This window comes from Roseibium album, assembly GCF_001404515.1.
Taxonomy (GTDB): domain Bacteria; phylum Pseudomonadota; class Alphaproteobacteria; order Rhizobiales; family Stappiaceae; genus Roseibium; species Roseibium album.
Window position 1 is genome coordinate 341,679 of the sequence record NZ_CXWE01000004.1, and the last position, 55,988, is coordinate 397,666.

Genomic DNA, 55,988 nt, shown 5'->3' on the forward strand with positions numbered 1-55,988 from the left:
AAGCACCATGGCAATCGTAGCCGGCCCGCAATAAGCCGGATTATCCTGTGTCGTGAAATGGATGCTTAGAGGGAAGTAGTCGTTACTCGCTTCCGACCCCAGGAGAAGTGTTTGTCCCTCCGGGCTGGTGAGACCGATCAGATTTTCTGACAAGGGCATTGTTTCTGCGTGCGCAACTGAAAAACATGTCACCGCTGCGGCGGCGACATTGAGGACCATCCGGTACATGCAACTCTCCTGTGTCACCAACTAACCTAAGGTAATGTTTCACCGTAGCAGGAGCTGGATCAGCGCGCCAACTGAAAGCCTCGCTCTGCAAATCTTCGACATTTCTGAACACAATGTCACTTGCCAACAAAACCCAAAAATCCTACCTCCTTTGCCATGAAACAGGATGCTTTCCCCCCGCGCGCGCAGGCGCGCCCTCAAACCCATCAGACCCACGGCATCTCCCGGCAGGACGACTATGGTTGGCTGCGTGCGGACAATTGGCAGGAGGTGATGCGCGATCCTTCCGTACTGGATCCCGATATCCGTGCCTATCTGGAGGCGGAAAACGCCTATCAGGACGCCATCATGGAACCGACCAGGGAGCTTCAGGAAAGGCTCTTTGCCGAAATGCGGGGCCGGATCAAGGAAGACGACAGCTCCGTCCCTGCCCCCGACGGCAAATTCGCTTATGGCATGAAGTTCGAAACCGGCGGTCAGCAACCGATTTTCTTTCGCACACCGCGCGATGGCGGTGAAGAAACAATACTTTTGCATGGCGACAAGGAAGCAGACGGAAAGGCGTATTTCAGGATCGGCGGCGCTAGCCAGTCTCCAGACCACAAGTTGCTTGCCTGGGCCTATGACGACAAGGGTTCGGAATACTACTCTCTCCAGATCCGCGACGTGGCATCTGGAAAGGATCTGGACTACAGCATCGCCGACACCGGTGGCGGTGGTGTGTTTTCCACCGACGGCAGATTTGTGTTTTATGTCCGGCTTGACGACAACCACAGACCGTCAAAACTCTTCCGCCACGAAATCGGAACCGATCCTGCAGGCGATGTGCTGGTTCACGAAGAAGAGGATGCAGGTTTCTTCATGGGGGTCGGCAAGACCCAGTCCGGCGACACGATCCTGATTGACATCCATGATCACGAGACCTCCGAGGTCTGGATGATCCCTGCCGACCAGCCCGAGCTCCCTCCGGTTTTGATTGCGCCGCGCGATACCGGTGTTGAATACTCGGTCGAAGATCACGGTGACACGCTCTACATCCTGACCAACCTGGGAGACGCGGAAGACTTCAAGATCGTCACCGCGCCCAAGGCAACACCGGGTCGGGAATTCTGGTCGGATCTCGTCCAGCACAAGCCCGGGTGCCTGATCCTGTCGCACTGCGTCTACAAGACCTTCATGACGCGGCTGGAACGCGAAGACGGTCTGCCGCGCATCGTCATCCGCAGGCTGGCAGACAACATCGAGCATTCGGTGGAGTTTGATGAAGAGGCCTATTCTCTGGGTCTCGGCGGCGGCTATGAATTCGACACAACGGTGATCCGCTTCAGTTATTCGTCCATGACGACACCGTCACAGACCTTCGATTACGACGTGCAAACCCGTGAGCGCCTCCTTCGCAAGGAACAGGAAGTTCCCTCTGGCCACGATGCGTCCGACTATGTCACGCGTAGGCTCATGGCCCCGGCTGCCGACGGCGAAACGGTGCCCGTGTCGATCCTTTACCACAAGGATACGAAGCTCGACGGATCAGCGCCGCTGCTGCTTTACGGCTATGGCTCGTACGGCATCACCATTCCGGCCAGTTTCAACACAAATTCGCTGTCCCTGGTGGATCGCGGTTTCGTCTATGCGATCGCTCATATCCGCGGCGGCAAGGACAAGGGTTTCCGCTGGTACAAGGACGGCAGACGCGAGACCAAGAAAAACACCTTTACCGACTTTATCGCGGCAGCAGATCATCTCGTTGCGGAGAAATTCACCGTACACGACCGCATTGTGGCACAGGGTGGCTCCGCGGGCGGCATGCTGATGGGCGCAGTTTCAAACATGGCACCTGATAAGTTCGGTGGCATCATTGCCGAAGTGCCGTTTGTCGACGTGCTCGAAACCATGTTGGACGACACTCTTCCCCTGACGCCGCCTGAATGGCCGGAATGGGGCAATCCGATCACGGACAAGACCGCATACGAGTACATTGCGTCCTATTCGCCTTATGACAATGTCGGCGCGAAGGACTATCCCGCAATTCTGGCAGTCGCAGGCCTCACCGATCCTCGGGTCACCTACTGGGAACCGGCGAAATGGGTCGCCAAGCTCCGTGCCGTCAAGTCCGGCGACAGCCTTTTGATGCTGAAAACCAACATGGAGGCTGGCCACGGAGGCGCTTCCGGGCGCTTTGACAGGTTGAAGGAAGTCGCGTTGGTTCAGGCCTTTGCACTTATGGTGACCGGCAAGGCCTAGGCTCCCCTCAGGCATCACATTTTTTTGAGACCCGGACCGGACCTGCAATCAGGTCCGGTATTTCTTTTGCGGCGAAATAGCTTAGGTTGTTTTCAATATAACGTTACAACGACACGCAAAGGGGATGTCATGACCAAGTCATTGCGCCGGGGTTCTTCATACGCTGCCAGTATTACACTTGCCGCCGCCCTGCTCTCAACTGTCTCGCTTGCAAGCGCTGCCGAATTGCGCTGGTCCTCTCCAACCGACCCGCAAACCATGGATCCCCATGCGGTCAACTCCGCGCCGGTCCTCGGCTTTCTGAACAATGTCTACGAAGGCCTTGTCCGCCGTGACAAGAACATGCAGATCGAAGGATCTCTCGCGGAAAGCTGGGAGCCGCTTGGAGGTGACGGCTGGCGTTTCCATTTGCGCGAAGGTGTCAAGTTCCATGACGGCTCGGACCTGACTGCGGAAGACGTTCTCTTTTCCTATGAGCGCGCGTCTTCGGAAGCGGCCGACACAAGTTCGTGGTTCGCGCCGGTCAAGGAGGTCAAGATCGTTGACGACTACACGGTCGATTTCCTTACCCATGCACCCAATCCGATTTTCCCCGACTCCATCGCCAACTTCATGATCCTCGACAAGGGTTGGGCGGAAGCAAACAATGCAGTTCGCCCGGCCAAGGACGAGGAGACCTACGCGACGCTGAATACCAACGGTACCGGCCCCTTCATGCTTGCGTCACGCGAACCGGGTGTGCAGACCGTTCTGGAACCGTTTGAAGGCTGGTGGGATGAACCGGAGCATAATCTGACCAAGGCGACCTTCCTGCCGATTGCCAATCCGGCAACAGCAGTCGCCGGTCTGTTGAGCGGCCAGGTCGACCTGATCAATCCGGTGCCGGTCCAGGATGTCGGTCGCATCGAAAACCAGGACGGACTGACCTTGCACCAGGGCATCGAGGCCCGGGTAATCGTGCTCGGTTTCGGTCACAATCACGACGCCCTCAAATATTCTGACGAGACCACGGACAAGAACCCCTTCCAGGACGTGAAGGTTCGCGAAGCCGTGCAGAAGGCGATCAACGCCGAAGCCCTGGTCGACAAGATCATGCGCGGCAACGCCGAAGTTGCGACTCAGCTTGTCAGCCCTCAGATGAAAGGCCACAGCGATGCGGCGACCGACCGCATCGGCTATGATCCCGACGGCGCCAGGGCACTTCTGGCGGAAGCGGGATATCCGGATGGATTTTCCTTCGGGCTGAAGTGTCCGAATGACCGCTATATCAACGATGAGGCACTTTGCAAGGCAATGGCCGCCATGCTGACACAAGCCGGTATGAAGGCGGATCTAAACGCAATGCCGGTACGCAGCTACTGGCCCGAACTGCGTGCGGGGAACTTCGACATGTACCTGCTTGGCTGGTCCCCTGGCACGTTCGATGCCGAACACCCGGTCCGCTTTCTTGTTACCACCAAGAATGACGAGAAAAAGCTCGGCAGCTGGAATTTCGGGCAGTATTCAAACGCCCGCGTCGATGAACTTCTTCCTCAGATACAGAAGGAAATTGACGCTGATAAACGTCAGGCCATGCTGGATGAAGTGGCAAAGATCATCCGCGACGACGTGGTCTACGTTCCGCTCCATATCCAGCCGCTTCTTTGGGGTTCGAAGTCCAATGTCGACCTGACCCAGCGTGCCGACAATTTTCTGATGCTGCGTTGGATCAACGTCAACTGATCTATCAAACCTGTCGAATTCCTGAGGCCGGCGTCCTGGACGCCGGCTTTTTCCTTTTGACTTCAACCGTCAAGAATCCGCTCAAGTATTCCGGTAACCAAAAAAAATCAGCGGAATTTTTTCTAATATTTCAAAACACACCTCACCTTCAATTAATGTGAAAACCGAATTATTTCTGTTTTTTAATGAAAAAAATTTTAGTTGAAGACAGTTTTTCTCCCACCAATTTTCGATTAGCGGGTTTATTTCAAATAAAACCCGCATAACGTCATATATTTTCGGAGAGGAGCCATTATGAATACACATACCAGATTTACGAATACGAACTTCACCAATTTTGACGAACTGCTGGATCAAAAACTCATCGACCTGGCGGCAAACGCCGTGGATGTGACAAAAAGCGGTCCGCCAGGCGCTCCGGTCAATGAACCGGGAACACAGAATGCACCATCGGCGAATTCGAAAAACGGACCATCGGCATACGAACCGCCTTTCCTGGACCTTGACCCCTATGACCTGGAGGGCAAGGACAATCTTCCAAGCGGGGATCTAATCGAGGGGCCACAGGGCTCTATCGGATCCGCGGTTGAATCTGCCGGTGGCACCGGCCATCAGCAGGTGAATTTCGCGCTCGACCTGGAGGGCTATACGTTCCGGTCGGATGCCGGGAGGCTCGATATCATGGCGCTGAGCGAGGAGCGCACGACCGAGATCAAGACCATGACCTTCAACGGACAAGAGGTCGCGGTCGAATACCAGAGTGGCCTCGCCTACCGGTTCGAGGGCAGCTTTTACGACAACCAGTTCAGGGAACTGCATGTCGAATTGAACGCCGAGGTCTTCACTTCGATCCAGACAGAGGCGTTCGACGCGGACGGCAATCCGCTTCTGACGTCCTTCGGATACGAACAGATGCTCGAGGTCGCGGGACAAGCTCACGACTACGGAATCGAAGAATTCTCCATGGCGTTCGAATACATGATCGATATTCAGAGAAATGATTTCGGATTTTACGAAATGACGATTTCGGTCATGTTCGAAGGTGAAATCATCGACATGAACGGAATTGGTCGCGAGTTCCTGTTCGAAGACGAAACGATGTTCCTGTTCTCCGATCTCGATCAGATCAGTTTCGACCAGCTGCCGCAGGGCTTCAACGACGAAATCGCCCGTTTCGCCGCAAACATGGGCGATGCGTGGGATGCGTTCGGTTCCGTAAACGACCAGATTGAGGCCGTTCTCCTGAAACTCCGGGAAGAGGGACAATACCAGGCCTGGGACGACGCGGACCAGGGCCTGAACGACCCGTTCGATTTCAACCTGCCAAATGTCGACCCGTTTTCCTGATGAGGGCCGTCAGCCTCTCGAAAACGATCGATCTCAACGAAACCGGAAAATGCCTCCTCCGTCTGCCCGAACGGAGGAGGTTCCGCTGTTCGTGTCTTGATTTTGCCGCGCTCTTCCGCTCAAGTGATTTGCATTGCAAAACAGTCTCTTGATGCGCCATGCGCCCAAAAGAGAAACATTCGCTGGAGCATTCGATGGATCGCCAATTCCGCACGCGCACGCAAGTTTCCCGCAGGTTCAAGGCAACGTGCCGGAGTTTCCTTGTCGCCGTCGCAGCCATCGGCCTTGCAGCCTGCCAACAGCAGTTTCAGACCCCTTCCGATCTCCTGTTTGCACCGACATTCAACAAGACCCGGCAGAACCTGCCCTATACGCAGAATACCCAGTACGACTGCCGCAACTTTTCCGGGACCGGCTGGAAGGGAATTGCAAGTGGCGTCGTTTACGATTTCAGCAATCGATACCAGATCTCTCAGGCCGGCTGCTTCAAAACACAACAGGAGTGTCAGGCCTGGCTCTCGGTCATGCGGTCCTATATCGATGTTCCACGCTTCATCAGGTGCAACCCCCATACAGCCTAGGGCGTTTTCAGAGCGGAACGCCGCCCTGCAGCACCTTGCGTGCGGCCATGAAAGCTTCGATGTGATCGCAAAGGCATTTTGCGCGCGCACTCAACAATCGTCCGGTCGGCCAGACCAGATAGGCATTGCGCAACTGTCCGGTCCATTTTGGCAGCACGATCCGGAGACGACCGGCATCGATTGCGGAAGACGTTTCGGTGACCGGCAATAGCGCAATCCCGTGACCATCGGCAACGAATTGTCGTGCCAACGTTATGTCGTCAACGGCTATATCCGCGTTGAGGTAAATCGTTTCCTCCGAGGCCGTTCCGGTATTCCTTAGCTGCCAGTGCGGAAGCGATGAGACCCAGATCAGCTTGTGGTGGCGTAAATCGTCCAGCTCCTTCGGCTCTCCATTTTCCGTCAGATACTTCGGCGCGGCCACCATCATGGTGGCAACGCTGCCGATCCGCTTCTGGTAAAGTGCCGGATCCGATTGCGCGCCGAAACGAAGCGCCAGATCGAACCGGTCCTCCCTGAGATCCCGGTTATCGTTGCTCAGGCCGAGAGAAAGCCTGATTTCGGGATGTTGTTTCACGAAATCCGACCACATCGGTGACAATATGCCTATGGAGGCATTCGTCGGTGCGGCGACACGCAAGGGCCCGCGAATTTTGTGCAGATCCGCATTCAGGCCTTCCAGCGTGTTTTCAGCCTGAAACATCAGCTCGGCAAGCGACCGGTAATAGGCTTCGCCTTCCGATGTCAGGGTAAACTTTCGGGCTGATCGGTGCACCAGCCTGACACCAAGCGTTTCTTCAAGCCGCTTCAACCGCCGGGTGACCGTGGCAGCCGGAACGTTCAGCCTGCCTGCTGCAGCCGAAAGGCTCCGGCACTGGGCAATGTGAACAAACAGTGAGATATCGTCCAGCATGATTTCATTTTCGGAATTTAAACTCTCTTTTTTTGATATAGATTGAGGAAATAGAAATCAATAGATCTCCCATGATCCCACAAGCAAGGAGAGATCAATGCCTGGATATTTCATCAGCGCCGGAATCGAACTCAAGGACGGTGCGAATCTCGACAAGGCAGAACAAGGCCTTCGCCTCCTGACGGAACAGACCCGGAGTGAACCCGGATGCATTTTTTTTGAAATTCGCCAGAACCTAAAGGAGCCTGGAAAGTTCACGCTCTGGGAATGCTGGACGGACAAACAGGCGCTTGCCGATCATTTCGAGGCTGATCACACGAAAGCCTATCTCGCGCAGGACCTGACCGAGGTGAACTATATCGAGGAACTCACCGAAATCGGCGAGACCTCAGGTGCGATTTCAAGCTGAGACAGCCATGAAACACAGGCTGATTTCCACTTTTTTCATGTCGTTCGGCCTGTCTTTCGTGATGTCCTGCTGGGTGACTTTTCTCAATCTTGGCTGGAGCGACGCCTTCCTGGGTCAATGGATGGAGGCATTTCGTCTGGCGTGGCCGGCCGCAGCCATTGCCGCCTTCTTTCTCAGCCCGGTCGTTCAGAAAATTACCGGCATCTTCGCAAAGTACCTACCCTGATACCTTGGAGCATCAATGACCATTTCACGCCAAAACTTCGAAGACCTGGGAATGCCCGTCGGTCCCTATACACACGCGGTTCGTCATGAAAACACAATCTTCACGTCTGGTTTCACCGCGTTTGGAACGCAGGCTCAGGCAGCATCGGCAGAGGAGCAGACGCACGCAACTCTTTCGCAGCTGAGTTTTCTCGCAGGGCAGTACGGCAAAACACTCTCGGACCTTGTCAAGGTCACCGTGTTTGTTACCGATCCATCCGACATTCCCGGCATTCGCCATGCCCTAACGGAAGCATATGGCAAAAACGTGCCTGCCAGTTCGCTGGTGATGGTCGCAGGCCTGTTTTCTCCGGATTTGCGTGTCGAAATGGAAGCCATCTTCGGACTGTGAGGTAGCCAACGGCGTCCTGTCGTTGACAGCAGCCGCCAGTCGCAAGCCTTTCAGACCCTAGAGGGCTTTTCGAAAGAACACAGTCTCGCGGATCGGCGTCTTGTAATAGGCGGGTATTTCCTCGAAGCCGGCAGCTTTGTAGAGCTTTATCGCACCGGTCATCGTCGGCAGCGTATCGAGCAGCATCTCGCGATAGCCGGCTTCAACCGCGGTTTCCAGAATTTGGGAAACGAGAGTTGCGCCGACACCCTTGCCGCGACCGGCCGGCAAAACGTAAAGCCGCTTCATCTCGCATCTGCCATCTTCATCGAAGGCTCTTAGACCGACGCATCCCAAGACATTGCCCCCAGAGTCCTTCGCGACAAAGAGCGCGCCCTTCGGCGGTGCATACTTGCCCGGCATCCCCGCAAGCTCTTCTTCGAAACCCTGATAGGACAGGTCGATGTCCAGCCAGTCGACATAGGCCCGGAACAGGACCTTTACAGCCTCAAGGTCTGGACCCGTTTCGACAGATGTGATGGTGACGCTATTATCGAATGTCATCGGACCTCGATAATCCGGGACAATTCAGCTGTCAATTTGCTGTGGGAGCGACGACTGGAATCGCCTTGAGATAAGCCGCAATCGCTTCCCGGTCACTTGCAGGAAGCCGGGCCATGTTTTCCTGAACCTTGACCATCTCCCCGCCAACGGAATCATATTCCGGCGTGAACCCGCTCTCCAGATAGTAAGCAATGTCCGCCGCGCTCCAACTGCCGAACTTGCCTTCAACAGGTGTAATGTCGGGTATCCGGCCTTCACCTGTCGGTGCCGGTGCACCGCCGAGCCAATGCGAGAGAATCAGCCCGCCGGCAATATCACGTGCTGTGTGGCACTCCCCGCAGTGTCCCGGACCTTCCACCAGATATCGCCCCCTGTCCCACAGCACCTGATCAACCTCGTTGCCGGAAACCGGTGCAGCTATCACAGGCTCCGGATTCAGAAAGAGGCGTTTCCAGAGACCAAGACCGCGGCGAATGTTGAACGGGAACCCGAGTTCATGCCCCGGGGCCTTGCCCTCGACCGAGGGCAGCGTCTTGAAAAACGCGTAAAGGTCGCCAAGGTCTTCGACCGACATCCGCGCATATGACGAATAGGGAAACGCCGGGTAATAGTTTGCCCCATCCGGCGATGTTCCGTGTGTCATGGCATTGGCGAAATCCGTCAAGGACCAGGCACCGATGCCATCGGCCTCACTGGGGGAGATGTTCGGTGCAACGAAGACACCGAATGGAGTTTCCAGCCGCAATCCGCCACCAAGATTGAGGAGATCTTCGCCCTTTGCATCCTTTGCCGCATGACACGAAGCGCAACCGCCAGCCCAGAATACGAGTTCCCCCTTCACCGGGTCACCTGTCTTCAGCGCGGCCGCCTGCTGTTCGGTCATCCGCGTAGGTGCGGAGAGGCTCCATCCGGCACCCGCTGCAATGACAGCGAGCAGCACAAGGACTATCAATGCCTTTTTCATGGACCTCTCCGGAACCGCCTAAACCGGCATATCGGTAATGCGCCGGTCAGTTCTTCTTACGGTAAGTCTCGTGGCACGATTTGCAAGTGCCGAACACGGGGCCCATCGCCGCCTTGAACGCGTCAAGATCCGCCGGACCGTCCTTGCCGGATGCTTCCATCGCCTTGCCGGCAGCAGCCGAGAATTTTGCAAGTTCGGCAGCAAAGCCATCGGCGTTTTCCCAGATGGCCGGCAACGCGCCGGTATCACCCTGGTCCGATCCTTCAGGGAAAAAGTCGCCGAAAGACGCAGCAGCGGCGTTCATTGTGGCAATTGCGGCTTTCCCCGCAACCGGCGAAAACGTGACTTCGCCTTTCATCATGCCGCCACCAAGGCCGGCTGCCGCGCCGACAGATGACATGATGGCTTGCCGCGTTGCGATTGGATCATCAGCAGCCTGAACAGACCCTGTAAATCCCAAACCGGCCAACATGAAAATGGCCGCAACATTCCTTACGATGCGCATGATCCTCTCCCTCTCGATCAAAACACCGCCGATACGGTGCGCAGGAGTTGGAGTACAGCCAAGAATTGCTCCGGAATAAAATCACGCTCCCGTGATGTCGCCTGTAAATTGTAACAATGTGTGCCTGAAGTCCCCTGGAAACGAAAAACCCCGGCCCTGACGGGACCGGGGTTTCAACTCATGATGAGAGGACCGGCTTACTTGGTCGCAGCTTCATAAAGCTCCAGGACATAGTCCCAGTTCACCATGTTGTCGACGAACGCTTCCAGGTATTTCGGGCGGGCGTTCCTGTAGTCGATGTAATAGGAATGCTCCCACACATCACAGCCGAGAACCGGTACTGCACCATGAACAAGCGGGTTCTCGCCGTTCGGTGTCTTCATGATTGCCAGTTTGCCATCCTTGACAGCGAGCCATGCCCAGCCTGAACCGAACTGGCCCATTCCGGCCGCGATGAAATCGGCCCGGAACTTGTCGTATCCGCCAAGGTCGCTGTCGATTGCCGAAGCGATTGCACCCGGCAAGGATGTGCCGCCGCCATTCTTTTTCATCCATTTCCAGAAATGGATGTGGTTGTAGTGCTGCCCGGCGTTGTTGAAGAGCGGAGCATTGCTGCCGAAGCTTGCTTTGACAATCTCCTCAAGAGACTTGCCTTCAAGTCCGCTGCCTGCGAGCAGTTCGTTGCCCTTTGTGACATAGGCCTGATGGTGCTTGTCGTGGTGAAACTCCAGGGTTTCAGAAGACATGTAAGGTGCCAGGGCATCATATGCATACGGCAGGTCAGGCAATTCGAAAGACATGACAAACTCCTCAGGTTTAGTCGGGGACCGGCGGACCGGACACGAGGTCCTTCGAGCCGCTTCGTGCCGCAAAATAGGATTCCCCAGCCAGATCGGCAAGTTCGGAATTCGAAAATAAAACAATTTTTTCCTTATTTTTTTGTCACGTCAAGGATTCATGCCTCCAGGCACGGTCGTTTGGACCACAAACTAAACCAATTAGTTGACTGTTAAGCGGCAAGCTGATAATTCACCCATACGGTTGAATGAATGTGTGCGCGTTACTTCACAGGCGACTGGATCGTTCGACCGGTCAGATGGCACTGTCCTGAGCGGGAGGCGAGTATGGAATTTGACAATGTGAATTGGATCGCAGTTGTGGTCGGCACGATAGCGGCGTTTTTGTTCGGCTGGCTCGTATATTCACCCCTGCTGTTTGCCAGGGTGTGGGCCGAAGGCTCCGGTGTTGAACTCAAGTCGGACAGCAGACCGCCAATGGGCGCAATGCTGCTGCAGATACTGGGGCTTTTGCTGCTGGCCATCGTGGTCGGTGTCACTGCGACAATTGACGCCCTCATCACCGCAATCCTGGCCATTCTGGCTGCCGCGCTGCTGACCGTTTCAAACGGTGCGTTTTGCCGGAAGTCGACGCCTGCCTTGGCCATCGATGCCGGCTACATTGTCGGTGCTGGAATTCTGATGATCGTTGCACAGGGCATATTCTGAGTTCCGGCTTGTTTGTTTTTCATTGGAACAACAATACCGGTCACATTGAATTCAAGGTTTGCGCGTTGTCACCGGTCTCGGCCAGGTGCCGTTTTACCGTCTTCGCGCTGCCTTCCCGAGATCTCGATCACAATGAACTGCTTTCAATTCGCTTTTGACAAGAATTGTTTGTGAGCTGCAGGTCCGGACGGTGAGAGGCTCAAAGACAGAAACAATCCAAACCTGTCCAGGCCAAAAGTCTCGTTCCGTCGGAGGCGACACCTTTGATTGGATGAATGTTGCGGAAACTTGATCAGTTGGTCTTAGCGGTGTTTGTCTATCTGCTCCCGTATCTGTAGCATCATTGCATGTCTGCGGCCCGGTCTGCAGGCCCCGTCCGTTTCACCTTTCCACCAATGATTTCCAGTGACCAAATGTCGAGACCAGACCGTTCATTTGTACCCCTCGCTTTTGGTGGCTTGCTTTCGCTGGCTGCAGCAATGGGAATCGGGCGTTTTGTCTACACACCGATCCTTCCTTTTATGCAGGATGGACTGCAACTGCCAGCTGACGATGCCGGCCTGATTGCATCCGCCAATTTTCTCGGCTACCTCACAGGTGCTCTTGCGGGTGCGGCAAGATCATTGCCAGGCAATCCAAGACACTGGTTTCTGGGTGGCCTTCTGGTCAGCGCGTTGACAAGCCTTGCAATGGCCTTGACCACCGCGCTTGCCGCTTTTCTGGTCCTCCGCTTCGTCAGCGGCATTGCAAGTGCCTTTGTTCTCGTGTTTTCAACGACACTCATCCTGGAGCGATTGAACGCGGCGGGACGCGGGGACTTGTCCGCTCTTCACTTTGCCGGAGTTGGCTGCGGCATCGCGTTTTCCGCGATACTTGTTGCAGGTGTAGCCTCCTACTCCGCGGACTGGAGGCTGCTCTGGATTGCCAGCGGAATTGCAACGCTCCTTTTCTTTGCAGCAGCTGCACGTCTCGTCCCTGCCCCCACCGACAGAAGTTCATCCACCCAAATCGATACTCGCAAAGCGGAAACAAGGACAAACTTTCTGACAAGCAGTCTGTTGCGGCTCATCGCCGCCTACGGCTTGTTCGGTTTCGGTTATGTGATCACCGCGACATTCGTTTCCGCTATTGCACGCTCGGAACCGGCCCTTCAGTCGAGCGAACCGTTTGTCTGGCTCACTGTCGGCCTCTTCGCCGCGCCTTCGATCCTGTTCTGGAACAAGGTTTCGGCAAGAACCGGAGGCCGAAAGGCCTTTGCGCTGGCATGTGTCCTGGAATCATGTGGCGTCGCCCTGACCGTTGTCAGCGCTGAACCGTTTCTGTTTCTCCTGGGATCCGCGCTGCTTGGCGGAACATTCATGGGAATAACAGCTCTCGGCCTCATTGAAGGTCGCAGACAGGCAAGCTCCGGTGGCCCGGCCGCCGAACGTCAGATGCTCGCAATATTGACGGCTGCATTCGGCCTTGGTCAGGTCATCGGGCCATGGCTGGCCGGCAAACTTCATGCCGTGACAGGGTCATTCGAGGCCCCCTCGCTCGTCGCCGCGGCAGCGCTGCTGGTAGCCGCGGCCCTCGTTGTTCGCGAGTAGCGCGGACGTTCTCAGGCGTGGGAAAAGTCCCAGTAGAGTTCGCGGGCCTTCGCTGCTACTGGGCCAGGTTGCAGATCACGTTGCTCGATGCGTTTTACCGGAGTTACCTTGCTGTAGTTACCGGTCGAGAATATTTCGTCCGCGTCCAGAAACTCGTCATAATGCATTGTGCGCTCGAACACCTCGTAGCCGGATGAGCGCAGCAGCTGAATGATGCGCTGCCGCGTGATGCCGTCCAGAAACGTACCGTTGGGCGCAGGAGTGTGAACCTTGCCGTCCTTGGCCAGAAAGACATTGGCGGACGTCAGTTCGGCAACGTTCCCCAACATGTCGCGCACGACCGCATTGTCGAAACCGCGCCCCTTGGCCTCCAGCATCGCCCTTGCATTGTTCGGATAAAGGCAACCTGCCTTGGCATTCACCGGCATGCATTCCATTGTCGGGCGGCGGAAGGGCGACAAGGTAATGCTCATGGCCGCATCTTTCGGCGCCATCGGAGCATCGAAAAGGCAGAGGCAGAACCGGGTGCTTTCCGGGTCGCCGGTAATGACCCCGTGGCCATCGGCCTCGACCCAGTACATGGGCTTGACATAAATATGCTGATCGGTGCCGAACCTTGCGCAACCCTCTCGCGTCAGCTCGATCATTTCCCCGACCTTCATGGTGGGTTTCATCCCCAGCGCGACGGCAGAATCGTTCACACGCTGACAATGAAGATCGATGTCCGGCATAACTCCTTCAAAAAAACGTCCGCCGTCAAAAACACTCGAGCCAAGCCAGGACGCATGCGTACGTGGTCCCATGATCGGCGGATTGCCCTCGTGCCAGGTGCCATCGATCCAGGTCCACGTATCACTCAATCCGCTCATTGCTTTTCCCTTTGCGTATTTGGATCGGCATTTCAGCCGAAGACACAACACCGGTGACCAGCCCAGGTCAACAGCTTACCCGATGGAATGAGAAAGTTGCCGCCTTTCTTTCGGTATCTGACGGTGACAGGGATAATTCTGTTCGACTTGTTTCAGAATTTGAAAAAATCTTGTCACCAAAAAAAATGCCTCATCGTGTTTGTTTGAAACGTTCCCGGGCGTCACACTTCAGCCGGCCTGCTCGACGCAAGGCGAAATGGAATTGACAGGAAATCAATTTTGTTCACTATATGTTCCTTTCATGAGTGAGGACCGAACGATGGAACAGCGCATTTCAATGACAACCCTTGCCGTACCCGACGTGGCTCAGGCTCGTCGTTTCTTCGAGGAAGGGCTTGGCTGGAAAGTCAATGCCGCACCGTCGCCCGATGTCGTCTTTTTCCAGGTAATTGGCGGCGTGTTCGCACTCTACAGCCGTGAAGCGCTGGAAAAGGAAATCGGGCGAGATGTCACGAAAGACACGACCGGAGCAATCACGCTCGCCTGGAATGCACGGTCCGAACAGGAAGTGGATGCCATCTTTCAAAAGGCCGTATCTGCGGGCGCAGACCCGGTCAAGCATCCGGAGAAGGCTTTCTGGGGCGGGTACTCGTCCTACGTTGGGGTTCCTGGCGGACACCTGCTTGAAATCGCTCACAATCCCTTCTGGAAAATCGAAGCGGACGGCGCCGTTACCTTGCCTCCGGCACAATAGTCCGAAAGATACGACTTTTGTCGCACCCCTCGGCGCTTGACGTTTCGGTGGCTGCACGGTTTTCTTCCGCAGTCCCGAAACCCCGACGAAGGAATTCCCGTCATGGCGCATGCCGCGTTCGTGTTTGATGCTTACGGCACCCTGTTTGATGTCCATGCTGCGGTTCGCAAGCATGCGGCAAAGCTGGGTCCCGATGCGCAGCGATTTTCTTCAATCTGGCGTGAAAAACAGCTTGAATACTCTTGGGTTCGCGCCCTGATGGGTCAATACAAGGACTTCTGGGAACTAACCCAGCAGGGCCTGGATACGGCATTCGCCCTTGTCCCTTCCGCTGACAAATCCCTGCGCGACGATCTCCTGAACGCCTATTGGGAACTTGATTGCTATCCCGAAGTGCCACAGGTCCTGACGGACCTGAAGGCAACAGGCGCAAAGATCGCAATCCTCTCCAACGGTTCACCCGCAATGCTGGAAGCTGCCGCAAAGGCTGCCGGACTGACGGATTTGTTTGACGAGATCTTTTCAGTAGACGATCTCAGGACCTTCAAGACCGACCCGCAGGTCTATGAAATGGTCACCACTCAATTCCGAATTTATCCGGAAGAAGTTTCATTTCAGTCCTCGAACCGTTGGGACATTGCAGGAGCAACCGCGTTTGGCTTCCGTACCGTCTGGATGAACAGGATGGGTATGCCTGACGAATATGCGGACCTTGCACCGAAAGCCGTGCTTGCCGACCTGACGGGCCTTGCCGCTCTGGGTTGACGGTTTTTTCTTTCGGTCTCGATAATCCTGACGATCCGGGGCTCTGGTGTGGTGTTCCCGACCTTGCCAACGCGCATCCAGACTTCGAGGCACCGTGCCTGGGAAAGGCACTATTCTTTCTGAGCGGTCGGGTGAAGCCGATGTATCGATGACCATTTTTTAACGTCCACCCTGCCCTTCCCGGCATTGCACGTCGCCGGACTTGCGCGCAGCAAGCTGTGCCACGACCTGATCAACCGGATACCAATCCTGGTGTACGGCTAACAGCCGGGTCGCAGTGTCTTGAAAGGAAAAACGGCTGCCTTTCCCTGTCCGGAAGTGCAGCCGAGGCAATGTCGTTCCATTCCAATCCGGAATAGCTAGAATGCCCTTGAAACGCCGATCATGAAGCGTTGGTTGCCCGACGCTCTTTCAACACTTGTGCCGCCGTAGTTCGCCTTGTCGTCGATGATACCCGTCAGCGTGTAATCGGCACGCAGACGCCAGTTGTCCCTGAAGGCAACCTCCAACCCACCCCCGATGACCGGTCCGACCGAGACGGAAGTCCGTTCCTTGCCGTTCGCCTTGAGGCTGTGTTCGGTGGCAGCCAGACCGGCGCTCAGATATGGCATGAAGTTGCCGAGCGGAATACCCGCCCTGGCCTTGGCGCTTGCAGTCCATTTCGCACCGGTTTCAACGGTTCCCAGTGTTGGATGGGTTCCCTTTTCCCGCCCGCCGAGATAGGTGGCACCGCCTTCGACGCCCAGTACGATGCGGGAGACTTGCCAGTTGTAGCCGCCGAACAGGCCAAATGCTGCATCGACCCGCGAAAGATCCTTGGATTTTCCGCCAGCCGTGACGTCGGTAACCGTTTGGGAAGCCCCGGTCTCGAAACCCAGATAGGGGCCTGTCCAGATCGAGCTTGGCGCTGCTGGCGGTTCGAACCCAGGTTCCTGGTAGTCCCCCAGGTCGGCAGCCTGCGCCCCGGAAACCAACACGGCCAAAACAGCGCAGAGTATTGCCGGTTCAAGGAGCCAATGGCACCGCAACCTCCTCAAGACCTTGGCGCGCCCGGATCGGGGAGAAGAGAAAATATCATAATTAGCAAAAGAACTTACCATTGTTGATCTCACTTGAGTTTTTGAACTTTCGCTCGAGTTACAACATTCATTTATTATTGTAAAACGATAATTTTAAAAATGTCTGCATTAATTTTTTTGTCAATAGCAATATCAAAATATTTGCATTTCAGTGACTGGCGCTATAGACACGTCGTGCTGGAATACCAATCGGAGCGATCAATGAGCGACCTTGAATGGGCAGAGCGTGAAAAGCGACTGACGAGAATCCGAAGATTGTCGGCATTCATGAAATGGACCGTAACGGTGATCCTTGCCTTCATGGTGCTGTTCGGCGGGCTCGTTCTCGTCGAAATCATCGTGCCGTTTGATCTTCTGATTTCCCCGGAAGAGACGATCGACGTTGCGGATATTGAGCGGCCGATTGATGAAATTCCGCATATTCAGCGGATCGGTGTCGCAGTGCTGTTCTGCATCGCGCTCTCGCTGCTTGCATTGTCAATCTGGAACATCAGGCAGGTCTTCAAGCGTTTCCAGATGATGGAATTCTTTTCGCCGAAAACGCTGGCCAATGTCATATCGATTGGCGTCTGGCTGATCGTGTTCGCAGCTTTCGATCTGATCAGCGATCCGATTGGTTCGGTAATTGTGACCTATGATTTGCCGCCTGGCGAACGTTCGGTGGAAGTCACTCTGGATGGCGCAGAAATCTTCTGTTTCATTTTTGGAGCGCTCATGCTCCTGTTTGGCTGGATACTGCGTGAAGCGGCGCTTATTGCGGATGAAAACCGCCAATTTGTCTGATGCGATGCAGGAGAACCATCAGATGATCCACCATGTGACATCAACCAGATCCAGGCGCCTTCAGCGCATTCAGCTTGGTGCCCGGCTCATGAAATGGGCCGTTTCAGCCTGTGTTCCGGTATTGATTATCCTCACGGCACTGCTTGTGCTTTCCGTGCTGTTTCCCCAGGTGGCCGCGCTCACCGGCGAACAAACAATATCGATCGGAGACTCGGAACGCGCCTTTGCTGACCTTTCTCTCGTCCAGCGCAGTGCCCTGACGATTTTGGCCCTGTGCATGTTCACCTTGTCGTTCGGTGCACTTTGGACCCTGCGTAGTCTTTGTTTGCAGTTTCAGGCCTTGGAGTTCTTCTCAGCAAGGTCGCTCAAAACTGTGGTTTCGCTTGGAACATGGCTGATATGTTGCGCACTATTCGAATTTGCCAGTGATCCGCTCGCTTCGCTTATTGTCACCCTGGACTATCCGGCAGGCGAAAGGATTATTGACGTAACTGTTGATGGCGGTGAAATATTTAGCATGAGTCTCGGGGCTCTCCTGCTCCTGTTCGGATGGATCATGAGCGAAGCCGCTCTGCTTGCAGAAGAAAACAGACAAATAATATAGCAACGGTGCACCGGGAACCCATCATGCCCATCATTATCGAATTGGATGTCATGCTCGCCCGCCGGAAAATGCGGTCCAAGGAACTCGCGGAACGCATCGGTATCACAGAGCAGAATGTCTCCCTTTTGAAATCCGGCAAGGTCAAGGGTGTCCGGTTCGACACGCTCGAAAAGATTTGCGAAGTGCTGGACTGCCAGCCGGGCGATATCCTGATCTATGAGAAACCGGAAACCTGAAGACAGCCCAAGGACGCATCACTGTTTCAAAATGCGAATTTCATCAGGCCGAATTACTCTGCCGCCTCCGCCGGCCCATATCCCAACTGCGCGTTCAACTTGCCGATCAGACCGACGGCTGCCTCGGCGATGACCGTTCCCGGCGGAAAGATCGCCGAAGCACCTGACCGGTAGAGCTCGTCGTAGTCCTGCGGTGGAACGACGCCGCCGACGACAATCATGATGTCCTCCCGTCCCTCGTCAGCAAGTGCTTTCTTCAGCGCCGGAACAAGGGTCAGGTGCCCTGCGGCCAATGAGGAAACGCCGACCACGTGAACATCGTTTTCGACCGCCTGACGGGCAGCCTCTTCCGGTGTCTGGAACAGTGGGCCGATATCGACGTCGAAGCCGAGATCGGCAAAGGCTGACGCGATCACCTTCTGGCCCCGGTCATGACCGTCCTGACCCATCTTGGCAACAAGAATTCGCGGTCGACGGCCGTCGTTGTCTTCAAACCCCTCGACCAGCTTCTGAACCTTCTCCATTGTGCCGGACATGGCTCCCGCCTCTCGTTTGTAAACCCCGGCAATCGACTTGATTTCTGCCTTGTGCCGGTCGAATACCTTTTCCATGGCAAGCGAGATCTCGCCGACAGTCGCCATGGCGCGCGCCGCCTTGACCGACAGGTCCAGGAGATTCCCGTCTCCAGTCTGGGCGCAATTTGTCAGGGCGTCCAGCGCGGCCTGTGTTTCGCTCTCGTTTCGCTCTTGCCTCAAACGGTTCAGCTTGTCGATCTGCGCGGCACGTACCTGGGCGTTGTCGACCTTCAGGACGTCGATCGCCTCTTCGCTCTCCGGCTTGTATTTGTTGACACCGACAACAGTCTGGTTGCCGCTGTCAATTCGCGCCTGGGTCTTGGCAGCCGCCTCCTCGATCCTGAGTTTGGGAATGCCTTTCTCTATGGCCTTGGCCATACCGCCGAGTTCCTCGACTTCGCGGATATGGGACATGGCCTTTTCAGCCAGGTCCGACGTCAGTTTTTCGACGTAGTATGACCCGCCCCACGGATCGATGACCTGGGTAGTGCCGCTTTCCTGTTGCAGGAACAGCTGGGTATTGCGGGCAATCCGGGCGGAAAAGTCGGTCGGCAGGGCCAGCGCCTCATCGAGTGCGTTGGTATGCAGGGATTGCGTGTGCCCCTGGGTCGCTGCCATCGCCTCGATGCAGGTCCTGATGACATTGTTGAAAACGTCCTGCGCGGTCAACGACCAGCCGGAGGTCTGGGAATGGGTTCGAAGGGACAGGGACTTGGGATTCTTCGGCTGGAAGTTCTCCTGCATGAGCGTAGCCCAGATCAGCCGTGCCGCGCGCAGCTTGGCTACTTCCATGAAGAAATTCATGCCGATTGCCCAGAAGAACGACAGGCGCGGTGCGAACTGGTCGATATCCATACCGGCCGCGACCCCGGCACGGGCATACTCGATGCCGTCGGCGATGGTGTAGGCGAGCTCCAGATCGGCAGTCGCGCCAGCTTCCTGCATGTGATAGCCGGAAATCGAGATGGAATTGAACCGCGGCATGTTCTGCGACGTGAACTTGAAGATGTCGGAAATGATCCGCATCGAGTGCTGCGGCGGGTAGATATAGGTGTTGCGGACCATGAACTCCTTCAGAATGTCGTTCTGGATCGTTCCGGACAGGTCCTTTTGCGCGACACCCTGTTCTTCCGCAGCCACGATATAAAGCGCCAGAACAGGCAGAACCGCGCCATTCATGGTCATCGACACGCTCATCTTGTCCAGCGGAATACCGGAAAAGAGCGTGCGCATGTCGTAGATTGAATCGATTGCCACTCCGGCCATGCCGACATCGCCGGCAACACGCGGGTGATCACTGTCGTAACCACGGTGCGTGGCCAGGTCGAAGGCAACAGAGAGGCCCTTTTGTCCCGCCGCGAGATTGCGCCGGTAGAAGGCGTTGGAATCCTCGGCCGTCGAGAACCCCGCATACTGACGGACGGTCCATGGCTGCTGGACATACATGGTCGGATAGGGTCCGCGCAGGAACGGCGGCAATCCGGGCCAGGTATCGAGATGGGTGAGCCCGTCCAGATCCCCGGCGCGGTAGACCGGAGGTACCTGGATATCTTCGGGTGTCAGCCAACTGTCTTTCGACTGTGCGTCGGCTTCCCCCAGGACATTCTGGAACGGCTTTTCCGAGTAGTTCGGGATCCTGCTCATGATCGAACCTCCAGATCTGAGTTTTCGACGCCAGCAGCCCCGGCCAGCCGGGCGTGTGCGTCCTTCAGCAGCTCAAGAAGGTCGCAACCTGCAAATAGAAATGCATCAACTCCGGCATTCTTCAGTTCAGATTCGCGTTCCCCTGGACGACCGGCCAGATAAACATGATTTGCACCGGCGCCCTTAAGGGCCATCGCTGCCGGCCCCGCTTCGGTTTCGTAAATACCGTCAGATGAGACAAGGCAGGCCAGGGAAGCGCCGCTGTCCTTGAATGCGGCGATCATGTCATCTTGAGACGCGTATTCTGCCGGTGCGACCGTTGATATTCCACCGGCAGCAAAAGCATTTGCCGTCCATGTCGCCCTGGCGGTGAATTGCGCAAGCGCACCGAGGCTTGCCAGGAAAACGACAGGTGCTTTGGAGGTCTTGTCTTCAAATCGGTCTGCTACCAGCCGGAGTTGCTCGAACGGCTCGGCCAGACGCACTTCGCCGGGCCCTGACGTTTCAAGGTCGGACTGATCCAGCAAACCGGGCAAGGACAGGCCCGCCAGGGCTGCCGCTTTAAGAGCAAGCGTTCGCGCACCGGTGCCGGCCTCCGGCAGTTCGGACAAGGACGCAACATTCTTTTCGCAGTGGTGGACAGAAACATCTTCAAGAACAGGCACGGGAGCTTCGGAAAGGCTGGGAAATTCGCTCACACCGGTGATGGGACGTTTTCTGCGCGCAACGTTTCTGCTCAATACGGATTTTGATGAAGCTATTCGCTTCTGCACAAGTCCTTGATGCAACGCCTCGGCAAGTCCACCGCTTGCTTCGATTTCCTGAAAGAACCCCCAAGCTGCCGCACACAGTTTTTCCGTCCTGTCCTCGATCGCGCCTGAGCCTGCTGCCGGGTCGATGACTTTCGCAAGATTGCTTTCTTCCAGAAGAATTGCCTGTGTGTTCCGGGCAAGCCGCCGTGCGAGACCGTCCGGCAGACCAACAGCCAGCGTGTGCGGCAACACGCAAACACTGTCAGCGCCACCTATTCCGGCGGCAAAGGTGGCTACGGTGTTTCTGAGAAGGTTCACCCAGGGATCGCGTGCCGTGAGCATTCTATAGGAACTCGACATGTGCAGCTGCACAGCCGTTTGCGGTAGCCCTGCCCCGTCCAGAACACACGACCAGAGCGCCCGGATGGCGCGTGCCTTCGCAATTGTCCCGAACTGATCCGCATCTGCGACCAGCGTCAGGGACATTTGATCCGACCAACGCTCCGGCGGGACCGTTGTCTGCTCCAGCAACCTCAGCTGCGCAGTTGCCGAAGCCAGAACGAGGCCGAGCTCCTGCGCCGGAGTTGCTCCTGCATTGTGCCAGGCCTGACCGTCTGAATTCAGCGACCGAAGGCGGCTCTCGAGTTTGGAAGCCGCGTTGGCGAGGTCAGCCGTCTGCAGCAACGCGGCATCGGCGTCAAAGGAAGCCGACAGATCACGAGCACCCGATGTGAACGGGTCGAATGCCGACGAAATCTCCACGGATGCCGGATCGGTGCCGGTTTTTTCGATGTAAGCGGACAAGAGGGCAATTGCGTCACAACTCCCCTGCCCGGCGTTGACCCTGGTTCGGATCAGGTCAAGCTGCACACCTCCGAGCAGCTTGTCCAGATCCTTCAAATCTGATGCCCGGATACCACCACCGGCATTTGCACGAGCCAAAACCAGCTCGATGCCGTCCGCCCCTCCTTCAAGGTCTTCCAGGATCTGTTTGTTGGCCTTGTCAGGATCCGGAAGATCCACGCGTTGAGTGACCGTCCAGTTTCCTGCACCGGACCGCAGATCGCGCACAGGCGTATCACTGCGGCGCGCGTAAAGTGGCGCAATTTCGAGATCATCGTCGGTTGAAGCAAAAAGCTTCTGTCTCGGCATGCCCTTCAAGGCCTTGTCCACGGACGCCCACCACGTCTCTTCGTCGACAGAGTAGAAGCTATCCGGTCCGGTAAAACTCAGCGTCATTGCAATAGTCTCCCTTGAGCCAAGTTTTAGTCCTCGCCCGGGAAGCTTGGCAACTCAGCATAAAGGGTTAGGTCTGAAAATCGGATGTTGGACTTGCGGCAAACCCTCACATCGCCGCGCATGCGATCGCGGTGAACCGTGATGATTCGTTGCCATCGAACCAAAAGCGCAAATTGTGCGCATTGCCAATTTCAGCTCCAGACAAAAAAAACAATACGCAAAACAGGTCTGCAGCGGCAAAAATGTAGGCATATTGTCAATTTATTGGCGCAATTCGCAAACTTTGCCAGTTTTCCCTATTGGTACGATCATCAATTGTATTGTAGCGTTATCAGGCCGACGCATGGGGAAATATACCCCCCCAACAAAAATGTGCGGCACCGGGCTTTGATCTTTATCCAAAACGGGCAGGACAAAGTCAGAACTTAACCCATCAGCGGCGTGAGTGGATAATTCCATTGCGATCGCAAGCGCGCGGCAAATTTAGTCGCCAAGGATGTGCACAATGCTTGATCAAACGGAATTGAAGAGCAAGCTGAGAGCTATCTCAGAGGCAAATGCGGCCCACCATGTTCTCGATATACTGGAATCCAATCTACGCCGCATGGGGGCGACACATATTCTGATCACCGGCCTTCCGATGCCGAACCGGCCGATTGACAACCTTGTCCAGCGGTTTCGTTGGCCCGATCAGCGCAATGACGGCATCGAAAGCACGTCATTATCGGCAAATGACAGCGCCCTGATGCTTGGCCTCGGATCGAACCGGGCCCGGGTCTGGACGATCAGTGCCGGCGACATGGAACATTCCGACCTCCTCGCCTCGGCAGGTGAAGGCAGTCAGATCGTCGTGGTTCCGGTAACAGAACTTTATCCGTTCCAGGCGTTCGTTTTCGCAAGCGGTCCGTCACTGCAGGTGAACAAGTACGATCTGGCAAATCTGGAAGTTCTGTCGGCTGCCGCGTTCTCCCGGCTTCGTGAACTCGGTGTCATTTCAGGCCAGCGGCCCGGCGCGCTCTCGAACCGCGAACGCAGGGTTCTCGAATTGACCGCCTACGGCAAGACAGCAGGCGAAATCGCTGACGTGCTGGATATTTCGCAAAGAACCGTCCACGCCCATCTTCAAAATGCCAGCGTGAAACTGAACGCGTCGAACAAGACCCATACGGTTGTCGAAGCGCTGCGATACGGACAGATCAGCGTCTGATTGCTTCGCTTGCTCGATGTGAACAACATAACGTTGGCAGGCGGCATACCGCGATGAATTACAAAAAGGCGCGTCATTGACGCGCCTTTCACTATTCGGGTCTTTGCCGTTTCTGATCAGTAGGTCATCATCGCCGGCAGCTCTTTTGCCTGCTCGACCCATTTCGTCACCTGGCTTTCACTCGGAACCTGACGAACAAGTTTCTTTTCCTCGTTCACTTCGCTCATCTTGGTGGCCAGGTTGGCCGCATTGCGGTGTTTCAATTCCTTCACGGTATCGACACCAGCCGCTTCGAGCAGCTCGGAATATTCCTCACCAACACCGCTGATCCGCATCAGGTCGGCCATGTTGGCCCACTTCAGGATTCGCTTGCCGTCGATTCCGGTATCCTTTTCCAGCGCCTTGCGTCCGCTCGGGTCCTTTGCGCGTTCAAGATATGCTTCCGTCGTCTTGATGCCCAATTCACTCAGTTTCGCTGCGTAAGTCGGGCCGATGCCCTCGATTTCATCGATCGAATAAGACATGCGCACTGAACTCCCTATAAGACCGGCGGTCGAACCCTGGGGCAGTTAGACGACTTGGCTCAACCCCGGAATTTGTGAAATAACTTCATCCACAACGTCGTCCCCTGCTTTTTCCTTAGCATAGGAAACCAGTTCTTTCACAACACTTTGAATTCCGCCCATGTCGAGGCCTGCACCGTTCAACTCGCTGAGCGCTGCCATGGCGCCCATCTTGCCACCCATCATGTTGCCCAGACCACCCATCAGACCACCGCCCGATCCTGCGTCCTGGCGGCCCGCCACAAGTTCCGCAGCGCCCGGCAAGGCGTCAAATATGAGCTTCATCTTGTCTTCGGGGCCCTCTTTATTGAGGAAATTCAGAATGATGCCGACTGCGTTTGTCGCCAGGTCTTTGTCAATTCCGGCTGCCGACATTACACGGCTGACGAGCTCTTCCATACTGTTCTCCAGCTTGCGATGAATTCTTGTGGTCCGGGTTCGGACACGCTGCCCGGCGTTTCTATATATGCAATTGCCGATCGACGTCGACCGGACACTGCATCACGGGCGCGCTTTTTTTCAGGGCCTTTGCTAGATTTGTGGAAAGTGTGAAGGATTCGGGGGATACCGTGACGGCAAAGAACAGCATTTACATTGGCGCCAGCGCCAAGGACGAAACACTGGCGCTGAAACTTGCCAATCGGCACGGCTTGATCGCGGGCGCCACCGGCACCGGTAAAACCGTTTCGCTTCAGATACTCGCCGAAGGATTCTCAAAAGCTGGCGTGCCGGTGTTCTGCGCCGACATCAAGGGAGATCTGTCAGGGCTCGCCGCAAAAGGGGTATCCAAGGACTTTCTTGAAAAACGAGCCAGAGACATCGGCATCTCGGAGTCCTACACTTATGAGGCGTTTCCCGCCGTGTTCTGGGATTTGCTCGGCGAACAGGGACACCCGATCCGGACCACTGTCTCTGAAATCGGACCGTTGCTTCTGTCGCGCCTTCTGGAGCTGAACGATACCCAGGAAGGCGTTCTGAACGTCCTCTTCGAACTGGCTGACGACGAAGGGCTGTTGCTGCTTGATCTGAAGGACCTGCGCGCCATGCTGGCTCATGTGGCCGAACGTGCGTCCGAATTGTCTACCCTCTATGGAAATGTCTCCAAGGCATCGATTGGAGCAATCCAGCGCCGGTTGCTCGTTCTGGAGCGGCAGGGAGGCGAGAATTTCTTCGGCGAACCGGCGCTTGATATCCGGGACTTCATCCGGGTCGGGCCGGATGGCCGCGGTGTCGTCAACGTTCTCGCTGCAAACAAGCTGATGACATCGCCCAGGCTCTACGCTGTCTTTCTCTTGTGGCTTCTGTCGGAACTCTTCGAGGAACTGCCCGAAATCGGTGACCCGGAAAAACCCAAACTGGTCTTCTTCTTTGACGAAGCCCATCTGCTGTTCAGTGGTGCGCCAAAAGCTCTAGTCGAAAAAGTTGAGCAGGTCGTGCGCCTGATCCGTTCCAAGGGCGTCGGTGTTTACTTCGTGACCCAGAACCCGCTCGACATTCCCGAGACTGTTCTGGCGCAGCTCGGCAACCGGATCCAGCACGCACTGCGCGCATTTACGCCGCGCGATCAGAAAGCGGTGAGAGCGGCGGCGGAAACATTCAGGCCGAACCCCGATCTCAACACCGAACGCGTCATAACCGAACTGGGCGTCGGTGAAGCCCTGGTCTCGACACTTGAAGGAAAGGGAATTCCTTCGATCGTTCAACGGACATTGATCCGTCCCCCCTCTTCCCGGCTTGGGCCCATCACGCAGGCGGAGCGGCGCAGCCTTATCCAATCAAGCGCGGTGTTCGGCGTCTACGAGCGGGCCAAGGACAGAAAATCAGCCTATGAAATCCTGATGAGCCGCGCTGAGGAAGAGCAGCGCCAGGAGCAGCGCAGCCGCGACAAGGAAGAAAAGCACGCCCGCAAACATGGCGAGCCCCGACGCTCCCGGTCCGGCTTTGAATTGCCGGATTTCGGCCGCGACGACCGTCCGAAAAAAGACAGCATCGACAGACGCTCGCGACGCAGAAGCCAGCGGGATACGGTTCTGGAAGCTGGACTGAAGTCTGCTGCCAGAAGCCTCGGAAGCTCCTTGGGCCGTGCGCTTGTTCGTGGTCTGATGGGATCCCTGAAACGCGGAAACTGAGACGCATGGCCGACAACCGGGACACCGAACGCAACGCCCTGACCGTCGGCAAGTGGGCAAATCTGTTCATGGCATTTGCCGGCGTCCTGACAGCCTGGCTCTCAAGATCCGACGCCATGATGGTGGATGGGCTTTATTCAGCGGTCAATTTCGTTTCCGCCATTGCTGCCGCGCGCATCGGAGCCCGGGTCGGATTGCCGCCAACCCGCAGCCGCCCATGGGGTCACGATTTCGACGAAGTACTCTACGTCACCTTCAGAAGCCTCATTCTTGTTGGTATTCTGGTGTTTGCAGCTGTTGTATCAGGCCTCAAGATCTGGACTTTCTTCACCGGCGGAGAGGTACCAGAACTGGTGTTCGGACCGATCGTTTTCTACTCGGTCGGAATTGTGATTATCTGCCTCGCGCTGGCATTCAATTACCACCGCGCCTACAAAGCGACAGGCAAGCGCAGCGCTCTTTTGAAAACCGAATCCAAAGCCGCGATGATAGACGGTGCGCTCAGTGTTGGCGCGGGCGCTGCACTTCTGTCACTGCCCTTTCTGGAAGACACGCCACTCGGTCCATATGTACCGATCGGAGACGCGGTCATCGTGCTTGTTTTGATACTGGCGATTATCTGGCAACCAATGGCAACATTCCGCAAGACACTCGCGGACCTGGCCGGGGTCAGCGCGCCGGGTGACACATACGCCAAGGTCTTGCGCGCGGCACGCGATCTCGCGCGCGAAAAGGGCTTCCGGCTTCAACGGGCAGCTGTGCTGCAGGCCGGGCGCATGCACTATGCCGCCGTTTATATCGACCCTGAAAAGCCTGTTCTCGCAATGGAGATTGACGAATTTCAATCCGAACTTTCCGAGCGGCTTGAAAACTTGATTGGACCGACCCGTGCCGAAGTCATCGTGACGGCCCGCGGTCAACTCCCCGCCTCTCAAACGCTTCTTCCAAAAAACGGTTGAAACCGATTGCGCTTCGCGCACGCTTGTGGCCTGTTAGGGCATTCTGACAGGCCAATTATGTTCCGGCCTCACCTATCTGTTCCAAATTCAAGGATCCGTCATGAGTTCCATCGACAAGGTCTTGGCGCGCATTGAGTCCAACTTCGAATCCAGCCTCGACCGCCTGTTCGATCTTCTCAAGATCAAGAGCATTTCCACCGACCCCGAATTCGCCGCCCCGTGCCGTGAAGCAGCCGATTGGCTCGCCCTCGAGCTGAATTCGATCGGATTTGAAGCGTCCGTGAGGGATACCGCCGGTCATCCAATGGTGGTGGGTCACCGCAAGTCGGGAAAACCCGGACCTCACGTATTGTTTTACGGCCATTACGATGTTCAGCCCGTCGATCCGCTGGAACTCTGGGAGCAGGACCCGTTCGAGCCGAAAATCAAGACCCGTGAAGATGGCAGCAAGGTCATCGTTGCCCGGGGCTCTTCGGACGACAAGGGGCAGTTGATGACATTTGTCGAAGCCGCGCGTGCCTACATCGAAGAGACCGGAGATCTGCCGATCGACGTCACGATCCTGTTCGAGGGTGAGGAAGAATCCGGTTCTCCTTCCCTGGAACCGTTTCTCAAATCACACAAGGAGGAACTCTCCTGCGATCTCGCACTTGTTTGCGATACCGGCATGTGGGACGCAGAGACGCCTGCCATTGCCGTGATGCTGCGCGGTATGGTGGGAGATGAGATCATTGTAAAGGCGGCAAGCCGTGATCTTCATTCGGGCATGTATGGCGGTTCCGCTCAAAACCCGAATCACATCGTCGCGGCAATTATCGCAGGTCTTCACGACGACAATGGAAAAGTCACGCTGCCGGGTTTTTATGACGGTGTGATTGAGCTGCCGGAAGATGTCAGCAAAATGTGGGATGGACTCGGATTTTCCGTCGAGGAATTTCTCGGAGAAGTCGGCCTGAAGTACCCACGCGGTGAAAACGATCGCAAACCGCTGGAACACCTCTGGTCCCGCCCGACTGTCGAGGTCAACGGCATGTGGGGTGGCTACCAGGGTGCAGGATCAAAAACCGTCATTCCCGCACAAGCCCATGCCAAGTTCACATTCCGCCTCGTTGGCGATCAGGATCCGGACAAGATCCAGGCATCTTTCCGCGACTATGTCCGCTCCAAGGTGCCCGCGGATTGTTCGGTCGATTTCATTGCCAAGGAAGGCAGCCCTGCCCTCAGGCTCGACTTCAAGATGCCTGCTCTGGAGAAAGGCGAAATCGCCTTGAAGAAAGAGTGGGGCAAGGACGCTGCACTTACCGGAATGGGCGGCTCCATTCCAATCGTTGGTGATTTCAAGCGCATGCTTGGCATGGACACGCTGATGATCGGATACGGGCTGGAAGACGACCAGATCCATTCGCCGAACGAAAAATATAACCTGACCAGCTTCCACAAGGGCATTCGCTCCTGGGCGCGGGTTCTGGATGAATTGTCGAAGAACTAGAGACCGGTCACTTCCGTGCTCCAAATGGTTTTTTACAGGAAAAACACATGAAATCCATCTGCGTCTTTTGTGGTTCCAGTTTCGGCGCGCGCGATATTTATGCCGACGCGGCCAGGGACACCGGCCGCGTTATCGCCGAAAACGGCTATCGGCTCGTCTATGGTGGTGCCAAGGTCGGATTGATGGGTACTGTTGCCGACGCCGCGCTTGCGGCAGGTGGTGAAGTCGTCGGTGTACTGCCCAAGGCCTTGCAGAACAAGGAAATCGGTCACGAAGGCCTCGACGAACTCCACCTCGTCGGCTCAATGCATGAGCGCAAGGCCTTGATGGCCGATCTTTCCGACAGTTTCATCGCCTTGCCCGGCGGCGCGGGAACTCTTGAGGAGATTTTCGAAGTCTGGACCTGGGGACAGCTCGGCTATCATCAAAAACCTTGCGGCTTCCTGAATGTTGAAGGCTACTACGATCACCTGATCGCCTTTCTCGACCACCAGACTGGCGAGCAATTCACGAAACAGGTGATGCGCGACATGGTCCAGATCGCCGAGACGCCGGAAGCATTGATCGACCTGTTCAAGGGCTACGAACCTCCAAGCACACCAAAGTGGATCAAGAAGGACGAAACCTGAGCCATTGTTGACGAACCTCAAGGTCCGGTGCCGACTTTCCACAGCACCGGGCTTTGCAATTGCAAAAAAATCCTGAGTTGTTAAACCCTTGTAAGCACCGTGCGCAAAGCACGGCCTTCAATAATTTATGTGTGTCTTGTCTATGTGTCTTCGTTTTTTGAATGCCATACCGGTTATGGCCGCCATTGCCGTATCAGCCTGTTCACCTTCAGCTGACTTCGATGGGACTACGGGTCGACTGGTCCAGACTTCAAACGTGACCCTCGTTCAGATTACCGAGGACAATGTCGGTGGCATCACGCCCCAGACCCGTTACGGTTCGAAAGCGATCGAATCCGCACTGCCCGGCTTTACCACCGAAGGTATTCAGACGGCAGTTGAAAACAAGACCGAATGGGCGCTTGCGGCCTTCAACACCGACGGCTTCCAGGTCCTGCAGGTGTTCAAGGGGCAAAACGGCAAGATCAGATCCGTTCACGGCGTGACCCATCACCTTCAGGGTCCCAACGGAGAACGCATCGGCATGACGTTTTCAGATATCGGTACAAACCGCTCCAAATGCCGGGCCGGCAAGAACCTTTGGCGCGGCATGGCAATCTGCGACTCGACCGGCCATCCGAATGTCGAACTCGTTTATGCCATTCCCGGCTACCAGGGCCCTTTCGACCGCCTGCCCCCATCCAAGGAGCTGCGCAGTGCTGAGCTTCAACGTATTCTGTGGACGCCGAAGAGCTAAATTCAGGACGGGAACAGGTTGCTGAATTCGAGAATCGAACCATTCGCCATCTGTCAAATTCAGCCAAGGAAACCTGAAGCATTCAATTTGTTTGACACCTGTTTTTCAAGCCAAACAGGTAGTCGTGATCAGTAAATTTCTCTATGTATTCATAATCATGAACTTGCAGGAAGCTTTTGATTTCCTCAAGATCGAAGGTTTCAATCAGAATATACTCAAAAGAATACCTGTCAAAATCTATGCCTTTGAGTACAGACAGTTCGCCACCTTCCACATCCAGTGAAAACAGGTTGATCAAACTGGGAGCACCCACCTCGTCCAGGATGCTTGTCAGCGTGCGGGCTGCCGCGCCGAAAACGATGGTTTCCTCTCCTTTTCTGAGGAACCGTGAACCCACGGCAATATGGTCCTGTTTGTTCAAATGACTTGTTTCGGGAATAGTCATGAGATTGCCGTAGCTCAGTTCCACAAATTTGCCCGAGAAATTTTCATCCACGACTGCCGCAAAACAGTAGTCATTTGTTTCCGACCTGTTTTTTCTGCACTCAAAATACTTGTGCGGTATCGCTTCAATCAACAATCCGCGCCATCCATACTTTTCTTCAAGCAACATGGTGTTGGACTGAGAAACGCCGTCATTGGCACCCAATTCAATAAAGTAGCCACCATCGTGGGAAATGTACTTGAGTACTTTCCTGTCCAGCTTGCTTGGTGAGTAGGACAATTCTTCCGGAGTTCCGAAAAGCGACTTGAGATGCGCGCGGAAGCGTTCCTTGACATATCGCCCGAAACCAAACATCGCTCACCCCTTGTTCTTACGTTCCATCGCAATCTAGCTCCGGATTATTCGGTTCGCTGAAAGTGACCCCACAGTCGAACGGCACCCTTGCATGCCACCATCTACCGGCTTCCGGCCGCCTCGTAAACCTTGCTTCGGAACGTCCTCAACAATTGAGACACCACACTGTTTCGCGCAAACGCGACATGGTCTCATGCGGCCTGGAACTCCTTTTCAAAACATCGAGGAAATTGTTCAAATCGGAAGTGACCGGTCCGCGCGGAGTAAACCTGCCGATGTCGGCACTTTCAGCGCTCAGCCGCCCTTGACCCAAAAGGCACCGTGACCTTTGCCGAATCCTGGTTTAAGCCTTTGACATGACTGCACAGCCAAAAATACTTGATCCTCAATTGCTCGCCGAGGAGCTGAAATCGGGCAAACGCGCCGCTTTGGCGCGTGCGATCACATTGGTGGAATCGAAAAGGGCCGAGCATCGTCACCTGGCGCATCAGCTCATTCAGGACCTGCTGCCGTTGACGGGAAAGGCGTTTCGGATCGGCATCACGGGTGTACCGGGCGTCGGCAAGTCGACGACCATCGACACGCTAGGCTCCAAACTGACGGCCGCCGAGCACAAGGTGGCTGTCCTGGCCGTCGACCCCTCGTCGACGCGCACAGGCGGCTCGATCCTTGGCGACAAGACCCGAATGGCACGGCTCGCAACCGACCCGGGCGCCTATATCCGCCCCTCCCCCTCCGCCGGAACCCTTGGCGGCGTTGCCGCGAAAACACGCGAGACCATGCTCCTGTGCGAGGCGGCCGGTTTCGATGTCATCCTGGTTGAAACGGTCGGTATCGGCCAGTCGGAAACGACGGTCGCCGACATGGTCGATTTCTTTCTGGTCTTGATGCTGCCCGGCGCCGGCGACGAACTGCAGGGCATCAAGAAGGGTGTTCTGGAAATTGCCGACATGATCGCCGTCAACAAGGCGGACGGAGATGGCGCCCTGCGCGCGCGCTCTGCCGCCTCCGACTACCGGGCGGCTCTCCACATTCTGGCACCGAAATCGCCAAACTGGATTCCTCCGGTCATCACGATCTCGGGCCTCGCGAACGAGGGTCTTGATACACTGTGGGCACAGACCGGGCTCTACAGGGAACGCATGCAGGCCAGCGGTGAATGGCAGGAAAAACGCAGCCGTCAGCAAGTCGCCTGGATGTGGGATCTGTTGCAGCAACGCATGACGGCAGCACTCAGAACCAACCGGAAAACCGCCGAGCGTCTGAATGTCCTCGAAGAGTGCGTGCGGGACGGAACAACGGCTGTTTCATTGGCGGTCGATGAACTGGCAGAACTCATGGGACTGAAAGAATGAAGAACACCCGCAAGACTGTTCTTGTGACCGGTTTTTCACCATTTCCAGGTGCTCCGGTCAATCCGACCCAACGTCTCATGAAGCGTCTTCCCCTGAGGCTCGGAGGACATCAGTCCGGTGTCGAATTCGTCTTTCACGTCCTGCCGACAACCTGGGCGGCACGGCAGCAAGTCACAGCAAAATTGCGCAATGACATCGGACCGGACGCCATCGTGCATTTCGGTGTCGACGGAACGCGCCGAACCATGAATATCGAAACCCGCGCAGTCAATCGTGCGACACGCGTGCGGCCTGATGCGGCAGGTCAGTCTCCGTGCAGGCCAGAGCTCATGAATGAAAACGAGTGGACCAGATCGTCCACCTTGCCTGCCCGCGCCCTTCGCGATGCGGCCCGTGCCGCCGGTGCCCCTGCCGAGCTCTCGACGGACGCCGGGACTTATCTTTGCAACGCAACGCTGTGGGACTCCATCGAGTCCGCCATTCCGAGCATATTCGTGCATGTACCATCGCTTCCCAGGGGCAAGAGAGATACGAGGCCTGCTTATCCGGTTATTGAGGAAGCTGCCGTCAGGCTGCTGAAGGAGACCGCAAGAAGGCTCCAGTAAGCCCTCATCCGGTAGCCCAAACAAAACCGGTTTCTTGAAGGTTATTGTCGATCAAATTTCGAGGCAACGGCGCTGCAGTCTTGGCAGACTGACTGCTGAATTTCACCACCCGGAAGCCATGCAGCCCGCATTTGCCTGTCAGAGCCCAGTTTCGGGACGCTGCATTTTCTGTGAGAAAGTCAGACCCGGGTGGGCCGGACTTCTAATCTGGCAAACCCGCTTTTCGAAACAGCTCCCAATATTCCGATTTCTCCACCGGATCCATGAAGGGTGAGTTTCGCATGTGTGAAGACAGCCTGAAGTCCGGGAATTCCTTCAGTATTTCATCAGCGTACCGTTGCGCCTCTTCCCATTGGCCCAAATGACCATGTGCAGCGATCAGGATACGCCGGATCGACGCGCTGGTCTGATAAACCGCCAGAGCCTTCTTGCTCGCTACGATTGCCTTTTCGTGTTCACCGGCAACTTCAAGGACAAAGGCCGCGTTCCAGTGATACCAAACCGGGTGGTACGGGTTTTGACGCACCGCCCTTTCGATCCAATCCAACGCCTCCTTGTCGCGGTTCATGAAGCCAAGCAGTGTCGCCATACGCACCATCATGTCAGCATCGTTCGGGTTGATCTCCAGCCCCTTCGCAAGATTGGCCAGAGCCTGTGTGTGATCTTGATCCGCATAGAGATCGATCTGGCTCAAAGCATGGTAGGCCTGGTAGCTGCTATTATCCAGGGCGATCGCTCGGGCGGCAGAGGCTCGAGCCTGCCGCAACGCCTCATCCAGGTCTTCAGCAAGCGAATGCCGCCACAGCAGCAAGTCATTCTTTGCCTTAAGCGAATGGGCAAGTGTGAAATCCGGGCTCAGGGCAATGGCGCGATCAAGTAATTCATTTGCCGCGTTCAGCCCATCTCGATCAACAGGCGGTGGCTCGGACCGCAATACCAGCTCATATGCCGTCAGGTCCTCAGGCGTCACAGACCTGGCCCATTGCGATGTGGCCAATTCGACCCGTTGGACAAGCGTCGTGGCAATACGCGAACTCAATTCATTCTGCACCGCCAGCACATTCGAGCGCGACAAGGTGTATTCCTCAGCCCAGACCACCTTGCCATTCGTGGTGTCTGTAAGTTGTGCCGTGATTAACAGCTGTTCCTGGACTGGTTGCACATCCCCGGTGAGCAGATAGCGCACGCCGAGGTCGCTCGCGATTTCTTTCAGTAGCTTTTTGCTGGAACGGTACTGGAAGGCCGAATAGCTGGAGACAACAAAAAGCCCTTCGAATCTGGACAGGTTTGTCGTGATCGACTTCGACACTCCATCCGTAAAAAAGGCCTGAGATTGGTCATCACTGATATGCTCAAACGGCAAGACCGCAATCGACGGGCGTGAAGGCATCCCAGAGGGTCGTAACAGCGCCATCCATGTCGCGACAAGCGCTATCACGACCAGCACCGCGAGGGCGGAGGCTGGCAGAAGCCAACGCGAATTCACGCGAGATGCGGTTTCAGGCTCCGATTGTGTTGGCACCAGTTTGTATCCGACACGCGGTACCGTTTGAATGATTGAGTGGCCTTCGTCCCCGATCGCTCGGCGGATATCGGCAATACACTGGATCAGGCTGTCGTCCGTGACATGTGTCGCACCCCAGGCTGACGCGATTAAATCATTTTTGGATACTGTCTCGCCTTTGTTGTTGGCAAGGACACCCAGAACCGCCAGAGACTGAGGTCTCAGCGGCAGGTCCTGGCCTTGCGCATCAATCAAACGGCGCGCCCCGCGGTCAAATCGCACAGACCCGAGCATCAGGAATGAGCGCTGAGAATCGTCCATGCGTCCCCGGAAATGTGGAAATACTCAACCAGTCATAGCGGATTTCAGGTGATTTCAGGAAGCTGAAAACGAATATTCAGGACGAAGGCGGCGGGAAACCGGGATCTTGTCTGCGTTGAAGTTCGGTTCACTGGTGAACCGGGCGTGAATGCGGAGATCGATATCATGAAGAAACTCATTGCCTTTGTCTTGGCTCTGGTCCCAATGGCGGCATCAGCAGCAGAAAAGTTCGAAGCAACGAACACATACGTCACCGAGACCCAATTGTGGCCTATTGACGAGTCCTCAGGCTACTGGATGGTAAAATTCCAAGGGGTCAGCCAAGTGACCGAAGGGCCTATTGAATCAATGGCCGTCGAATGCCACGGCGCAGGATTTTGGGGCTCTAAGGGACTTGCGGGAAACGGCATCTGCATGCATGGCGATGGCGAGGATACGTTCATACTGCGCTTCGATACCGAACCGAACGGCAATACCTGGCAAATCCTGAGCGGATCCGGCAGGTATCAGGATCTTTCCGGTGCCGGCACTGCCATAACGGAAGCGCTCCCGGGAAATCGGCGCATTACGAAACTCGTCGGAGACGTCACTCTCGGTGATTAGGCAGGCCCTGGCCGGTCTATCGCGATTGCAGTTCGTCAACGCGGGGATTTAGACACCTGTGTCGGCTGTCGCGTTGCCCGGAGAGACAGTAAGCTCTTCCAGTTTTCACCTCCTCCTGGTGAGCGACGAGTATCCGTCCGGATGCGCTGATCCATCCGGTGGGCTCCAAGGGGCCGTTTGTGCGCAGACCGGTCAAACCTTTCTTCTTCAGGTCGGGAGGGTCCGTTCGTGAAGCGCGTTCACGTCTTCACCCGGTAGAGGAGCCACTCCACCTGCCGGATGCAATCCATTGCCATCTCACCGGAAAGGCCGGCACGTCCGAGAACCCTGAGACCGAAATAGGCGGACAGGATGCCACGCGCCGTTTCTCGCGCCTCTTTCTCACCAGCGGACCCGTCATCTGTCACTGCCTGGAAGAAAGCGTTTTCCAGCCGGTGAACCATGGCTTGCAGCTTGCTTTCGGCCTCGCCTCCTTCGGCTGCCTTGTCAATCAGTGCGTTACAGAGAAAACAGCCCAGCCGGTCACCGTCCCTTTTCACCGCATCCGCAACCATGGCGAACAGGCCGAGTATCCTTTCCCGGCCGGTTCCCTGTCCGCTATCGCCCAGATAGGACACTGTTCCGCTGATGACCTTGCTGTTGTATCGGTCGAGCGATGCCAGATAGACCGACTGTTTGTCCTGAAAGGCCTTGTAAAAGGATCCTTTGGTGATTTCCATCGCGGCAAGAAGTTCTGTCAGCGACGCTTCCTCATAACCAACATCCCAGAAAAGGCCCATGGCCTTGTCCATCGCTTCTTCAGGGTCGAATTCACGTGGTCTTGCCATTCTTTGTCCTCGGCACCTCTTCACGAAAGGCTCACCAGAACCTCACGCGCTTGTGTTTTGTACCGATTGGTTCCTAACCATATGTTCATTTCACCGGCACGGGGTGGGCAGCTCTGTTCAGTTTGGAACCGAATGGTACCGAAAAACTCCTGTCAGCGCAAACCCTGCCGTGCCGGCCAAAATTCAACGCCTGTTTCAGGCAGACTCCTGGGAGAGTTTTATATGCTTAAGAACATGATCCGCGGCTCTGTTGCTGCTCTTGTCGTTGTCTCCGGTCTCGTTTCCAGCGCCTTCGGTGCAGGGTTCGACGTAAATGCCACAATCACCGGTCTTGCCCTGCGTGGAGTTGACCCGGTTACCTACTTCACCAACGGCGCTCCTCAGGACGGCGATTTCTCCATCACCGAGGTCCATAACGGTGCAACCTACCGTTTCGTTTCAGAAGCCAACCGGGATCTCTTCAAGCAGAACCCGGAAAAGTACCTTCCGGCATATGGCGGCTTCTGCGCTTTCGGCACGGCCATGGGCGTCAAGGTGGACGGCGACCCGGATCTCTGGAAAATCGTTGACGGCAAGCTTTACCTGAACCTGTCCGAGAGCATTCAGGAACGCTGGAACAAGGATATCCCCGGTTTCGTCAAGTCCGCTGACGATAACTGGACCAGCATCGAAGAAACCGATCCGAGCGAACTTTAATCGGTCTGAATGCCCCCAAGGATCGATTAAACACCGGCCGGGACGCGTCCCGGCCGGTTTTCGCTTGCCTTTCAGGCCAGGTCTTTCCTTGCGACGTGGGAATGCATCACCGCGCCGCACGGCCTTGAGCCAAGATCCGCAGTCGACCGGGTCAATCTCGTCCCGATGCTTGTTTAGGAGCGAATTGTCAGGGCCAACGCCACAGTCTCAGCCAATCCGGCACATCCCTTGCTGATTTCAGGGTGAAAACCCGAACTGTTTCCCATCCTGGGACGGTCACAGCAAACGGCATTGCCAATGAGACGTGATTTTTCCAAACTGAGCCGCCGGTCGTTTCTTGCCGGGACAGCACTGTCTCTTTCCGGGACAGCAGCGATGGCACAAATGAAAGTTGCGGATCTGAGAGGCTCGATCGATTCAGCCGACCTTGGCCTTTTGCCCAATGCCTCCGACGACCAGACTGCCCAGTTCCAGAACGCCGTCAATCGGGCCGTTGATCGCGGTCGCGCCCTCTTTCTGCCGGCCGGCACCTATCCGGTTGCCAATCTGCGCCTGCCCTCGGGCACATTGATCGTCGGCGTTCCGGGCCGCACCCGGCTCGTTTATCAGGGCGGCGGCGGCCAGCTTATCCGTGCGGAGGGTGTCAGCAACATCGGCATTCAAGGTGTCACCTTCGATGGCGCCAACCGGTCGATCGGCGATTTCACAGAGGGTCTGCTCCACTTTGTCGGTGTCCGCAATCTCGCGATCGAAAACTGTGATATCGCGGGCTCTTCGAAAATGGGAGTTGTCCTGGATCGTTGTTCGGGACGCGTCGAAAACTGCCGGATTTACGGCGCGGCCGAGGCCGGACTGCGCTCGAACGAAGCCGATGGACTGGCGATAACCGGCAATACGATCACCGATTGCGCCAATGGCGGCATCTGGGTGCACCGCTGGCGTGAAGGTGAAGACGGCACCATTGTGTCGGGCAACCGGGTTGAACGCATTGGCGCCCGCTATGGTGGCACAGGCCAGTTCGGCAACGGCATCAACGTGTTCAGGGCCCACGGCGTGATGATCTCCAACAATCGCATCACAGACTGCGCATTTTCAGCTATACGCTCAAACACGGGATCCAATGTTCAAATCCTCGGCAATTCCTGTCTGCGGTCCGGCGAATGTGCGATCTATTCGGAATTCAATTTTCAAGGCGCGGTAATTGCGAACAACATCGTCGACGGTGGCACGACCGGTATTTCCATCGCCAATTTCATGGATGGCGGCCGTATGTCCGTCTGTTCCGGAAACATCATCCGCAACATCTCCGAAGACGGTCCATACCCACCGGAGGTTTCAGGTTTCGGCATTGGCATTGCCGCTGAAGCCGACACGACACTGACCGGCAACGTCATTGAAGGAGCTCCCAAATTCGGCATGCTTCTGGGTTGGGGGCCTTACATGCGCAATATCGTTGCATCCCAGAACATTCTGCGTGACTGCGGAACCGGCATAGCCGTGACTGTCGTTGACGGAGCAGGCCCGGCGGCCATCACGAACAACATCGTCCAGGGCTCGGAACGTGGTGCGATAAAGGGCTATCGCTGGCTGGAACCTGCAACAGGCGAACTGAACAATTCAGCCCGTCATGCCAATCTGACGATCACGGGAAACCAGGTGAGCGCTTGAGCATCAGGTTTCAGGCAAGGCAAAACGCAGGGACAGACAGGAGAGCCCACCGTCGACCTTGCGCGCCTCGTGGGTCGGCAGAACCACGGTTTTGAAGCCTTCTTGCTGAATCGCTTCAAGTGTCTTCGGAAAACCTTCCGGAACCAGGACGACGTCGTTCACCCGGATGACATTGGCGGCATATTCCTCACCGTCCGGAACGACAACGACCTTCCGCTCTCCGAAAAAGCCGCTTGCCGCCATGACTTTCGTTGCCAGGATGACGTCGTCGCCAAGTGTGGAGCAGGCGGTTTTGAAATGCAGTACACCGTCCGGCGTCTCGCAAACCCGGGCATCATAGCCCCAATCCGCCAGAATGCCGGCGAAGGCCCCTGCTCCCGTGCGGTTCGTTCGAGCCGACAGGCCGATCAGGACAACATCATCGAGCATCAATACGTCGCCGCCGTCGACAAAGCCATCACCTGGCAATTCGACCACCTCGGCGAAACGGGCTTCGAGAGCACGCCGGATTTCCCTGCCCTCTCCTTCACGGCTGGCTGTCCCAGGCCGAAGCTGGACTGCACCTGAGGGCAGGCAGAATGCCGGATCCTCGACAAAACAGCTGTCAGGATAGTTTTCAAGCGGAGGCAATACGTCAACCTCTAGACCCGCCTCTTGCAGAGCGCGGACATATTGCTCATGTTCCTCCCGAAATCTTGCACCGCTCGGATCACCGCTGTCGACAGCCCGGATCCCGCTCGCAACGCTGTCAGACGGCGTACGCGTGATTGCATGGGTAAAACGGAAAGACAGACCAGGGCGGGGCGTCATAGGGAAACTCCAGTGAAATCGACGAGCAAAGAAACATCCATCCGCAAGGCGAAATTGCAAGACGCTGCCGTTCTCAAACGTTGCATCGAACGGGCCTATGCACCGGTAAAAGCACGGTTGAGCGACCTGCCGGACGTTTCAGCCGGTCTGGAAGAAGACATCGCGGCAAAAACGGTACTCGTTGCCGAGACAGGCGGCAAGACTTCCGGGTGTATCATCTTGAATCTCGATGGCGTTCCGGCCCAACTGGTGAACGTCGCCGTCGATCCCGACTTCAAGGGTCTGGGTCTGGGCAGGAAACTGATGGAGAAGGCTGAGGAATTCGCCTGCAGGAGCGGAGCGACAGCAATTCAGCTCGCAACTCATGTAAACCTGCCCGAGAATGTGTCTCTCTACAGTCACCTGGGTTGGAGTGAAACATTAAGAACCGGAAACAAGATTATGATGAAAAAGGATTTGTAGCCTTTTTCATTTGGCTTGTTTCAGGGCGGCCTTCAAAGCGGACAGAAACTCTTCGCCGGGTCTGATATGGCCAGCCTGAACACCCCGCCGGGTCAACACAGGCGGATTGACGAGATTGTCCATAAGAACAGCCTCGTCTTCATTCAGCTCCAGGGCAATTTCCAGAACAGTCGCCATCATGACTTCCGCAGCGCGCGTTGCGCCGTCGTCGCATTTGAGCGACACACCAAATCCGAGTTCGGGTATCGCGGCACAGAAAACACCTTCCGCGCCGGTTTTGACAAAGACCCGACCGCGGAAAGTTTCCATGACCCGGGTGCAGAAGCGATCCGCACCGGCCACCATGTAGGGCTCGTTGATGCAGGCGTCGTAGATCTGCCGGGCCGCGTCGGCACGAAGAGGTTCAAGCCCCTCTCCGGTTCCAAACGAAGCAAAGGCCCGCGCGAAGCTTCGTAGTGGTGAGGCATAGGTCGGTATGGAACAACCATCGGTTCCGCACACATCTTCAGTCAGCGTGTCGCCCGTCATCTGTTCCATCGCGAGGCGGACTTCGCGCTGCACCGGATGGTCCGGTTCGATGTAGCCGCGCGTATCGACCCCCATCGTCTTGGCCAGCCCCAGAAATCCTGCGTGTTTACCGGAACAGTTGTTGTGCAGGCCGCAGGGTACTTCGTCCGCGAGGATCAGCTTGGCGGCATCTTCCATTCGCTGCGGCCATTGCGGACCGCATTCCAGATCATCCTCGTTCAGCCCGGCTTTAAGCAGCATCACCCGGGCGGCGTTTGCGTGAATTTCCTCGCCATTGTGGGACGCACAGGCAAGCGACAATTCGGCATCGGTCAGATCAAGGGCTTCTGCGGCGCCCGATTCCACCAGCGGCAGCGCCTGTAGAGCCTTGATCGCAGAACGGGGATATACTCTGGCGTCGACATCGCCGATCCCGAAAACAAGATTCCCGCCGGTATCAACGACTGCCACGCTGCCACGATGCAGGCTCTCCGTCAGGTTTCCGCGTGTCACATCGACCAGAGCCGGATTGTCCATGAAGTTTCTCATCCTGATCAAATCGGTTGTTTGAGGCTATGCGGATTCGCCGCCTGCCGCAGTTAAAAATGCAGAGAGCCGCGCCAGGGCTTCGTCGATCACCCAGTCTTTTTTGCAGAAGCAGAACCGGATGTAACCGGTTGGCGCATCCGCACCATAAAAGGCGGAGACCGGGACAGCTGCAACGCCGGCCTGCTTCACGAGGACCTCGCAGACATCGACATCATTATCACCCAGACCAAGTTCTTCGAAACCGCAGGTCAGAAAGTAAGTCGCGGAGCAAGGAAGAACAGAAAATCCAAGTGCCTGGAGCCCCCTCGCCATCCGGTCGCGCTTCGCCTCCAGGTCCCGGGCCAGGTCCTGATAGTAGCTGTCGTCTTTCCTCAAACCATAAGCAACTGCCTGTTGCAGGTTTGGCGGTGTGGTGAATGTGACCCACTGGTGCGCCTTGGCAACCGGATCGATCAACCGGGCAGGACCCGTGACATAGCCGACCTTCCAGCCCGTCAGCGAAAAGGTTTTGCCTGCTGAACCGATACGGACCGTCCTCTCCCGCATTCCGTCCAATGCCATCAGGGGCCGGTGTGCTGCCCCGTCGAAAACAAGGTGTTCGTAAACTTCGTCACAGATCGCATAAGCGTCAAATTCGCGGCACAAGTCGGCAATGCACTGCAATTCCGCAGCGGAAAAAACCTTTGCCGTCGGGTTCATGGGATTGTTGATCAGGATTGCCTTGGTTCTTTCAGAGAAGGCGGCACGAAGCTTTTGCGTATCGAGCTGCCATTCCGGCGGGCTGACCCGAACACGCACGGGAATTCCACCTGCCCGCCTCACCAGAGGCAGATAACAGTCATAGAGCGGCTCGACCAGAACCACTTCATCTCCCGGTGACACGAGCGCCATGATGCAGTCCGCAAGCGCCTCGGTAGCCCCGGACGTCACCAGAACCTCGCTCTGTGCGTCGATCTCAAGTCCGTAGAATCGCCTGTTGCTCTCGGCAACCGCCTCGCGCAGGTCGGGCAGGCCCAGCATCGGCGGATACTGGTTCGGGCCGTCCATCAAGGTCCTGGCGGCCACTTCACGAATGTCGTCAGGTCCGTCCACATCGGGAAAACCCTGCCCGAGGTTGACGGCATTGTGAGCCTTCGCCAGCCGGGACATGGTTTCAAAAACAGTGGTTTCGATGCCGGTGAACACCGGATTTGTCGGCTTCATAACGTCTCCCGGAAGTGATTTCATTGGTTCTAATCGTCAGAAAGACGTCCGTCGAGTGTTTTCAGAGTGCAGGAACTCAGATGAAGACCGCCTCAACTGAGATCACCTGAATTTAATTCGGATAACACTTCCACAGATGCAACCGTCTAGTTGCATCGGCAACGCAGCGTCGAGACCAAATCGGACGACAACACATATGACAGCGTTCAACAATGCTGCACTTGTTTCACGATGCATGGCTGGTATTCGCGGCGAATCTTGCTGCGGCGCAATAAATAGACTAAAAGGTCGTCAATTGATCTAGGTCAATGTGTATGTCCGGTGTTCCTGGGCGACCGTTTCAACAAAACATGAATAGTCTGGAGCCCGTCTTGACTGCACGTGCCGAGGCCGTTGCGCCTGTACAATCGACCAAAATGGATGCCTCGCGCATCAAAACGGAGCTGCTGGCAGGTTTGACTGTTGCGCTGGCTCTGGTTCCCGAAGCCGTTGCCTTCGCCTTTGTCGCAGGCGTCAATCCTCTCGTCGGGCTCTACGCCGCCTTTTTCGTCGGGCTGATCACAGCCTGCATCGGAGGGCGTCCGGGCATGATTTCGGGCGCAACCGGCGCGCTTGCGGTTGTCATGGTGTCTCTTGTCGCACAGCACGGCGTTGAATATCTGTTCGCGACCGTTGTCCTGATGGGCATCATGCAGATTGCCGTCGGCATTCTGAAGTGGGGCAAGTTCATCCGGATGGTGCCACACCCGGTGATGCTTGGTTTCGTGAATGGCCTTGCCATCGTGATTTTCCTGGCTCAGCTTGGCCAGTTCAAGGTGCCGGACGCATCAGGCGGCCTGACCTGGATGGGAGGATGGGAGCTCTACCTGATGCTCGGGCTCGTTGCCCTTACCATGGCGGTGACCTGGCTGCTTCCAAAGATCACCACCTCGTTTCCTGCCCCGCTTGCGGGTATTCTGGTGGTTTGGGGCCTGGTTCTCGGCTTCAATCTCGATACCCGGTCGGTCGGGGATCTGGCTTCGATTTCTGGCGGCCTGCCTGACTTCCACATCCCGATGGTCCCACTCACCCTTGAAACACTGCAGATCATCTTTCCCTACGCGGTTATCCTGGCTGCAATCGGCCTGATCGAATCCCTTTTGACGCTCAACCTCGTCGCGGACCTGACAAACACCAAAGGTGGCGCCTCGAAGGAATGCGTTGCTCAGGGCACCGCGAACATTGTAACCGGTTTCTTCGGCGGCATGGGTGGCTGCGCCATGATCGGCCAATCGATGATCAACGTGAAATCAGGGGCTCGAACGCGGATATCCGGCATTGCCGCTGCCCTGTTCCTGCTGTCCTTCATTGTCATTGCCTCGCCCCTGATTGAACAGATCCCGGTCGCGGCTCTTGTCGGCGTGATGTTCATGGTCGTTATCGGCACATTTGCATGGGCCAGTCTGAAGATCGTCCACAAGATCCCGCTGACCGACGCGCTCGTCATGGTGATCGTCACCTGTGTAACCGTCTATGCGGACCTTGCCGTCGCGGTGGTTGTCGGTGTCATCATTTCGGCGCTCGCCTATGCTTGGAATGCGGCCAGCCGCATCAGCGCACGTGTCGGTACGAGCAAGGAGGGCTGGAAGGTATATCGTTTGTCCGGACCGCTTTTCTTCGGCTCGACAACAGGATTTGTCGATCTGTTCAACCCCCAGAACGACCCGGACGATGTGGTTGTCGACTTCATTGACAGCCGCGTCGTCGACCACTCGGGTCTTGAAGCGATCGACGCCCTGGCGTCGAAATATGTGGCCGCCGGCAAGCGTCTTCACTTGCGCCATCTGTCTCCGGATTGCCAGAAACTGCTGAGCAAGGCGGGCAATCTCGTTGAAGTTTCCGTTCTTGAAGATCCCGACTACGAAGTTGCGGTCGACTACGGACACAGGTTCAACGAACCTGAAAAGGCTTCCTGACGTCACATTTCCTGTTTTCTGACGAAAGGCTTCGGAAGCGGACTGCTTTCGGGGCCTTTTCTTTTGTCGGGAAAGTTCGGTTAATGTCCGCAAAGCACCGAATTGGCGAAACGGCAATCAGCCAGCGCTACCGGTCCGGCAACATACTTGGCTGTGTTTTGGGATATCACTGTGCATTTACGCAACAAGCTCTTCATCACACCGACCCTGGCCACTGTTATCGGGACATTCGTGGTCATCACAGCTGCCGCGATCCTGATCATCCAGGCAGTAACCTCTGAACGCGTTATCCGCCAGCTTGGCGGAGGGCTCGTTGATCTTGGAATGGATTCCACTGAAGCAGCGTTTGTCGAGCAGTTGCATGCAGTGACCGAGACGGCGGACTATACCCATGCGAGCTGGGCGCTTGGCGAATTGTCGTTTGACGAACCCGAATTGTTGATCGCGTATATCTACGGCGCACTCGCACCCCAGGATCGTGTCTCATTCATGGTGATGGTCGATGAAAACGGCCGCGGCGTCGATGTCGACCGGGGAGATGCTGATGGAAAGCTGGAAGGTGGCCGGACTGATCTGGCGTCAGAAATTCCAAGCCTGACCCGGTTAACGGGGAAAGCTTCGCGGCAATCGACCCCGTTCTGGAGCGAACCGCTTTATATGCCGAGCCGGGAGCACACGTATTTCATCTACACAACTCCCCTCTATGATAAGGACAAGTACCACGGCAGCTTCATGATCGGCATGTCACTGGAGCGGATTTCAGACATCACGTGGTCCATTTCAACCGAAGACATCATCGTGTTTCTGATGAAGGAAAAATCTGAAGAGGTCATCGCGCACCCATTGCTGCACCAACGGTTTGAGCAGTTGAGCGCGACTGCGCCGCTTCTCCATGTCAGTCAGATTTCCGATCATTTTCTCACCAATTTCTCGGAAATGCAGGTCGTGGCAAACGAAGATTACAAAATTGCAGACAACCTCGAACTGCGAACGGGATATGACCGGGAGGGAAACAAGCGTTTCATCATTCTGGAAAAGAAAAACGACAACCTGAAAGGGCTCCCTGCGCGTATCGGTGTGCATTTTCCCGGCGAGTTCCTGGATCAGCCGTTGCGCCAGCTGCTTGTCGCCATCGTGGTTGGACTGGGATTGCTGCTGCTGTCTCTGCTCGGCGCCATTGCCCTTGCGCGCCGCATAGCCAAGCCAATTCGCCGGGCGGCCGGTTCGGCCAAGGACGTCGCCGGACTGAACCTGGAAGCATTTGAACCGCTCCCCCCGTCCGTCATCCGGGAGCTTGACGATTTGTCGAGTGGCTTCAACGCGATGGTCGGAGGGCTCAATGCCTTCAACAGGTATGTACCGCGCACCCTCGTGCAGAAGCTCCTGAGTGAAGGCCGCACAGAAGCACCGCCTGAGGAACGCGAAGTCGCCGTCCTCTTTACCGATATCGTCGGCTTTACATCTGCCTCTGAAGGCATGTCTGCGAGCGAAACCGCAGCTTTCGTCAATCATCACCTGTCAATACTAGGCGCGGAAATTACCAACCACGGTGGCACGATCGACAAGTATATCGGCGACAGTGTCATGGCGTTCTGGGGCGCGCCGGATCACCTGGACAATCCGGCTGAGCCTGCTGCCGGTGCAGCACTTGCAATGGTCGAGGCGATCGTCAGGGACAACCGGGATCGTGCAGCACGCAACGAACCACCGGTGCGCGTACGTATCGGTATTCACATGGGTCCGCTGATCGTCGGAGATATCGGCGCACCCGGACGCGTCAACTATACCGTGATCGGCGATACCGTGAACATAGCCGCACGCCTTGAAAGCCTAGGCAAGGAAATTGACCGGACGGCAGAGGTCATTGTTCTGGTTTCCGGCGAGATCGCCAATAGGCTGAACCCGGACATCCTTCAACAACAGATCGGTCCGCAGATGGTCAAGGGCAAGGCCGAACCGATTGACGTGGTCCGGCTGTTGCCAGGCTGAACAGGCCGGTCCCCGCTGAACCCGATTGCGCAATTACTCGGCTAGGGCTTGCAGACGGACCGGCACATGATTGACCGATTTTTCGATCGCCTCGACGAAGGCACCAAATGTCCATTCGTTGTCCTGAAGTTCAATCGAATTGAAGGTTTCCTGCGGCAGGCAGCACCCGAGTTCCAGCTCGACAGCCATGATGAGACCAATCGCATCCAGACTGTCCGCACCCAACCTACTTAAGGTTGAATTTGGCGTGATTGTCCACCACGCCAAATTCAGGTTCTTCGCAATGACCGATCTGACTACTTCCTTAACTTCAGACATTTATCACCCAATGAATAAATTGATGTGTGCATAAAAAAACTTACTACCTCAAATAACAGTCAGGTTGTAGAAGCGCAATCTTCCTTCGGTAAATTTTACGAGATAACGTTGGGTGAATGCCAGGCTGCGACGCCTTCACGGTCGAAAAGGGAACGTGGCTATTTTTTAGGTCGCTCGTCAGGCAGGTAATCTTTTTCGATGTCTTGATCTGTTCTCTACCAGCCGTGTTGCGAACTTGTAGGCAATGACTGATGTGCCGAATACTGCCAGCAATCCGATCCCGAGATCGACAAAGGCCGGATATGGCAAACGGAATGCGAAAGCGAAGATTTCCATATAGCTGGCCGTGAAGGTGAGAAAGAGACCGCCGGCAATCAGGAAGGTGAACCCGTCCTTTGAAAGCAGCCCGCGCCGTCTTTTGGACTGGAAGACATTTGAAAGCAGAAAGTAACCCAAAACGCTTGCAAAAAAGACAAGCACTGCTGCAAGCAGCAGACCTGCATCGAATAACACAGACATGGTTCTTGGCCCGATTGGTTTCGATTGATTGATCTGTCGGAAGGTACCCGGCGCAGCAGCACTTGCCTGTCACAGCCGGGATGCCTGGTTTCTGCAGCATCATTCCGCTGCGCCCACTTACTTAGGAAGCGTGCCAGTCTCAGTCCAGACATCTGGACAATTTGTAATATTCAGCTGATGCGCAGTCGATTGACCAGGTGCAGACGAAACAGCCGAGGGTGATGTCATCATCCGGTAACGCGGATTTCGCCAACATGTGACGACGCGAGAGCTGAATGTGCCTTCAAAAAAAACGCAGTCAACCCGATCTGAAACGTGTGGCCGGACGGCCCTCATCAGAAATGCACTCAACAAATTTACGGGCACCCAAGGAAAACAGAAAATGACGAACCGCAGACAGTTTCTCGCACTCACTTCCGGCTTCGTGGCCGCAACCGTTGCATCAGCCACCATACCCGCATTTGCGGGAAGCAAGACGAGATCCGGCAACTTCTCGGGCCGCAGCGACCATGTCACGACGGGCAAGACCGAACTCAGCAGTAACAGCGTCGTCCTCGAAAGCGATTTCAGCCTCGATGGCGCACCCGATCCACGGGTCGGTCTTGGAAAAAATGGCAAGTTCGACCCGAACGCCGATCTCGGAGCACTGAAGAAACTGACCGGCAAGCAGAGTTACCAGATCGGCAGCGGGATCAACGCTTCCGACTATAACGAGGTTTATATCTGGTGCCGCAAATTCAATGTCCCGCTCGGCGTCGCGAAGATAGGCAACTGAGGCGTCTCTGATTACTTGGCCGCCCCGGCCCCGAGCCGGGGCACATGGCTGAATGGAAGTCGGGCATGCGAACCAATTTGGAACACGGATGGCCGCGCGCGGCGCCCGCATCAACGTTTGACAAGATTATTGGCTATCAGGCTGCCAATGACGATACCGGAGACAAAGAAGCAAAACAGGGTGGCAGCGGGCAGCATGCCGACTGAAACAACACTAAAAATCAGGTACCAGTCCGCAAAGGAACCATTCGCTGTTGGTCCTTGCGGGACTGCCAGCATTCGAAAGACAAAGTATACTGCGACAAGAATGGATATACCGCCCGTGATCGGCGAATTCGGCCAACGTTTGCGCTTTGGTGGCAAAATGGACCAGGTAAGCATGGCAAACAAAAGTGCGGCGACATGAACTGCGAGCAGCAGAGTGTTCAGACCGATGCTGTCGATGAAACTATCCAAATTAAAACCTTGGTCAAAAGGACCTGAAGCTGCCGCAACTTATCTCAGCCACCCCGGCCTCGAGCCGCTGCCAATTGTCGGAAAAGGTCCCGGATCAGGTCCGGGACGGCACGCTTTCTGTTACTTCTTACCGAACCAGGATGTTCCTGAACTGCCATGGATCCTTCTGGTCCAGGTCTTCCTTGAAGAAGCCCGGCCGCCCCTCCAGGGGTGTCCAGTCGGTATAATAGCCCTTGACCGGCCCGAGATAAGGCATCTGGATTTCAAGGCAGCGCCTGTAGTCCATCTCGTCTGTCTCAACGATGCCGGCTTCCGGGTTCTCCAGCGCCCAGACCATTCCCGCAACAACTGCCGACGTTACCTGTAGACCGGTCGCATTCTGATAGGGTGCCAGTTTGCGGGTTTCCTCGACGGAGAGCTGGGAGCCGTACCAGTAGGCGTTTTTCTTGTGACCATAGAGAAGAACGCCGAGCTCATCGATACCGTCGCGGATTTCATCTTCCTCCAGAACATGAAGCTTGTCCTGTACCTTGCCTGCTGCACCGAAAAGCTCATGCAGGGAAAGAACCGCGTCGTTGGCCGGGTGATAGGCATAGTGGCAGGTCGGCCTGTAGGTGACCTTCTTGCCGTCCTCCAGCGTAAAGAAATCGGCAATCGAAATGGCCTCGTTGTGGGTCACGAGGAAACCGAACTGCGCCCCGGGTGTCGGGCACCATGTGCGCACCCGCGTGTTGGCCCCTGGCTGCTCGAGATAGATCGCCGCATTGCAGCCCTTCTTGTGGCTCTTGGCGTTTGCCGGTTTCCACTTCTCGTGCGTACCCCAGCCGAGCTCGGAGGGCTGGAAGCCTTCGGACAGAAAGCCTTCGACGGACCAGGTGTTCCAGAACACGTTCGGCGGCTTCGGCTCCTTGGCCCGTTGCGTATCGCGCTCGGCAATGTGGATGCCCTTGACGCCGACCTTCTTCATCAGCTTCGCCCAACCCTTGCGGTCGGCTGGCTCCTTGAACTTGATGCCGGTTTCAGTGGCCACGTCGACAAGCGCTTTCTTGACGAACCAGGACACCATGCCCGGATTTGCGCCGCAGCAGGAGACAGCCGTCGTGCCGCCAGGCTTCTTCTTCTTTTCCTTGCGGACAGTTTCGCGCAATGCGTAGTTCGTGCGATCGGCGGCCGGAGCATTTTCATCAAAGTAGAATCCGAGCCAGGGCTCAACGACGGTGTCGATGTAGAGGACACCGAGTTTCCGGCACAGTTTCATGAGATCAAGCGAAGAGGTGTCGACCGACAGGTTCACAACGAAGCCCTGCCCCTCCCCCTCGGTGACCAGAGGCGTCAGGATGTCCTTGAAGTTGTCCGGCGTCAGAGCAACTTTATGGAATTTGTAGCCCCGTTCCGTCACCAGTTTTGCATCCGTGTCGACAGGATCAATCACCGAAAAGCGTGACTTGTCGAATTTGAAATGACGCTCGATCAGCGGCAGCGTCCCCTTGCCGATGGAACCGAGCCCGATCATGACCACAGGTCCGGTAATCGTTCCGTGAACCGGGTACTTCGCAGAAGTCGCTACGGATTTGGGTGCTGCCTTTCTGGCCGGTGTCTTGGCAGCAGCCACAGGTTTCTTCTCGGAAGGTTTGGTGGCCGCCTTCGCTGCTGTTGAAGGTTTTGACGCCGCAGACCTGGAAGCCACGGGTTTGGCAGTTGCTTTGCGTGCTGCGGCAGGTTTGCTTGCGGCCGGTTTTGCCGGGCTCTTCGGGGCCGCCTTGCTTGCTGCAGGCTTTGCTGCTGCGCTGTTGGGAGCCGCTTTGGCAGTAGCGGATCTTGCCGCCCTGCTCTTTGGTGCGGCTTTGCTGGCTGCCGCAGGTTTCGCTGCTCCGGACTTCGGAGCTGCCCTGCTTGCTACAGGTTTCACTACCGCGGTCTTTGCTGCCGCTTTGGCCGTTGCAGGCTTCGCTGCTCTGGTCTTTGGGGCGGTCTTGCTTGCTGCAGGTTTCACCGCCGCACTCTTCGGCGCGGCCTTGCCCACTGCAGGTTTTGCTGCCGTGGTTTTGGCAACAGGTTTTGCCGTCACAGGTTTTGTCGCTTTGGACTTCGAAGCAGGCTTTGCCGTCGACGGTTTTCTGGTCACAGGTTTCGACGCAGTCGCCGCTGGCTTTGCAGCTGCAGTACTGGCCCTGGTTTTTGCTGCCGTCTGCTTTGGTGCTGTGGTTTTGCTGACAGCCTTGGCGGTCGATTGTTTTCTTGCAGCAGCCTTGGAGGGTGTTGCCGCCGGTTTGGCTGCCGCCGTCTTCGCTGAAGGTTTGGAAGCGGCAGGCTTGGCAGCGGCCGGTTTGGCCTTCGCGGCACTTGATCTGGAGCCTGTGGACTTGGGAGCCGTTGATTTTGTTGATGAGGCCTTTGCGGTGGTTGGTTTGGCTTCTGCCTGCGTCCGTTTTGTGTTTGCCCTTGTGGCCGGCTTTTTCGGCGTGCCGCCGTTGGATTCGTCGGTCATTTTCTAAACTCCGGTCTTTTCTGCCGCCAATTGTGTCGTCAAAAGGTAGGGCTCAAGAAATAGCTTTTCAAACAGAAGCGCACTTATTGCGCTTTGCTCTAGAAGTGACCCGTTTTTGAATGGAATTCAAGCCTTTGACCCGCATTTTTCTTGATGGAAAATCACCTGTTCTGCCGGGCTTGGCTCGACGCCCCGGGACGGATCTGCTGTTCCGGATGCATTGACCTGGAAGTCCCCTGACGCCTTCAACACACCATTCAGTTCAGCAAGCTGTCCGGGCAGAAGTTCCACTCCAAGAAAGCGATGCTGCTCAAAGGGCCCGGGCAAAATGACACGCTCCAGCTTGCCCGACGAAAAACCGAACCGCTCGTAATATGCAGGATCGCCGACAAGAACCACCGACCCGTGACCATGCGTTGACGCCTGGTTGAGCGCATGGCGCATCAACCGGTCACCGACCCCTCTGCCTCTGAATTCTGACGCAACGGCCAGCGGTCCGAGCAGCAGGATTGATTGACCGCCCTCGTCCTGCACGGACCAGAGACGAACGGTTCCAGCGAGCTTGCCTGCTTCATCAAGTACGACATACGCAAACACCGGTATCCTGCCCGCGCGAAGCCGCTCGCACGTTTTCAGGTGACGATCCTCTCCGAAACCGAGGTCAAGCAAAGCCTCGCGGGCGCTGAAGTGTTCCAGCGCCTCGTCAACAATGGTGATCATTTCGGTTCGTCCTAGATGACGTGAGACGCCAATGGCGCAAATCCATTGAAGCCAACCGACGAATAGGTTGTCGTGTAGGCACCACAGGCTTCGATCAGCACCTTGTCGCCGATGGAAAGACTGACCGGCAATTGGTACGGCGTCTTTTCATAAAGAACGTCAACACTGTCGCAGGTCGGTCCGGCCAGAACACACGGTGTCGTCCTGTCGCCGTCGCGAGGCGTACGGATCGGGTAGCGGATGGCCTCGTCCATGGTCTCGGCAAGACCGTTGAACTTGCCGATGTCGAGATAGACCCAGCGCATGTCGTCCTGAGCGGACTTCCTGGAAATCAGCACCACTTCGGCTTCGATCATGCCGGCGTTGCCGACCATGCCCCGGCCCGGTTCGATAATCGTCGACGGAAGCTGGTTGCCAAAATGCCGGCACAGCGCCTGGAAAATTGCCTCGCCATAGCGCGGCACACCCGGGACGTCTTTCAGGTAGCGGGTCGGGAAACCACCACCCATGTTGACCATTTTCAGCTCGATGCCGCGCAGTGCCATTTCGCGGAAGACACCTGCCGCCATGGCGAGAGCGAAATCCCAGGCTTCGAGATTTGCTTGCTGGGAACCAACGTGGAAGGAAACCCCGTATGCAGTAAGGCCGAGCCTGTGCGCGTATTCCAGGACGTCGGTCGCCATTTCGGGATCACAACCGAATTTGCGGGAGAGTGGCCACTCGGCACCGACACCGTCACAAAGGACCCGGCAGAAGATTTTCGACCCGGGAGCAACCCGGGCGATCTTTTCGACTTCTTCAATGCAGTCGACTGCGAAGAGCCGGACACCATGTTCAAAGGCACGCGCAATGTCCCTCTCCTTCTTGATGGTGTTGCCATAGGAAATACGGTCGGCCGACGCACCGGTCGCCAACACCAGTTCGATTTCACCGACGGAGGCACAATCGAAGGAGGAACCAAGGCTCTCCAGCAGGGAGAGGATTTCCGGTGCAGGGTTCGCTTTCACGGCGTAATAGACCGAAGTATCCGGCAATGACCTTGCAAAAGCCTGGAAGTTGTCGCTCACGATATCGAGATCGACAACAACACAGGGTCCGTCGTCGTCGCGTCGGCGCAGGAAGTCGCGGATGCGCTCGCTCATGGGGATCTCCCCTTTCAAATCAGGCCGCAGACACGCAAACTCCGTTTGGCGTGCTGCAGTTCACGTCGCAGGGTGCTGCAATACGCACCGGGCCTCCCCCGGGATGGAACCGGAGGCCGGGTTGACCGCAGCGACGGTCGGGCGATCACGGCATTTGACATGCACGCGATGCTTTCCCGCGTCGGGAATGCCGTTGATTGGATCGGAGATACCGAGCCGCACGTCGGGCAAGGATGTAACAAGTGCCTCTTCAGTGACGCCGGAGGTTGGATACCCCGGCAGAGACCAAAAAAGCCCTCTTACGTCGTTGCTTTAAGCCGTACGGATCTGCTGCCCGCCCCTTGGCGGTTTTAGTGGCAGCGGCCCCTTAAGAGATGTCTTTGTAGCATCCCATGAACGACCTCGGGCACGTGCGAATTTGGGCAGGCGCTATATGCGGTAGTTTGGTGTTTCGCGCAAGCGGAAATTGACCGTTTATGCAGATTTTTTCATCAGGGCTGAATGACGGCCGGGTTCGGCCAATTCGGCCCCTGGTGGCGGGCCCGGATGTTTCCGGTTGACAGCCGTCCGAACCATGCACCGGCCAATCATGCTCAAAACGTTTCGAAATGAATTTTTCCTTCCGCGACACCTTTGTTTTCCAGATCGTCCTTCAGCTCAGCGAGAAAACCCGCGGGACCGCAAAGGTAATAATCGGCATCCGGGTCAGGCATGAGCCGGATCAGAAAATCTGCCGAGATCCTGCCGGTCTCATCGTAATCCCTGCCTTGTTCATCGTTAGGAGACGGTCGACTGTAAAGAATGCGGGTTTTGATATTTGCTGCTGCTTCGGCCAATCGCGCAGCCTCGTCGCGGAACGGATGGTGGTCCCCATCCCGGGCGCCATGCACGAACAGGACGTCTCGTTCGCTCTTTTCAGCGGCCAGTTGATGCAACATGCTCAACATCGGTGTGACCCCGATCCCTGCGCTGACAAGAACGAGCGGACCATCACCATTCGACAGCACGAAGTCTCCGGCCGGTTTCCGGCTTTCCAGGATCGTACCGACCTCCAGCCGGTCGTGCAGAAAACCGGATGCCAGTCCACGCGCTTCCCGTTTGACGGAGATCCTGTATCGATCCTCCAGCGGTGAACCGGAAAGCGAGTACGTTCTCTGGACCTTTGTATCAGCATCAGGAACCCTCAATTCGATCGGCAAATGCTGTCCGGCCTTGAAGGAAGCCAACGGTCCGCCGTCGCGCGCTTCGAACACAAAGGACGACACGTCGGCGCTTTCTGCCGTTTTCTCAACCAGGCGCAAGGATCGTGCAGACCCTGCATCCTCCTGCCAGCGCAGTCTGAGTGCTGATGACAGCTCGACAATTTCATCGATCTCAAGCGACACCAGCTGACGCGCGCCGGGAAATCGGACGACTTCTTCTGAACCGAAATCGATCGTCGCCCGGCCCGTTATCTGCAACAGGCTTCCGGTCGAAAAATCAAGGAACAGAAATCCGGCCTGGCCATCGAGCAGGATATTGCCCAGTGTGTTGTAGTGGCGGTTGCCCGCATAATCCGGAAACCGCATTTGCGTGTCGCTCAGCACCTCCACGAAACCCCGGTCGCCGCCACGGTGCGAAACGTCCATACCGTTCGCGACATGGTCGCGTGCGCCATTGTGTCCGGACGCGATGAAAAAAGTGTCTGCCGCCCTGATCCACTCAATCTGGCTTTCGGTGAGTTGCCTGCCGCGTTTGGCGGTCCCGGCCACAGGTTCGGAGGTGAACCAGTAGTCCCGCTCGCGGATGTATTGCGGGCAATTGCCGAAGGATTGTCCCACTTCAAACCTGATCCCTGACGCGCCGTTTCCACCGACCCGTCCATTCACACGGTTCCGGCGGCGGGTCGCCATCTCGATGCCGAGGATACCGATATCGGCTGCAACATCGAATGCATGTTCCAGTGCATCCCCGCTGACCGGTTTCGCGTTGATTTCCAGGCTCTCCGGATCCGGGGAAGAAATGAAGCCGGCCTCACCTTCAAGCAATGTTGCCCAGGGGCGACCTGACCGGTCTCGTGCGGAAACAATCAGGAACGGCTGCGCGGCAAAGAAAGTCCGATGCTGGTCCGGCATGAACGGCCGGATTGCCCTTTTTGCCCAGGTCTCGATGTCGCGCTCTCCCATGCGTTCCTGAATGGCGATTTCACCTTCATGAAACGGAGTGGCGTCCTGTTCTCTGACGCCAGGCAAATCTATCGCTTTCATTGGATCATTCCTTTTGTCTTGCCACGAACCTGTTGCCCGGGATTGGCCTTGGTCTGAACCGGTGTCGTCAGTAGCTGACTGTCTGCTCCCGCACGACCTTGCCGTAACCGCCAGCCATCAGGCCGGAAATCGCGCCGTTTTGGAGGGAAAGCCGGACATCCAGCAAACTGACAGAAGTCGGTGTCATGTACCTGCCTTGCTCGATCAGGATGCGCGACGCGCTGACCCCGAACCGGTCATGAAGCAAACAGGCGAGCGGTCCTGCCGCCATACCCGTGGCAGCTTCCTCGCGAATGCCGTAGCGCGGTGCGAACATCCTCGTTGTTGCGGTGATCTCTCCCTCTTCCGGCAACGCAAAGGGATAAAAGCCGATCAGATCGAGATCTTCGCTGATGGCCTCGATCAGGTCCTGGTTCTCGGCAATCCGTTCCAGGACCTGCGGGTCTTTCACACCGACCAGCAGGAAACGGTTCCCGGTATCGACAACAACGGGATTTCCACCCGGCAACAGGTCGTCTTGCGTCAGTCCCAGAGCCGTCAGCACATCCTGTTCGCGAACAGCATCACTGCCCCACTCCAGTTCTCCGAAATACGCGGGGGCAAGTTGCTCCATGAAGGCGGCACCGTGCCTGATCTCGATCGCACGCGGCCCATCAACCGTTTCCTTCGAACTTGCGCCTTCACCTACCCTGCCGAGAGAGGCAAGCAGGGAAAACGTACCGACAGTCGCATGGCCGCAATGGGCAATCCGCCGGGTAGGCGTAAAGAAATCCAGTTTGAAGTCCGCAATGTCCGATCCGGATACGAAAGCCGTTTCTGAAAGACCCGTTCCGGCTGCGATTGCCTGCATGTCTGCTTCGCTGAGATGATCGGCGTCAAGCACAACGCCTGCCGGATTGCCGCCTTCTCCATCTCTGACAAAAGCGTTCACGATCCTGACGTCCACGCTGGAAGCCGGTTTCCTGGCTGTATTGGTCATTTTGTCCGCCACTGGTTTGGATTGTCGAAATGCAATCTTCGGGAAAGAGGCGCATGACCGCCTCTTCCTCGATTGTGCCCGTATCTCCGGATCAGGCGGCCAATCCGGCCTTTGTGGCCTGCATCGGCACAAAGCCCGGCAGCGCTTCGATACGGGCCAGGAGCGCGCGGATATTCGGATAGCCGTCGAGCCCGACATTGCCCTCTGGCGCGTGCGCCGTGTAGCTGTAGATAGCGACATCGGCGACCGACGGCCGGTTTCCGACCAGCCAGTCACGACCATCCAGATGAGCCTCCAGCTGGCCAAAGACACCGGCCG

General features: G+C 56.3%; 57 protein-coding genes and 1 pseudogene (2 of these 58 cut by a window edge). 30 read left to right on the forward strand and 28 right to left on the reverse strand.

Translation table 11 applies throughout. From position 1 onward, the window contains the following. On the reverse strand, positions 1-228 hold the beginning of the coding sequence (locus LA5095_RS14890; RefSeq protein ID WP_055116231.1) for a phytochelatin synthase family protein. The gene continues 489 nt to the left of window position 1, outside the view; 228 of the gene's 717 nt are visible here — the first part of the coding sequence; its start codon is at positions 226-228; the stop codon falls past the left edge of the window. A gap of 156 nt (positions 229-384) precedes the next feature. Here LA5095_RS14890 and LA5095_RS14895 point away from each other — a divergent pair, with 156 nt between their 5' ends. From LA5095_RS14895 to LA5095_RS14910, 4 genes are all read left to right on the forward strand, one after another. Continuing rightward, the gene (locus LA5095_RS14895) at positions 385-2,469 is read left to right on the forward strand and encodes a S9 family peptidase (RefSeq protein ID WP_055116233.1); all 2,085 of its coding nucleotides are present in this window, start codon (positions 385-387) and stop codon (positions 2,467-2,469) included. 129 nt (positions 2,470-2,598) lie between these two features. Continuing rightward, entirely contained in the window at positions 2,599-4,191 is a 1,593-nt protein-coding gene (locus LA5095_RS14900) for an ABC transporter substrate-binding protein (RefSeq protein ID WP_055116235.1), read from the forward strand. Positions 4,192-4,485: 294 nt separating this feature from the next. Next, complete coding sequence (locus LA5095_RS14905; RefSeq protein ID WP_055116236.1) at positions 4,486-5,538, forward strand: hypothetical protein; 1,053 nt, start codon at positions 4,486-4,488, stop codon at positions 5,536-5,538. Between the two features lie 194 nt (positions 5,539-5,732). Then, entirely contained in the window at positions 5,733-6,119 is a 387-nt protein-coding gene (locus tag LA5095_RS14910) for a hypothetical protein (RefSeq protein ID WP_144435999.1), read from the forward strand. A gap of 7 nt (positions 6,120-6,126) precedes the next feature. On the opposite strand, the gene LA5095_RS14915 is transcribed toward LA5095_RS14910, so the two are convergent. Then, positions 6,127-7,032, reverse strand: a complete 906-nt coding sequence (locus tag LA5095_RS14915) for a LysR family transcriptional regulator (RefSeq protein ID WP_055116240.1) — start codon at positions 7,030-7,032, stop codon at positions 6,127-6,129. A 97-nt stretch (positions 7,033-7,129) separates the two neighbouring features. Here LA5095_RS14915 and LA5095_RS14920 point away from each other — a divergent pair, with 97 nt between their 5' ends. From LA5095_RS14920 to LA5095_RS14930, 3 genes are read left to right on the forward strand one after another with little or no spacing between them, the layout of a single operon-like run. Then, positions 7,130-7,441 (forward strand): putative quinol monooxygenase, encoded by a 312-nt coding sequence (locus LA5095_RS14920; RefSeq protein WP_055116243.1) that lies wholly within the window; start codon positions 7,130-7,132, stop codon positions 7,439-7,441. A 7-nt stretch (positions 7,442-7,448) separates the two neighbouring features. Next, positions 7,449-7,667, forward strand: coding sequence for a DUF2798 domain-containing protein (locus tag LA5095_RS14925; protein WP_055116245.1), 219 nt, complete (start codon positions 7,449-7,451; stop codon positions 7,665-7,667). A 15-nt stretch (positions 7,668-7,682) separates the two neighbouring features. Beyond that, positions 7,683-8,057 carry a RidA family protein gene (locus LA5095_RS14930; RefSeq protein WP_055116246.1) on the forward strand — a complete coding sequence of 125 codons (375 nt, stop codon included), beginning with the start codon at positions 7,683-7,685 and terminating at the stop codon, positions 8,055-8,057. Between the two features lie 57 nt (positions 8,058-8,114). Here LA5095_RS14930 and LA5095_RS14935 read toward each other — a convergent pair whose 3' ends face one another. The 4 genes from LA5095_RS14935 to LA5095_RS14950 form a co-directional block, all read right to left on the reverse strand. Continuing rightward, on the reverse strand, positions 8,115-8,600 hold the full coding sequence (locus tag LA5095_RS14935; RefSeq protein WP_055116248.1) for a GNAT family N-acetyltransferase: 486 nt from the start codon (positions 8,598-8,600) through the stop codon (positions 8,115-8,117). A gap of 31 nt (positions 8,601-8,631) precedes the next feature. Beyond that, a complete protein-coding gene (locus LA5095_RS14940; protein ID WP_055116250.1) occupies positions 8,632-9,564 on the reverse strand; it encodes a cytochrome c in 933 nt (310 codons plus the stop codon). A 46-nt stretch (positions 9,565-9,610) separates the two neighbouring features. Beyond that, complete coding sequence (locus tag LA5095_RS14945) at positions 9,611-10,069, reverse strand: c-type cytochrome (protein ID WP_055116251.1); 459 nt, start codon at positions 10,067-10,069, stop codon at positions 9,611-9,613. A gap of 197 nt (positions 10,070-10,266) precedes the next feature. After that, complete coding sequence (locus tag LA5095_RS14950) at positions 10,267-10,869, reverse strand: superoxide dismutase (RefSeq protein WP_055116253.1); 603 nt, start codon at positions 10,867-10,869, stop codon at positions 10,267-10,269. A 324-nt stretch (positions 10,870-11,193) separates the two neighbouring features. On the opposite strand from LA5095_RS14950, the gene LA5095_RS14955 reads away from it, so the two are divergent. Then, positions 11,194-11,574 carry a DUF1761 domain-containing protein gene (locus LA5095_RS14955; protein ID WP_055116900.1) on the forward strand — a complete coding sequence of 127 codons (381 nt, stop codon included), beginning with the start codon at positions 11,194-11,196 and terminating at the stop codon, positions 11,572-11,574. 479 nt (positions 11,575-12,053) lie between these two features. After that, on the forward strand, positions 12,054-13,163 hold the full coding sequence (locus LA5095_RS14960) for a YbfB/YjiJ family MFS transporter (protein ID WP_144436022.1): 1,110 nt from the start codon (positions 12,054-12,056) through the stop codon (positions 13,161-13,163). Positions 13,164-13,174: 11 nt separating this feature from the next. Here the strand turns inward: LA5095_RS14960 and LA5095_RS14965 are convergent, their stop codons facing one another. After that, positions 13,175-14,032 (reverse strand): branched-chain amino acid aminotransferase, encoded by an 858-nt coding sequence (locus LA5095_RS14965; RefSeq protein ID WP_055116254.1) that lies wholly within the window; start codon positions 14,030-14,032, stop codon positions 13,175-13,177. 319 nt (positions 14,033-14,351) lie between these two features. Here LA5095_RS14965 and LA5095_RS14970 point away from each other — a divergent pair, with 319 nt between their 5' ends. Beyond that, positions 14,352-14,786, forward strand: a complete 435-nt coding sequence (locus LA5095_RS14970) for a VOC family protein (RefSeq protein WP_055116905.1) — start codon at positions 14,352-14,354, stop codon at positions 14,784-14,786. Between the two features lie 102 nt (positions 14,787-14,888). Then, positions 14,889-15,551: a haloacid dehalogenase type II gene (locus tag LA5095_RS14975; protein WP_055116907.1), complete on the forward strand. Its 663-nt coding sequence runs from the start codon at positions 14,889-14,891 to the stop codon at positions 15,549-15,551. A 359-nt stretch (positions 15,552-15,910) separates the two neighbouring features. On the opposite strand, the gene LA5095_RS14980 is transcribed toward LA5095_RS14975, so the two are convergent. Further along, entirely contained in the window at positions 15,911-16,528 is a 618-nt protein-coding gene (locus tag LA5095_RS14980; RefSeq protein ID WP_208992703.1) for an outer membrane protein, read from the reverse strand. A gap of 303 nt (positions 16,529-16,831) precedes the next feature. On the opposite strand from LA5095_RS14980, the gene LA5095_RS14985 reads away from it, so the two are divergent. The 3 genes from LA5095_RS14985 to LA5095_RS14995 are packed head-to-tail and all read left to right on the forward strand — an operon-like array spanning position 16,832 to position 18,253. Then, complete coding sequence (locus LA5095_RS14985) at positions 16,832-17,413, forward strand: DUF2975 domain-containing protein (protein ID WP_055116910.1); 582 nt, start codon at positions 16,832-16,834, stop codon at positions 17,411-17,413. Between the two features lie 22 nt (positions 17,414-17,435). Continuing rightward, positions 17,436-18,017 (forward strand): DUF2975 domain-containing protein, encoded by a 582-nt coding sequence (locus LA5095_RS14990; protein ID WP_144436000.1) that lies wholly within the window; start codon positions 17,436-17,438, stop codon positions 18,015-18,017. Between the two features lie 23 nt (positions 18,018-18,040). After that, positions 18,041-18,253, forward strand: a complete 213-nt coding sequence (locus tag LA5095_RS14995; protein WP_029061548.1) for a helix-turn-helix domain-containing protein — start codon at positions 18,041-18,043, stop codon at positions 18,251-18,253. 53 nt (positions 18,254-18,306) lie between these two features. On the opposite strand, the gene scpA is transcribed toward LA5095_RS14995, so the two are convergent. Next, positions 18,307-20,472: a methylmalonyl-CoA mutase gene (gene scpA, locus LA5095_RS15000; RefSeq protein ID WP_055116260.1), complete on the reverse strand. Its 2,166-nt coding sequence runs from the start codon at positions 20,470-20,472 to the stop codon at positions 18,307-18,309. Continuing rightward, positions 20,469-22,463 (reverse strand): methylmalonyl-CoA mutase family protein, encoded by a 1,995-nt coding sequence (locus tag LA5095_RS15005; RefSeq protein WP_055116262.1) that lies wholly within the window; start codon positions 22,461-22,463, stop codon positions 20,469-20,471. Before LA5095_RS15005 ends, scpA begins: the two co-directional genes overlap by 4 nt. 505 nt (positions 22,464-22,968) lie before the next feature. Here LA5095_RS15005 and LA5095_RS33240 point away from each other — a divergent pair. Continuing rightward, complete coding sequence (locus LA5095_RS33240; protein ID WP_029061544.1) at positions 22,969-23,670, forward strand: helix-turn-helix domain-containing protein; 702 nt, start codon at positions 22,969-22,971, stop codon at positions 23,668-23,670. A 116-nt stretch (positions 23,671-23,786) separates the two neighbouring features. Here LA5095_RS33240 and LA5095_RS15015 read toward each other — a convergent pair whose 3' ends face one another. Further along, the gene (locus tag LA5095_RS15015; protein ID WP_029061543.1) at positions 23,787-24,194 is read right to left on the reverse strand and encodes a DUF4332 domain-containing protein; all 408 of its coding nucleotides are present in this window, start codon (positions 24,192-24,194) and stop codon (positions 23,787-23,789) included. 45 nt (positions 24,195-24,239) lie between these two features. Then, positions 24,240-24,713: a DUF2780 domain-containing protein gene (locus LA5095_RS15020; protein WP_306360701.1), complete on the reverse strand. Its 474-nt coding sequence runs from the start codon at positions 24,711-24,713 to the stop codon at positions 24,240-24,242. Between the two features lie 89 nt (positions 24,714-24,802). On the opposite strand from LA5095_RS15020, the gene LA5095_RS15025 reads away from it, so the two are divergent. The 5 genes from LA5095_RS15025 to LA5095_RS15045 all read left to right on the forward strand — a co-directional run bounded on the left by LA5095_RS15025 (position 24,803) and on the right by LA5095_RS15045 (position 30,175). Further along, positions 24,803-26,362 carry a helicase HerA-like domain-containing protein gene (locus LA5095_RS15025; RefSeq protein ID WP_055116912.1) on the forward strand — a complete coding sequence of 520 codons (1,560 nt, stop codon included), beginning with the start codon at positions 24,803-24,805 and terminating at the stop codon, positions 26,360-26,362. A gap of 5 nt (positions 26,363-26,367) precedes the next feature. Continuing rightward, on the forward strand, positions 26,368-27,321 hold the full coding sequence (locus tag LA5095_RS15030; protein ID WP_055116266.1) for a cation transporter: 954 nt from the start codon (positions 26,368-26,370) through the stop codon (positions 27,319-27,321). A 100-nt stretch (positions 27,322-27,421) separates the two neighbouring features. Next, a complete protein-coding gene (locus LA5095_RS15035) occupies positions 27,422-28,810 on the forward strand; it encodes a dipeptidase (RefSeq protein ID WP_055116268.1) in 1,389 nt (462 codons plus the stop codon). Between the two features lie 47 nt (positions 28,811-28,857). Further along, a complete protein-coding gene (locus LA5095_RS15040) occupies positions 28,858-29,439 on the forward strand; it encodes an LOG family protein (RefSeq protein ID WP_055116269.1) in 582 nt (193 codons plus the stop codon). Between the two features lie 256 nt (positions 29,440-29,695). Further along, positions 29,696-30,175, forward strand: a complete 480-nt coding sequence (locus LA5095_RS15045) for a DUF1131 family protein (protein ID WP_235808759.1) — start codon at positions 29,696-29,698, stop codon at positions 30,173-30,175. 82 nt (positions 30,176-30,257) lie between these two features. Here the strand turns inward: LA5095_RS15045 and LA5095_RS15050 are convergent, their stop codons facing one another. Continuing rightward, entirely contained in the window at positions 30,258-30,974 is a 717-nt protein-coding gene (locus LA5095_RS15050; protein ID WP_055116273.1) for an FkbM family methyltransferase, read from the reverse strand. A gap of 356 nt (positions 30,975-31,330) precedes the next feature. On the opposite strand from LA5095_RS15050, the gene meaB reads away from it, so the two are divergent. Next, positions 31,331-32,329, forward strand: a complete 999-nt coding sequence (gene meaB, locus LA5095_RS15055; RefSeq protein WP_055116275.1) for a methylmalonyl Co-A mutase-associated GTPase MeaB — start codon at positions 31,331-31,333, stop codon at positions 32,327-32,329. Beyond that, the gene (locus LA5095_RS15060) at positions 32,326-32,934 is read left to right on the forward strand and encodes a pyroglutamyl-peptidase I (RefSeq protein WP_055116277.1); all 609 of its coding nucleotides are present in this window, start codon (positions 32,326-32,328) and stop codon (positions 32,932-32,934) included. Before meaB ends, LA5095_RS15060 begins: the two co-directional genes overlap by 4 nt. A 202-nt stretch (positions 32,935-33,136) precedes the next feature. On the opposite strand, the gene LA5095_RS15065 is transcribed toward LA5095_RS15060, so the two are convergent. Beyond that, entirely contained in the window at positions 33,137-34,372 is a 1,236-nt protein-coding gene (locus LA5095_RS15065; RefSeq protein ID WP_235814784.1) for a tetratricopeptide repeat protein, read from the reverse strand. A gap of 96 nt (positions 34,373-34,468) precedes the next feature. Further along, positions 34,469-34,759, reverse strand: a pseudogene (locus LA5095_RS33525) (winged helix-turn-helix domain-containing protein); the annotation flags it as partial. A 165-nt stretch (positions 34,760-34,924) separates the two neighbouring features. Between LA5095_RS33525 and LA5095_RS15070 the strand changes: the two are divergent. Continuing rightward, positions 34,925-35,362, forward strand: coding sequence for a hypothetical protein (locus LA5095_RS15070; RefSeq protein WP_144436002.1), 438 nt, complete (start codon positions 34,925-34,927; stop codon positions 35,360-35,362). A 239-nt stretch (positions 35,363-35,601) separates the two neighbouring features. On the opposite strand, the gene LA5095_RS15075 is transcribed toward LA5095_RS15070, so the two are convergent. Next, on the reverse strand, positions 35,602-36,189 hold the full coding sequence (locus LA5095_RS15075) for a TetR/AcrR family transcriptional regulator (RefSeq protein WP_055116283.1): 588 nt from the start codon (positions 36,187-36,189) through the stop codon (positions 35,602-35,604). Between the two features lie 222 nt (positions 36,190-36,411). On the opposite strand from LA5095_RS15075, the gene LA5095_RS15080 reads away from it, so the two are divergent. Together LA5095_RS15080 and LA5095_RS15085 are read left to right on the forward strand one after the other, a co-directional pair. Beyond that, positions 36,412-36,885, forward strand: coding sequence for a YHS domain-containing (seleno)protein (locus LA5095_RS15080; RefSeq protein WP_082442417.1), 474 nt, complete (start codon positions 36,412-36,414; stop codon positions 36,883-36,885). Between the two features lie 297 nt (positions 36,886-37,182). Continuing rightward, positions 37,183-38,553 carry a TIGR03808 family TAT-translocated repetitive protein gene (locus LA5095_RS15085; protein WP_055116285.1) on the forward strand — a complete coding sequence of 457 codons (1,371 nt, stop codon included), beginning with the start codon at positions 37,183-37,185 and terminating at the stop codon, positions 38,551-38,553. 3 nt (positions 38,554-38,556) lie between these two features. Here LA5095_RS15085 and LA5095_RS15090 read toward each other — a convergent pair whose 3' ends face one another. Next, a complete protein-coding gene (locus LA5095_RS15090; RefSeq protein WP_055116287.1) occupies positions 38,557-39,363 on the reverse strand; it encodes a dimethylarginine dimethylaminohydrolase family protein in 807 nt (268 codons plus the stop codon). 12 nt (positions 39,364-39,375) lie between these two features. Between LA5095_RS15090 and LA5095_RS15095 the strand changes: the two genes are divergently transcribed. After that, positions 39,376-39,825 (forward strand): GNAT family N-acetyltransferase, encoded by a 450-nt coding sequence (locus tag LA5095_RS15095; protein ID WP_208992704.1) that lies wholly within the window; start codon positions 39,376-39,378, stop codon positions 39,823-39,825. Between the two features lie 6 nt (positions 39,826-39,831). On the opposite strand, the gene LA5095_RS15100 is transcribed toward LA5095_RS15095, so the two are convergent. Together LA5095_RS15100 and LA5095_RS15105 are read right to left on the reverse strand one after the other, a co-directional pair. Further along, complete coding sequence (locus tag LA5095_RS15100; protein ID WP_055116289.1) at positions 39,832-40,869, reverse strand: asparaginase; 1,038 nt, start codon at positions 40,867-40,869, stop codon at positions 39,832-39,834. Positions 40,870-40,905: 36 nt separating this feature from the next. Next, the gene (locus LA5095_RS15105; RefSeq protein WP_055116291.1) at positions 40,906-42,084 is read right to left on the reverse strand and encodes an aminotransferase; all 1,179 of its coding nucleotides are present in this window, start codon (positions 42,082-42,084) and stop codon (positions 40,906-40,908) included. A 416-nt stretch (positions 42,085-42,500) separates the two neighbouring features. On the opposite strand from LA5095_RS15105, the gene LA5095_RS15110 reads away from it, so the two are divergent. Both LA5095_RS15110 and LA5095_RS15115 read left to right on the forward strand, forming a co-directional pair. Next, complete coding sequence (locus LA5095_RS15110; RefSeq protein WP_144436023.1) at positions 42,501-44,039, forward strand: SulP family inorganic anion transporter; 1,539 nt, start codon at positions 42,501-42,503, stop codon at positions 44,037-44,039. A gap of 171 nt (positions 44,040-44,210) precedes the next feature. Continuing rightward, positions 44,211-46,028: an adenylate/guanylate cyclase domain-containing protein gene (locus tag LA5095_RS15115; RefSeq protein WP_055116293.1), complete on the forward strand. Its 1,818-nt coding sequence runs from the start codon at positions 44,211-44,213 to the stop codon at positions 46,026-46,028. Between the two features lie 33 nt (positions 46,029-46,061). Here LA5095_RS15115 and LA5095_RS15120 read toward each other — a convergent pair whose 3' ends face one another. Then, the gene (locus LA5095_RS15120) at positions 46,062-46,346 is read right to left on the reverse strand and encodes a phosphopantetheine-binding protein (RefSeq protein WP_082442419.1); all 285 of its coding nucleotides are present in this window, start codon (positions 46,344-46,346) and stop codon (positions 46,062-46,064) included. Positions 46,347-46,523: 177 nt separating this feature from the next. Continuing rightward, on the reverse strand, positions 46,524-46,865 hold the full coding sequence (locus tag LA5095_RS15125; RefSeq protein ID WP_055116297.1) for a hypothetical protein: 342 nt from the start codon (positions 46,863-46,865) through the stop codon (positions 46,524-46,526). Positions 46,866-47,247: 382 nt separating this feature from the next. On the opposite strand from LA5095_RS15125, the gene LA5095_RS15130 reads away from it, so the two are divergent. Then, positions 47,248-47,640 (forward strand): DM13 domain-containing protein, encoded by a 393-nt coding sequence (locus LA5095_RS15130; RefSeq protein WP_055116919.1) that lies wholly within the window; start codon positions 47,248-47,250, stop codon positions 47,638-47,640. A 110-nt stretch (positions 47,641-47,750) separates the two neighbouring features. Here LA5095_RS15130 and LA5095_RS15135 read toward each other — a convergent pair whose 3' ends face one another. Together LA5095_RS15135 and LA5095_RS15140 are read right to left on the reverse strand one after the other, a co-directional pair. After that, complete coding sequence (locus tag LA5095_RS15135; protein WP_055116299.1) at positions 47,751-48,095, reverse strand: hypothetical protein; 345 nt, start codon at positions 48,093-48,095, stop codon at positions 47,751-47,753. 127 nt (positions 48,096-48,222) lie between these two features. Further along, positions 48,223-49,608, reverse strand: a complete 1,386-nt coding sequence (locus tag LA5095_RS15140; protein WP_055116300.1) for a homospermidine synthase — start codon at positions 49,606-49,608, stop codon at positions 48,223-48,225. 121 nt (positions 49,609-49,729) lie between these two features. Between LA5095_RS15140 and LA5095_RS33455 the strand changes: the two genes are divergently transcribed. Then, positions 49,730-50,590 carry a hypothetical protein gene (locus LA5095_RS33455; RefSeq protein WP_144436003.1) on the forward strand — a complete coding sequence of 287 codons (861 nt, stop codon included), beginning with the start codon at positions 49,730-49,732 and terminating at the stop codon, positions 50,588-50,590. A gap of 119 nt (positions 50,591-50,709) precedes the next feature. Here LA5095_RS33455 and LA5095_RS15150 read toward each other — a convergent pair whose 3' ends face one another. From LA5095_RS15150 to LA5095_RS15170, 5 genes are all read right to left on the reverse strand, one after another. Beyond that, on the reverse strand, positions 50,710-51,303 hold the full coding sequence (locus LA5095_RS15150; RefSeq protein ID WP_082442420.1) for a GNAT family N-acetyltransferase: 594 nt from the start codon (positions 51,301-51,303) through the stop codon (positions 50,710-50,712). 11 nt (positions 51,304-51,314) lie between these two features. After that, positions 51,315-52,445 (reverse strand): type III PLP-dependent enzyme, encoded by a 1,131-nt coding sequence (locus tag LA5095_RS15155; RefSeq protein WP_055116304.1) that lies wholly within the window; start codon positions 52,443-52,445, stop codon positions 51,315-51,317. A 593-nt stretch (positions 52,446-53,038) separates the two neighbouring features. Beyond that, on the reverse strand, positions 53,039-54,691 hold the full coding sequence (locus LA5095_RS15160) for an FAD-binding oxidoreductase (protein ID WP_055116306.1): 1,653 nt from the start codon (positions 54,689-54,691) through the stop codon (positions 53,039-53,041). Between the two features lie 67 nt (positions 54,692-54,758). After that, positions 54,759-55,670 (reverse strand): PhzF family phenazine biosynthesis protein, encoded by a 912-nt coding sequence (locus LA5095_RS15165; RefSeq protein WP_055116921.1) that lies wholly within the window; start codon positions 55,668-55,670, stop codon positions 54,759-54,761. 91 nt (positions 55,671-55,761) lie between these two features. Next, positions 55,762-55,988 carry the final stretch of a glutathione S-transferase family protein gene (locus tag LA5095_RS15170; RefSeq protein WP_208992735.1) on the reverse strand. It continues 382 nt past the right edge of the window, so 227 of the gene's 609 nt are visible here — the last part of the coding sequence; the start codon falls outside the window, past its right edge — the gene reads right to left on this strand; its stop codon occupies positions 55,762-55,764.

Coding starts and splice junctions, on each gene's coding strand:
- LA5095_RS14895 (WP_055116233.1), top strand. CDS start 385: ATGAAACAGGATGCTTTCCCCCCGCGCGCGCAGGCGCGCCCTCAAACC.
- LA5095_RS14900 (WP_055116235.1), top strand. CDS start 2,599: ATGACCAAGTCATTGCGCCGGGGTTCTTCATACGCTGCCAGTATTACA.
- LA5095_RS14905 (WP_055116236.1), top strand. CDS start 4,486: ATGAATACACATACCAGATTTACGAATACGAACTTCACCAATTTTGAC.
- LA5095_RS14910 (WP_144435999.1), top strand. CDS start 5,733: ATGGATCGCCAATTCCGCACGCGCACGCAAGTTTCCCGCAGGTTCAAG.
- LA5095_RS14915 (WP_055116240.1), bottom strand. CDS start 7,032: ATGCTGGACGATATCTCACTGTTTGTTCACATTGCCCAGTGCCGGAGC.
- LA5095_RS14920 (WP_055116243.1), top strand. CDS start 7,130: ATGCCTGGATATTTCATCAGCGCCGGAATCGAACTCAAGGACGGTGCG.
- LA5095_RS14925 (WP_055116245.1), top strand. CDS start 7,449: ATGAAACACAGGCTGATTTCCACTTTTTTCATGTCGTTCGGCCTGTCT.
- LA5095_RS14930 (WP_055116246.1), top strand. CDS start 7,683: ATGACCATTTCACGCCAAAACTTCGAAGACCTGGGAATGCCCGTCGGT.
- LA5095_RS14935 (WP_055116248.1), bottom strand. CDS start 8,600: ATGACATTCGATAATAGCGTCACCATCACATCTGTCGAAACGGGTCCA.
- LA5095_RS14940 (WP_055116250.1), bottom strand. CDS start 9,564: ATGAAAAAGGCATTGATAGTCCTTGTGCTGCTCGCTGTCATTGCAGCG.
- LA5095_RS14945 (WP_055116251.1), bottom strand. CDS start 10,069: ATGCGCATCGTAAGGAATGTTGCGGCCATTTTCATGTTGGCCGGTTTG.
- LA5095_RS14950 (WP_055116253.1), bottom strand. CDS start 10,869: ATGTCTTTCGAATTGCCTGACCTGCCGTATGCATATGATGCCCTGGCA.
- LA5095_RS14955 (WP_055116900.1), top strand. CDS start 11,194: ATGGAATTTGACAATGTGAATTGGATCGCAGTTGTGGTCGGCACGATA.
- LA5095_RS14960 (WP_144436022.1), top strand. CDS start 12,054: ATGGGAATCGGGCGTTTTGTCTACACACCGATCCTTCCTTTTATGCAG.
- LA5095_RS14965 (WP_055116254.1), bottom strand. CDS start 14,032: ATGAGCGGATTGAGTGATACGTGGACCTGGATCGATGGCACCTGGCAC.
- LA5095_RS14970 (WP_055116905.1), top strand. CDS start 14,352: ATGGAACAGCGCATTTCAATGACAACCCTTGCCGTACCCGACGTGGCT.
- LA5095_RS14975 (WP_055116907.1), top strand. CDS start 14,889: ATGGCGCATGCCGCGTTCGTGTTTGATGCTTACGGCACCCTGTTTGAT.
- LA5095_RS14985 (WP_055116910.1), top strand. CDS start 16,832: ATGAGCGACCTTGAATGGGCAGAGCGTGAAAAGCGACTGACGAGAATC.
- LA5095_RS14990 (WP_144436000.1), top strand. CDS start 17,436: ATGATCCACCATGTGACATCAACCAGATCCAGGCGCCTTCAGCGCATT.
- LA5095_RS14995 (WP_029061548.1), top strand. CDS start 18,041: ATGCCCATCATTATCGAATTGGATGTCATGCTCGCCCGCCGGAAAATG.
- scpA (WP_055116260.1), bottom strand. CDS start 20,472: ATGAGCAGGATCCCGAACTACTCGGAAAAGCCGTTCCAGAATGTCCTG.
- LA5095_RS15005 (WP_055116262.1), bottom strand. CDS start 22,463: ATGACGCTGAGTTTTACCGGACCGGATAGCTTCTACTCTGTCGACGAA.
- LA5095_RS33240 (WP_029061544.1), top strand. CDS start 22,969: ATGCTTGATCAAACGGAATTGAAGAGCAAGCTGAGAGCTATCTCAGAG.
- LA5095_RS15015 (WP_029061543.1), bottom strand. CDS start 24,194: ATGTCTTATTCGATCGATGAAATCGAGGGCATCGGCCCGACTTACGCA.
- LA5095_RS15030 (WP_055116266.1), top strand. CDS start 26,368: ATGGCCGACAACCGGGACACCGAACGCAACGCCCTGACCGTCGGCAAG.
- LA5095_RS15035 (WP_055116268.1), top strand. CDS start 27,422: ATGAGTTCCATCGACAAGGTCTTGGCGCGCATTGAGTCCAACTTCGAA.
- LA5095_RS15040 (WP_055116269.1), top strand. CDS start 28,858: ATGAAATCCATCTGCGTCTTTTGTGGTTCCAGTTTCGGCGCGCGCGAT.
- LA5095_RS15050 (WP_055116273.1), bottom strand. CDS start 30,974: ATGTTTGGTTTCGGGCGATATGTCAAGGAACGCTTCCGCGCGCATCTC.
- meaB (WP_055116275.1), top strand. CDS start 31,331: ATGACTGCACAGCCAAAAATACTTGATCCTCAATTGCTCGCCGAGGAG.
- LA5095_RS15060 (WP_055116277.1), top strand. CDS start 32,326: ATGAAGAACACCCGCAAGACTGTTCTTGTGACCGGTTTTTCACCATTT.
- LA5095_RS15070 (WP_144436002.1), top strand. CDS start 34,925: ATGAAGAAACTCATTGCCTTTGTCTTGGCTCTGGTCCCAATGGCGGCA.
- LA5095_RS15075 (WP_055116283.1), bottom strand. CDS start 36,189: ATGGCAAGACCACGTGAATTCGACCCTGAAGAAGCGATGGACAAGGCC.
- LA5095_RS15080 (WP_082442417.1), top strand. CDS start 36,412: ATGCTTAAGAACATGATCCGCGGCTCTGTTGCTGCTCTTGTCGTTGTC.
- LA5095_RS15085 (WP_055116285.1), top strand. CDS start 37,183: ATGAGACGTGATTTTTCCAAACTGAGCCGCCGGTCGTTTCTTGCCGGG.
- LA5095_RS15090 (WP_055116287.1), bottom strand. CDS start 39,363: ATGACGCCCCGCCCTGGTCTGTCTTTCCGTTTTACCCATGCAATCACG.
- LA5095_RS15100 (WP_055116289.1), bottom strand. CDS start 40,869: ATGGACAATCCGGCTCTGGTCGATGTGACACGCGGAAACCTGACGGAG.
- LA5095_RS15105 (WP_055116291.1), bottom strand. CDS start 42,084: ATGAAGCCGACAAATCCGGTGTTCACCGGCATCGAAACCACTGTTTTT.
- LA5095_RS15110 (WP_144436023.1), top strand. CDS start 42,501: ATGGATGCCTCGCGCATCAAAACGGAGCTGCTGGCAGGTTTGACTGTT.
- LA5095_RS15120 (WP_082442419.1), bottom strand. CDS start 46,346: ATGTCTGAAGTTAAGGAAGTAGTCAGATCGGTCATTGCGAAGAACCTG.
- LA5095_RS15125 (WP_055116297.1), bottom strand. CDS start 46,865: ATGTCTGTGTTATTCGATGCAGGTCTGCTGCTTGCAGCAGTGCTTGTC.
- LA5095_RS15130 (WP_055116919.1), top strand. CDS start 47,248: ATGACGAACCGCAGACAGTTTCTCGCACTCACTTCCGGCTTCGTGGCC.
- LA5095_RS15140 (WP_055116300.1), bottom strand. CDS start 49,608: ATGATCGGGCTCGGTTCCATCGGCAAGGGGACGCTGCCGCTGATCGAG.
- LA5095_RS15150 (WP_082442420.1), bottom strand. CDS start 51,303: ATGATCACCATTGTTGACGAGGCGCTGGAACACTTCAGCGCCCGCGAG.
- LA5095_RS15155 (WP_055116304.1), bottom strand. CDS start 52,445: ATGAGCGAGCGCATCCGCGACTTCCTGCGCCGACGCGACGACGACGGA.
- LA5095_RS15160 (WP_055116306.1), bottom strand. CDS start 54,691: ATGAAAGCGATAGATTTGCCTGGCGTCAGAGAACAGGACGCCACTCCG.
- LA5095_RS15165 (WP_055116921.1), bottom strand. CDS start 55,670: ATGACCAATACAGCCAGGAAACCGGCTTCCAGCGTGGACGTCAGGATC.